This window comes from Micromonospora sp. NPDC048040, assembly GCF_055587185.1.
Window position 1 is genome coordinate 1 of record NZ_JBVJGT010000038.1, and the last position, 57,671, is coordinate 57,671.

48 protein-coding genes (1 of these 48 running past the window's edge) are annotated in these 57,671 nt (G+C 74.1%); 27 read left to right on the forward strand and 21 right to left on the reverse strand.

What is annotated here, in order from left to right:
• Nucleotides 1-96: 96 nt before the first annotated feature.
• Nucleotides 97-1,338 carry an ABC transporter substrate-binding protein gene (locus tag ACZ6O2_RS26335; RefSeq protein WP_350711790.1) on the reverse strand — a complete coding sequence of 414 codons (1,242 nt, stop codon included), beginning with the start codon at nucleotides 1,336-1,338 and terminating at the stop codon, nucleotides 97-99.
• A 149-nt stretch (nucleotides 1,339-1,487) separates the two neighbouring features.
• Here ACZ6O2_RS26335 and ACZ6O2_RS26340 point away from each other — a divergent pair, with 149 nt between their 5' ends.
• Nucleotides 1,488-2,747, forward strand: coding sequence for a Gfo/Idh/MocA family protein (locus ACZ6O2_RS26340; protein WP_466024713.1), 1,260 nt, complete (start codon nucleotides 1,488-1,490; stop codon nucleotides 2,745-2,747).
• A gap of 33 nt (nucleotides 2,748-2,780) precedes the next feature.
• On the opposite strand, the gene ACZ6O2_RS26345 is transcribed toward ACZ6O2_RS26340, so the two are convergent.
• On the reverse strand, nucleotides 2,781-3,563 hold the full coding sequence (locus ACZ6O2_RS26345; RefSeq protein ID WP_350711786.1) for an AfsR/SARP family transcriptional regulator: 783 nt from the start codon (nucleotides 3,561-3,563) through the stop codon (nucleotides 2,781-2,783).
• Nucleotides 3,564-3,770: 207 nt separating this feature from the next.
• On the opposite strand from ACZ6O2_RS26345, the gene ACZ6O2_RS26350 reads away from it, so the two are divergent.
• The 11 genes from ACZ6O2_RS26350 to ACZ6O2_RS26400 all read left to right on the forward strand — a co-directional run bounded on the left by ACZ6O2_RS26350 (nucleotide 3,771) and on the right by ACZ6O2_RS26400 (nucleotide 19,527).
• The gene (locus ACZ6O2_RS26350) at nucleotides 3,771-4,424 is read left to right on the forward strand and encodes a hypothetical protein (protein WP_350711784.1); all 654 of its coding nucleotides are present in this window, start codon (nucleotides 3,771-3,773) and stop codon (nucleotides 4,422-4,424) included.
• A 43-nt stretch (nucleotides 4,425-4,467) separates the two neighbouring features.
• Nucleotides 4,468-4,734 (forward strand): hypothetical protein, encoded by a 267-nt coding sequence (locus tag ACZ6O2_RS26355; RefSeq protein ID WP_466024714.1) that lies wholly within the window; start codon nucleotides 4,468-4,470, stop codon nucleotides 4,732-4,734.
• A 1-nt stretch (nucleotide 4,735) separates the two neighbouring features.
• On the forward strand, nucleotides 4,736-5,869 hold the full coding sequence (locus ACZ6O2_RS26360; RefSeq protein ID WP_466024715.1) for a hypothetical protein: 1,134 nt from the start codon (nucleotides 4,736-4,738) through the stop codon (nucleotides 5,867-5,869).
• Between the two features lie 40 nt (nucleotides 5,870-5,909).
• Nucleotides 5,910-6,407 carry a phage baseplate assembly protein V gene (locus ACZ6O2_RS26365; RefSeq protein ID WP_350711778.1) on the forward strand — a complete coding sequence of 166 codons (498 nt, stop codon included), beginning with the start codon at nucleotides 5,910-5,912 and terminating at the stop codon, nucleotides 6,405-6,407.
• Nucleotides 6,404-6,724, forward strand: a complete 321-nt coding sequence (locus tag ACZ6O2_RS26370; RefSeq protein ID WP_466024716.1) for a hypothetical protein — start codon at nucleotides 6,404-6,406, stop codon at nucleotides 6,722-6,724. The genes ACZ6O2_RS26365 and ACZ6O2_RS26370 overlap by 4 nt, the downstream gene beginning before the upstream one ends.
• Nucleotides 6,725-7,099 carry a GPW/gp25 family protein gene (locus ACZ6O2_RS26375; RefSeq protein WP_350711775.1) on the forward strand — a complete coding sequence of 125 codons (375 nt, stop codon included), beginning with the start codon at nucleotides 6,725-6,727 and terminating at the stop codon, nucleotides 7,097-7,099.
• Nucleotides 7,096-9,687 (forward strand): baseplate J/gp47 family protein, encoded by a 2,592-nt coding sequence (locus ACZ6O2_RS26380; RefSeq protein WP_466024717.1) that lies wholly within the window; start codon nucleotides 7,096-7,098, stop codon nucleotides 9,685-9,687. The genes ACZ6O2_RS26375 and ACZ6O2_RS26380 overlap by 4 nt, the downstream gene beginning before the upstream one ends.
• Nucleotides 9,684-12,176 (forward strand): hypothetical protein, encoded by a 2,493-nt coding sequence (locus ACZ6O2_RS26385; RefSeq protein ID WP_466024718.1) that lies wholly within the window; start codon nucleotides 9,684-9,686, stop codon nucleotides 12,174-12,176. Before ACZ6O2_RS26380 ends, ACZ6O2_RS26385 begins: the two co-directional genes overlap by 4 nt.
• Complete coding sequence (locus tag ACZ6O2_RS26390; RefSeq protein WP_466024719.1) at nucleotides 12,173-14,419, forward strand: phage tail protein; 2,247 nt, start codon at nucleotides 12,173-12,175, stop codon at nucleotides 14,417-14,419. The genes ACZ6O2_RS26385 and ACZ6O2_RS26390 overlap by 4 nt, the downstream gene beginning before the upstream one ends.
• Nucleotides 14,420-14,424: 5 nt before the next feature.
• Nucleotides 14,425-17,481 carry a DUF6519 domain-containing protein gene (locus ACZ6O2_RS26395; protein WP_466024720.1) on the forward strand — a complete coding sequence of 1,019 codons (3,057 nt, stop codon included), beginning with the start codon at nucleotides 14,425-14,427 and terminating at the stop codon, nucleotides 17,479-17,481.
• A 276-nt stretch (nucleotides 17,482-17,757) separates the two neighbouring features.
• Nucleotides 17,758-19,527, forward strand: a complete 1,770-nt coding sequence (locus ACZ6O2_RS26400; RefSeq protein ID WP_466024721.1) for a WD40 repeat domain-containing protein — start codon at nucleotides 17,758-17,760, stop codon at nucleotides 19,525-19,527.
• Nucleotides 19,528-19,572: 45 nt separating this feature from the next.
• Here the strand turns inward: ACZ6O2_RS26400 and ACZ6O2_RS26405 are convergent, their stop codons facing one another.
• Genes ACZ6O2_RS26405 through ACZ6O2_RS26430 form a run of 6 tightly spaced genes read right to left on the reverse strand, consistent with a single transcriptional unit; the run spans nucleotide 19,573 to nucleotide 26,896 of the window.
• Entirely contained in the window at nucleotides 19,573-21,450 is a 1,878-nt protein-coding gene (locus ACZ6O2_RS26405) for an ATP-binding protein (RefSeq protein WP_466024722.1), read from the reverse strand.
• On the reverse strand, nucleotides 21,447-22,703 hold the full coding sequence (locus ACZ6O2_RS26410; RefSeq protein WP_466024723.1) for a Pvc16 family protein: 1,257 nt from the start codon (nucleotides 22,701-22,703) through the stop codon (nucleotides 21,447-21,449). Before ACZ6O2_RS26410 ends, ACZ6O2_RS26405 begins: the two co-directional genes overlap by 4 nt.
• On the reverse strand, nucleotides 22,700-24,070 hold the full coding sequence (locus ACZ6O2_RS26415; RefSeq protein ID WP_466024724.1) for a hypothetical protein: 1,371 nt from the start codon (nucleotides 24,068-24,070) through the stop codon (nucleotides 22,700-22,702). The genes ACZ6O2_RS26410 and ACZ6O2_RS26415 overlap by 4 nt, the downstream gene beginning before the upstream one ends.
• Complete coding sequence (locus ACZ6O2_RS26420) at nucleotides 24,067-24,786, reverse strand: hypothetical protein (protein WP_350711760.1); 720 nt, start codon at nucleotides 24,784-24,786, stop codon at nucleotides 24,067-24,069. The genes ACZ6O2_RS26415 and ACZ6O2_RS26420 overlap by 4 nt, the downstream gene beginning before the upstream one ends.
• 43 nt (nucleotides 24,787-24,829) lie before the next feature.
• Nucleotides 24,830-25,351 (reverse strand): phage tail protein, encoded by a 522-nt coding sequence (locus tag ACZ6O2_RS26425; protein WP_350711759.1) that lies wholly within the window; start codon nucleotides 25,349-25,351, stop codon nucleotides 24,830-24,832.
• Between the two features lie 9 nt (nucleotides 25,352-25,360).
• Nucleotides 25,361-26,896, reverse strand: coding sequence for a phage tail sheath family protein (locus tag ACZ6O2_RS26430; protein ID WP_466024725.1), 1,536 nt, complete (start codon nucleotides 26,894-26,896; stop codon nucleotides 25,361-25,363).
• 191 nt (nucleotides 26,897-27,087) lie between these two features.
• On the opposite strand from ACZ6O2_RS26430, the gene ACZ6O2_RS26435 reads away from it, so the two are divergent.
• The 4 genes from ACZ6O2_RS26435 to ACZ6O2_RS26450 all read left to right on the forward strand — a co-directional run bounded on the left by ACZ6O2_RS26435 (nucleotide 27,088) and on the right by ACZ6O2_RS26450 (nucleotide 31,692).
• The gene (locus ACZ6O2_RS26435; RefSeq protein ID WP_350711756.1) at nucleotides 27,088-27,486 is read left to right on the forward strand and encodes a hypothetical protein; all 399 of its coding nucleotides are present in this window, start codon (nucleotides 27,088-27,090) and stop codon (nucleotides 27,484-27,486) included.
• Nucleotides 27,487-27,516: 30 nt separating this feature from the next.
• A complete protein-coding gene (locus tag ACZ6O2_RS26440; RefSeq protein WP_466024726.1) occupies nucleotides 27,517-27,735 on the forward strand; it encodes a hypothetical protein in 219 nt (72 codons plus the stop codon).
• A 3-nt stretch (nucleotides 27,736-27,738) separates the two neighbouring features.
• Nucleotides 27,739-31,149, forward strand: coding sequence for an eCIS core domain-containing protein (locus ACZ6O2_RS26445; protein WP_466024727.1), 3,411 nt, complete (start codon nucleotides 27,739-27,741; stop codon nucleotides 31,147-31,149).
• 141 nt (nucleotides 31,150-31,290) lie between these two features.
• Nucleotides 31,291-31,692, forward strand: a complete 402-nt coding sequence (locus ACZ6O2_RS26450) for a DUF2267 domain-containing protein (protein WP_466024728.1) — start codon at nucleotides 31,291-31,293, stop codon at nucleotides 31,690-31,692.
• Between the two features lie 49 nt (nucleotides 31,693-31,741).
• On the opposite strand, the gene ACZ6O2_RS26455 is transcribed toward ACZ6O2_RS26450, so the two are convergent.
• On the reverse strand, nucleotides 31,742-33,061 hold the full coding sequence (locus tag ACZ6O2_RS26455; protein WP_466024729.1) for a pyridoxal phosphate-dependent decarboxylase family protein: 1,320 nt from the start codon (nucleotides 33,059-33,061) through the stop codon (nucleotides 31,742-31,744).
• Nucleotides 33,062-33,198: 137 nt separating this feature from the next.
• Here ACZ6O2_RS26455 and ACZ6O2_RS26460 point away from each other — a divergent pair, with 137 nt between their 5' ends.
• Nucleotides 33,199-34,416 carry an RNA-guided endonuclease InsQ/TnpB family protein gene (locus ACZ6O2_RS26460; protein WP_466024730.1) on the forward strand — a complete coding sequence of 406 codons (1,218 nt, stop codon included), beginning with the start codon at nucleotides 33,199-33,201 and terminating at the stop codon, nucleotides 34,414-34,416.
• Nucleotides 34,417-34,834: 418 nt separating this feature from the next.
• Here ACZ6O2_RS26460 and ACZ6O2_RS26465 read toward each other — a convergent pair whose 3' ends face one another.
• The 11 genes from ACZ6O2_RS26465 to ACZ6O2_RS26515 are packed head-to-tail and all read right to left on the reverse strand — an operon-like array spanning nucleotide 34,835 to nucleotide 45,997.
• Nucleotides 34,835-35,362: a hypothetical protein gene (locus tag ACZ6O2_RS26465; RefSeq protein WP_466024731.1), complete on the reverse strand. Its 528-nt coding sequence runs from the start codon at nucleotides 35,360-35,362 to the stop codon at nucleotides 34,835-34,837.
• Nucleotides 35,363-35,396: 34 nt separating this feature from the next.
• Nucleotides 35,397-36,224: a hypothetical protein gene (locus tag ACZ6O2_RS26470; RefSeq protein WP_466024732.1), complete on the reverse strand. Its 828-nt coding sequence runs from the start codon at nucleotides 36,222-36,224 to the stop codon at nucleotides 35,397-35,399.
• A gap of 23 nt (nucleotides 36,225-36,247) precedes the next feature.
• Entirely contained in the window at nucleotides 36,248-37,477 is a 1,230-nt protein-coding gene (locus tag ACZ6O2_RS26475) for an MCE family protein (RefSeq protein WP_466024733.1), read from the reverse strand.
• Nucleotides 37,474-38,883, reverse strand: coding sequence for an MCE family protein (locus ACZ6O2_RS26480; RefSeq protein WP_466024734.1), 1,410 nt, complete (start codon nucleotides 38,881-38,883; stop codon nucleotides 37,474-37,476). Before ACZ6O2_RS26480 ends, ACZ6O2_RS26475 begins: the two co-directional genes overlap by 4 nt.
• Nucleotides 38,880-40,130, reverse strand: a complete 1,251-nt coding sequence (locus ACZ6O2_RS26485) for an MCE family protein (protein WP_466024735.1) — start codon at nucleotides 40,128-40,130, stop codon at nucleotides 38,880-38,882. Before ACZ6O2_RS26485 ends, ACZ6O2_RS26480 begins: the two co-directional genes overlap by 4 nt.
• Nucleotides 40,130-41,113 (reverse strand): MCE family protein, encoded by a 984-nt coding sequence (locus tag ACZ6O2_RS26490; protein WP_396830004.1) that lies wholly within the window; start codon nucleotides 41,111-41,113, stop codon nucleotides 40,130-40,132. The genes ACZ6O2_RS26485 and ACZ6O2_RS26490 overlap by 1 nt, the downstream gene beginning before the upstream one ends.
• A complete protein-coding gene (locus ACZ6O2_RS26495) occupies nucleotides 41,110-42,141 on the reverse strand; it encodes an MCE family protein (protein WP_466024736.1) in 1,032 nt (343 codons plus the stop codon). Before ACZ6O2_RS26495 ends, ACZ6O2_RS26490 begins: the two co-directional genes overlap by 4 nt.
• Nucleotides 42,138-43,424 (reverse strand): MCE family protein, encoded by a 1,287-nt coding sequence (locus tag ACZ6O2_RS26500; RefSeq protein ID WP_466024737.1) that lies wholly within the window; start codon nucleotides 43,422-43,424, stop codon nucleotides 42,138-42,140. The genes ACZ6O2_RS26495 and ACZ6O2_RS26500 overlap by 4 nt, the downstream gene beginning before the upstream one ends.
• A 2-nt stretch (nucleotides 43,425-43,426) precedes the next feature.
• A complete protein-coding gene (locus tag ACZ6O2_RS26505; RefSeq protein ID WP_393458561.1) occupies nucleotides 43,427-44,230 on the reverse strand; it encodes an MlaE family ABC transporter permease in 804 nt (267 codons plus the stop codon).
• 1 nt (nucleotide 44,231) lies between these two features.
• Nucleotides 44,232-44,993 (reverse strand): MlaE family ABC transporter permease, encoded by a 762-nt coding sequence (locus ACZ6O2_RS26510; RefSeq protein ID WP_466024738.1) that lies wholly within the window; start codon nucleotides 44,991-44,993, stop codon nucleotides 44,232-44,234.
• Nucleotides 44,990-45,997: an ABC transporter ATP-binding protein gene (locus ACZ6O2_RS26515; RefSeq protein ID WP_466024739.1), complete on the reverse strand. Its 1,008-nt coding sequence runs from the start codon at nucleotides 45,995-45,997 to the stop codon at nucleotides 44,990-44,992. Before ACZ6O2_RS26515 ends, ACZ6O2_RS26510 begins: the two co-directional genes overlap by 4 nt.
• Nucleotides 45,998-46,158: 161 nt before the next feature.
• On the opposite strand from ACZ6O2_RS26515, the gene shbA reads away from it, so the two are divergent.
• The 4 genes from shbA to ACZ6O2_RS26535 all read left to right on the forward strand — a co-directional run bounded on the left by shbA (nucleotide 46,159) and on the right by ACZ6O2_RS26535 (nucleotide 49,706).
• Entirely contained in the window at nucleotides 46,159-46,737 is a 579-nt protein-coding gene (gene shbA, locus ACZ6O2_RS26520) for an RNA polymerase sigma factor ShbA (RefSeq protein ID WP_393458570.1), read from the forward strand.
• Nucleotides 46,734-47,555, forward strand: coding sequence for an anti-sigma-D factor RsdA (locus tag ACZ6O2_RS26525; protein WP_466024740.1), 822 nt, complete (start codon nucleotides 46,734-46,736; stop codon nucleotides 47,553-47,555). The genes shbA and ACZ6O2_RS26525 overlap by 4 nt, the downstream gene beginning before the upstream one ends.
• A gap of 252 nt (nucleotides 47,556-47,807) precedes the next feature.
• Nucleotides 47,808-48,278, forward strand: coding sequence for a hypothetical protein (locus ACZ6O2_RS26530; RefSeq protein WP_393458576.1), 471 nt, complete (start codon nucleotides 47,808-47,810; stop codon nucleotides 48,276-48,278).
• A gap of 198 nt (nucleotides 48,279-48,476) precedes the next feature.
• Nucleotides 48,477-49,706 carry a PucR family transcriptional regulator gene (locus tag ACZ6O2_RS26535; protein WP_466024741.1) on the forward strand — a complete coding sequence of 410 codons (1,230 nt, stop codon included), beginning with the start codon at nucleotides 48,477-48,479 and terminating at the stop codon, nucleotides 49,704-49,706.
• Nucleotides 49,707-49,891: 185 nt separating this feature from the next.
• On the opposite strand, the gene ACZ6O2_RS26540 is transcribed toward ACZ6O2_RS26535, so the two are convergent.
• On the reverse strand, nucleotides 49,892-51,802 hold the full coding sequence (locus ACZ6O2_RS26540) for a Xaa-Pro dipeptidyl-peptidase (RefSeq protein ID WP_466024742.1): 1,911 nt from the start codon (nucleotides 51,800-51,802) through the stop codon (nucleotides 49,892-49,894).
• Between the two features lie 242 nt (nucleotides 51,803-52,044).
• On the opposite strand from ACZ6O2_RS26540, the gene ACZ6O2_RS26545 reads away from it, so the two are divergent.
• The 6 genes from ACZ6O2_RS26545 to ACZ6O2_RS26570 all read left to right on the forward strand — a co-directional run.
• Entirely contained in the window at nucleotides 52,045-52,935 is an 891-nt protein-coding gene (locus ACZ6O2_RS26545; RefSeq protein ID WP_466024743.1) for a carbohydrate ABC transporter permease, read from the forward strand.
• Nucleotides 52,932-54,233, forward strand: a complete 1,302-nt coding sequence (locus ACZ6O2_RS26550; protein ID WP_466024744.1) for an ABC transporter substrate-binding protein — start codon at nucleotides 52,932-52,934, stop codon at nucleotides 54,231-54,233. Before ACZ6O2_RS26545 ends, ACZ6O2_RS26550 begins: the two co-directional genes overlap by 4 nt.
• The gene (locus ACZ6O2_RS26555) at nucleotides 54,230-55,240 is read left to right on the forward strand and encodes an ABC transporter ATP-binding protein (protein WP_466024745.1); all 1,011 of its coding nucleotides are present in this window, start codon (nucleotides 54,230-54,232) and stop codon (nucleotides 55,238-55,240) included. Before ACZ6O2_RS26550 ends, ACZ6O2_RS26555 begins: the two co-directional genes overlap by 4 nt.
• The gene (locus tag ACZ6O2_RS26560; protein WP_466024746.1) at nucleotides 55,237-56,118 is read left to right on the forward strand and encodes a carbohydrate ABC transporter permease; all 882 of its coding nucleotides are present in this window, start codon (nucleotides 55,237-55,239) and stop codon (nucleotides 56,116-56,118) included. The genes ACZ6O2_RS26555 and ACZ6O2_RS26560 overlap by 4 nt, the downstream gene beginning before the upstream one ends.
• A 17-nt stretch (nucleotides 56,119-56,135) precedes the next feature.
• Nucleotides 56,136-56,606: a hypothetical protein gene (locus tag ACZ6O2_RS26565; protein WP_466024747.1), complete on the forward strand. Its 471-nt coding sequence runs from the start codon at nucleotides 56,136-56,138 to the stop codon at nucleotides 56,604-56,606.
• 132 nt (nucleotides 56,607-56,738) lie between these two features.
• A protein-coding gene (locus ACZ6O2_RS26570) for a WD40/YVTN/BNR-like repeat-containing protein (protein WP_466024748.1) crosses the window boundary here: on the forward strand, nucleotides 56,739-57,671 show its 5' portion. The gene runs 1,455 nt beyond the window's last position; the window shows 933 of its 2,388 coding nt (coding positions 1-933); the start codon lies at nucleotides 56,739-56,741; its stop codon lies beyond the right edge, outside the window.

The window sequence follows — 57,671 nt, forward strand, 5'->3', positions numbered from 1 at the left end:
CCCCCCCCCCCCCCCCCCCCCCCCCCCCCCCCCCCCCCCCCCCCCCCCCCCCCCCCCCCCCCCCCCCCCCCCCCCCCCCCCCCCCCCCCGCCGGCACTAGCCGAGCAGCGGAGTGGCGGCCTTCGCCGCGTCCTCGAGCGCCTGGTCCACGGACTTCTTGCCGAGCAGGGCGGCCTGGATCTCCGGGGAGAGGACGCCCTGGACGTCGCGGGCCTTCTCGTGCAGCGGGCCGACCGTGCTGGTGGCCACGTGCTTCTCCTGCTCCCCGAGGACGGGGTCACTGGCGTACAGCGGACCGCTGGACTTCCGGGGAGAGAAGAGGCTGGCACCGATGTCGTACTTCTTGGTGTTCTCGGCGTTGGTGGCGAAGGCCAGCCACTTGCCGGCCGCCTCCTTGTCCTTGGAGGTCTTCAGCATCGACAGCGAGCCGACGGTGCCGTAGCCGATCTGCTTGGTCTCGGTGAGGTGCGGGATGACCTGGATGTTCTCCTTGCCCCAGAACTTCTCGATCTCGGCGACCGGCGTGTACCAGCTGCAGGCGACCTTGTTCTGCGCGACGCGGGTCTGCTCGATCGGCGGGACGGTGGTGAGCATGGACTTGTCGACGTAGCCGCCGTCGACGAGCTGCTTGAGGAAGTTCAGCGCCTTCTTGCCGGCGTCGCTGTTGAACGCGACCGACTTGCCGTCCGGGCTGAACACGTCGCCGCCGGCCTGCCAGAGCAGCGGGTAGAAGGTCTGGTTCAGGGTCTGCTTGGCATCACCGGCGTACGTGATGATGTCGTAGCCCTTGGCCTTGAACTTCGGGGCCAGGGTGAGCAGGTCGTTCCAGCTCGTCGGGTAGTTCGTCTCGCCGACGGCCGCGAAGACCTTCTTGTTGCAGATCGGCGTGGAGGCGCTGGTGAGGATCGGGGCGCCCATCATCTTGCCGTCGATGGTCACCGACTGCACCACGTTCGCGTGCAGGTCGCTCTTGGTCGCCTCGTCGAGGTACTTGTCGACGGGCTCGATGTTGCGGGCGTACTTGGGCAGCTGGTCGGGGATCAGGTAGACGACGTCCGGCCCCTTGTTGCCCGCGATCGCGGTGGCGAGCGCCTGGTCGCGGTTGGCCCAGGGGAAGATCTCGACCTTGACGTTGATATCGGGGTTGGTCGCCTGGAACGCCTTGATGGTCTCGTCCCAGTGCGCGCGGTGCTTCGCCTCGTCGAAGATAGCCGGATATGTCCACATTGTCACGGTCGCCTTGCCGGAGTCACCGGAGCCGGAACCGCCACAACCCGTAGCCGCGAGCGCGGCGACGGTCGCCACCGCCACGGCCGACAGGCTCTTCCGAACACGCATCTCGCATCCTTCCGGGGGAGTCAGGTTCGCAGTACATTAACTTACGGTCCGGGCCGATACTAGAGCCCGTATGCACCGAGGTCACATCGTTACTGTTCGTGTGAATACCTGGACAGATCGATCCAGAACCGTAATAGCGAAGGACTCCGATGACCGTCACCCTCGCCGTCGTCGGCGCCGGCAACCGCGGCAGCACGTACGCCGGATACGCACTGCGCCACCCCGAGCGGGCCCGCGTCGTCGCGGTCGCCGACCCGCGGCTCGCCCACCGCACCGCGCTCGCCGACGCCCACGGCGTCGCGGCGTCCGCGTCGTTCGAATCATGGCAGGACCTCGCCGCGCAACCCCGACTGGCCGACGCCGTCGTCCTCGCCACCCCGGACCGGGAGCACGCCGAACCGGCCGTCCGCCTCGCCGACCTCGGCTACCACGTCCTGCTGGAGAAGCCGATCGCACCCAGCGAGGCCGAGTGCCAGGCCGTCGCCGCGGCGGCCGAGCGCACCGGCGTGCTGCTCGCCGTCTGCCACGTGCTGCGCTACACCCGCTACACCGACGCGGTGAAGCGGTACGTCGACAGCGGGGCGCTGGGCCGGATCGTCGGCGTGGAGCACCTGGAGCCGGTCGGCTGGTGGCACTTCGCGCACTCCTACGTCCGCGGCAACTGGCGCCGCGCCGAGGACTCCTCCAGCAGCCTGCTCGCCAAGTGCTGCCACGACCTGGACTGGCTGCGCTACGTCGTCGACGACACCCCGACGCGGGTCAGCAGCGTCGGCGCGCTGCACCACTTCCACCCCGGCAACCGGCCGCGCGGCGCCGCCGACCGCTGCCTCGACTGCCGGGTCGAGTCGACCTGCCCGTACTCGGCCGCCCGCTTCTACCGCGCCTGTCTCGCGGATTCCGACCGGCACGAGTGGCCGCTGGCGGTGGTGACCCGCGACCTGACCGAGGAGGGTGTGGCCGCCGCGCTCCGCGACGGACCGTACGGCCGGTGCGTCTACGGCGGCGGGAACGACGTCGCCGACCACCAGAGCGTGACCGTCTCGTTCGCCGGCGGCGCGACCGCCACCCTCACCATGAGCGCCTTCACCCCCGGCGGGCACCGGCGCACCCGGATCATGGGCACCCACGGCTACCTGGAGGGCGACGGCGAACAGGTCGCCGTCACCGACTTCGTCACGGGCGAGACCGTCACCACCGACACCCGGGGCGGCGGAGCGGACGCCGGCTCCGGTCACGGCGGCGGCGACATGGCGCTGATGGCGGCCTTCGTGGAGGCGGTGGCCACCGGCGACCGGTCCCGGATGCGCTCGGGTCCGCAGGAGTCCCTGGACAGCCACCGGATGGCGTTCGCCGCCGAACGCAGCCGGCTCGCCGGCGGCGCCCCGGTGGCACTCGCGCCCGCCGGCTGACCCGGGGGCGCCGCACGCCCCCGGTGCCTCCTCCTACGCCCTGAGCACGCCACGGTCCGGCGGCAGCGCCAGCATGCGCGCTGTCGCCGGGCTCGGCGGGATGCCCAGTTCCTGCCGCAGCACCCGTTGGCAGGTGGCGTACGCCCGTCGCGCCTCGCTGACGTTGCCCTCGGCCAGATGGATCCGGATGACCGACCGGTGGGCGCTCTCCCGCAGGGCGTCGTGGCGGAGCACGGCGAACGCCACCTCCAGCGCCAGACCGAAGTGCCCTTCGGCCGCCAGGTGGTCGGCGAAGGCCTCCTGGACGTGCAGGCACAGTTGCCGCATCCGCTCCCGCTCGTCGACGAGCCACTCGTCGTCCCAGTCGGGGAGGAGCTCGGCGTCGTTGTCCGGCAGGCAGGTCATCGCCTCGGGCCCCGGCCGGCCCCCCTCGGTCAGCCGTCGGGCCACGCGCACCAGGTCACGGACGTCCACGGTCACGGCGGGGCCGAGGTCCAGGGACGGCCCGACGCCCGCCACGAGACCGGGAACGGCCCGGTTGGCGCGCCACATGGCGGTCCGCAGGCTCGCCAGCGCCCGGTCCTCCTCGGTGTCGGGCCAGAGCTGGCCTGCCAGCCGGCTGCGGCCCGCCCGCCCGCGCAGGGCGAGCAGCGCGACCAGCCGTTGCACCCCGAGGGGCAGCGCGACGTCCTCGCCCCCGACGACCAGGCGGAAACAGCCGAACAGGGTGACCGAGACCGGCGACGGCGGAACGGCCCCGGCGCTCCGCCGTGCGCCCGGCCCGCCGACGGCGCGATCGACCAGGCTGTGCGGCATGCGCCAACTCCTCAACTCGGATAATTCCCGGCCAAACCGGAGATAACGCACTTTATATCCGACAAGCGTCCCCTCGGTCGGCGGTTACCCGGAACCTCGACCGGGCCACCCTGCGGCGCCACGCGCCGCGGGCGACACCCGGCCTCCACCCGCCGGTGTGACGCGGTCGTGACGAGCGGTTGATGACCGGGGCTCATGCTGGCGCCCATGACCAGCTTCCCGGGGAGTCCGCGCACCCTGCACGGTGCCGTCGTCGCGGTCGACCTGGGCGCCCCGGCAACCCGGCCCATCGTCTTCCAGTACAACCCTGACCAGGTCACGCGGACGGTCCGCCCGCGCGGCGGCCCGGACTCGCCCGCCGCCGGCCCGGCCGACCCGCACCGTCTCTCCGGGGCCCCGGTGGAGACCATCTCACTGACCCTCGAGGTCGACGCGGCGGACCAGCTCGCCAACGGCGACGAGGTCGCCGCGGCGATGGGCGTCATGCCGCACCTCGCCGCACTGGAGCTGCTGCTCTATCCTCCCAGCAGCCGGATGATCGAGAACGCGGCGCTGCTGCTCACCGGCGCGATAGAGATCCTGCCGGCGCAGGGCCCGCTGACTTTGCTGGTCTGGGGTCCGGGCCGGGCCCTCCCGGTGCGGATCGAGGGCATCAGCATCGTCGAGCAGGCGTTCGACCCCGAACTGTTCCCCACGAGAGCCTCCGTCGACCTGTCCGCCCGGGTGCTCTCGTACCACGACCTGCCGGTGACAGACCCCGGCTACGCGCTCTTCCTCGTGCACCAGGTGGCGAAGGAACTCATGGCGGGCGTGGGCCGCACGGGCGCCGCGGCGGCGTCGAGTGGTCTGCCGGGGGCCTGACGTGCTGGGCGGAACGGGTCGGTACGACGACGTGGAGACGACCGTGACCACGGTGCCGGACGACGTCGGCGGTCGGCGCGCCGTCGCGTGCCTGCGCACCCGGCTCCTGCCGGTCCTGCCGGCCGCCCGCGCCGTCGCGGTGCACCAGGTGGTCTCCGGCGACCGGCTCGACCTGCTCAGCCACCGGCACCTCGGCGATCCGTTGGCGTTCTGGCAGATCGCCGACGCCAACGCCGCGCTCGATCCCGACGAGCTGGTCGCCCCGGGCGCCGAAGGCCGCCTGCTGGTCATCCCCATGCCGGGGATGTGACATGCCGGCATCGACTCTGCTGCGGGTCTTCGCCGGACCCGTCCTGCCCGTACCGCTGCCGCCGGAACTCACCTCCCGCCTGCGTTCGGTCGTGGTCAGCGAACGCGAGGACGACCGCTCCGGCTTCACGCTCACCTTCGACGCCGGACGGTCCGGCCCGGGCGCCGCCCTGGACACGCCCGTGCTGCAACGGGCGCCGATCACGCCGTTCGCCCGGGTGTGCGTGGTCGTGACGTTCGGGGCCGTGTCGCGGGTGCTGGTCGACGGGATCGTGACCTCCGTCGACTTCACCCCCGGCGCGGAGACGGCCGCCACCACCCTCACCGTTCTCGGCGAGGACGTCTCCTACCTGCTCGACCGGGAGGAGGTCGACACCGACCACCCGGGGCTCGACCACTACCAGCAGGTGCACGCGATCCTCGCCCGCTACGCCGTCGACGGCATCGCCGCCGACGTGGTGCCACCACGCACCGCCGACCCGCCGCTGCCCGTCGAGCGGGTGCCGACCCAGCACGGCACCGACCTCGCGCACCTGACGGCGCTGGCCCGCCAGCACGGCTACGTCGCGCACGTCCGCCCCGGACCGGTGCCGGGCACGAGCACCTTCTACTGGGGACCGGTACGTTCCGGAGCACCGCAGCGTGCCCTGACCGCCGGGCCCGGCTCCGAGGCGAACGTACGGTCCCTGCGGTTCCGGACCGACGCGCTGTCGGTGGTGGCGGTGGACGGCGACCTCCAGGAACCCCGCAGCGGAACGCGACTGCCACTGGCCGCCGCCGTCAGCACCCGCCCGCCGCTGGCCGCCCGCCCGTTGTGGGCCGCGCACCAGGGCTCGATCCGGCGGCGCCGGATCCGGCTCAGCGGCGTCAGCCCGGTCGCCGGCCTGGGCCGCGCCCAGGCGGAGGTCGACCGCGGCGTCGACGCGGTCACCGCCGAGGGCGAGCTGGACGGGGCGCGCTACGGCGACGTGCTGCGCCCGCGAGCCGTGGTGGGGGTACGCGGCGCGGGCTGGTCCCACGACGGCCTGTGGTACGTCCGCCGGGTCGACCACGAGTTGGGGCCGGGCTTCTACACGCAACGGTTCACGCTGGCCCGCGACGGCTACGGGTCGCTGGCTCCGGCGGTGCGCCCGTGACCGCCGGGGCACCGGGCCGGGCCGAGTGGGCGGGGCGGCGATGACCCCGTTCTACGGCAAGTACCGCGGACGGGTCACCGCGAACCAGGACCCGCTGGGTCGCGGGCGTGTCCAGGTCAGCGTGCCGGCGGTGCTGGGCGAGACCCGCCACTGCTGGGCGGAGCCTTGCGTCCCGTACGCCGGCCGGGGCGTCGGCCTGTTCGCGGTGCCGCCGGTCGGGGCGCACGTCTGGGTCGAGTTCGAGGCCGGCGACCCGGACCTGCCGATTCTCGCCGGGTGCTTCTGGGCGGTCGGGGAAGCGCCGGTCGCCCCCGCCAATCCTCTCGTCAGGACCTGGAAGACCGAAGGGGTCTCGATCACGCTGAGCGACGTGCCGAGGCTCGGCGGCCTGACGATCGAGGTCGGCCGGCCGGTGACCACCACGACCATGAGGATCTCCTGCACGGCGGCGGGCATCGAGCTGTCGATCGGCGCCGCCAGCGTGAAGTTGACCCCCGCCTCGGTCTCGGTGAACAACGGCGCACTGGAGGTGAAGTGACGTCCCGATTCGTCGTCCAACAGGGGGCCACGGTCCGCTGCGCGCACGGCGGCGAGGCACTGTCGACGGCCCCGAACCCCAGGGTCACCGTGTCCGGCCGGGTCACCTACGCCCTGACCGGAACCTGGACGGTCGCTGGTTGTCCCCTGCCCGCCAGCGCCGGCGGCCCGTGCGTCGCCGCCGCGTGGACGACGGGCAGCGCCCGGGTGCTCAGCCTCGGCCGGCCACTGGTCGTGCAGGGAGGCACCGCGACCTGCGTCCCCACCGGCGCGCCGCTGCTGGTCCTGACGACGCAGAACCGGGTCCGGGTGGTCTGAGTGCACCTGGGCTTCCCCCTGCGCCTCGACCGGCACGGCCGGCTGAGCGCCGTCGACGACGACGAGTACCTGCGGGGCCTGGTCGAGACGGTGCTGTTCACCCGGTACGGGGAACGGGTGAACCGGCCCGACTTCGGCGCCGGCGTGGACCGGCTGGTCTTCGCCCCCGGCGGCGACGAACTGGCGCGTACCACACACGCCCTGGTGCAGGCCGCGCTGCAACGGTGGCTCGGCGACCTCATCCGGGTCGAACAGGTCACGGTCGAGACCGTCGACGCCGTCCTGACGGTGCTGATCGTCTACGCCCCGCTGCGCCACGGGACCGCCGTCGGCGAGCCCCGGGTCGTCCGCCTCACCCGGCCGGAGGCGGGATGACCACCACGCACGAGCCACTGGCGACGACCGACCCGCCCGACATCCGGATCGACCGCGACATCCGGCTGGCGCTGGTGGCAAGCCGGGACGCGCCCGCCCTCGACGGCATCGACTTCGTCGAGGTGCTGGCGAACCGGGCGGACGCGCCCGACCACGTTCCCGACGCCCCCCAGCGCCGGACCCTCGCGGTGCACCTGCTCCGGGGGTCGGTCCCCGAGGGGCTGGGCACCGGGCCGGGCGACCCTCAGGTGGTGATCACGGGCGGGGTGCGTGCCGACCCCGTGCCGGTCGAGTGGGCGTACCCGGCCACCGCCGTCGTCGGCGCCTCGGCACAGGACGACCCGCCCCCCGGCGTCACGCGGGGCGACCGGGCGCTGGTGGGCGCCGCGATACCGGAGGCGTCCCGATCCAGGGTCCTCGTCGTGCGCACCTCGACCGGCGGTGACGACTCGGCGTACGTGCTGCGGCTGCTCGGCCCGGCCACCGCGGAGTTCGACGAACCGCTCACGCGGGTGTCCTTCCGGTTCGCCGTCGACGGCCCGGCCACGGTCGACTGCCGCCCACCCGCCGACGCCGACCCGCCGGCACCCGCCGGGTCTCCCCTGCCGGACTACCTCGCCCGGGACTACCAGGCGCTGCGGACCAGACTGCTGGACCGGATGGCGGTGCTGCTGCCCGCCTGGACCGACCGGTCACCGGCCGACATCGGCGTCACCCTGCTGGAGCTGTTCGCCTACCTCGGGGACCGGCTGGCCTACCGGCAGGACGCCATCGCCGGCGAGGCGTACCTGGGCACCGCACGGCGACGCACCTCGGTGCGCCGGCACGCGCGACTCATCGACTACCGCGTGCACGAAGGATGCGCCGCCCGCACCTGGCTCGCGTTCGCCACCGGCACGACCGTCCTGCTGCCGGCCGGCACCGCCGTCACGGACGCCAGCGCGGCTGCCGGCAGCGCGGTCGACCCGGCCGCCGGGCAGTCGCCCGACGACGAACCGGTCGTCTTCGAGACCTGCTCGCCGATCCGCCTCACACCGGCCCGCAACCGTCTGGACCTGCACGACTGGGGGACCCCCGGGCACCACCTGCCGGCCGGCGCCACCTCGGCCTTCGTCCGCGTGCCAGCCGGCGTCGAGCCGGAGCTGCGCGCCGGCGACGTCGTCGTCCTCGCCGAGTCCGACCCGGCCGCCGACCTGACCGCCGACCCGCTGGCCGGCCTGACCGCAGCCGACCCCACCCGGCGGTACGCGGTACGCCTGAACGCCGACCCGGTACGGCACACCGATCGCCTCGCCGCCTGCCCGAGCGTGCTGGAGCTGCGCTGGCACACCGACGACGCGCTGCCCGGGCCGCTGCGGGTCTCCCGGCCCGGCCCGGCCGGGTCGGAGGTGACGGCGGTCGCCCTGGCCAACGTCGTACTCGCCGACCACGGGCTGACCACCCACGCCGACCTCGATCCGCCCCGGGTGCCGCCGCGCGGCGACTACCGGCCGCAGCTGCCGCACCCCGGCCTCGCCTGGGCCGACCCGACCGGCCCCGTCCCCGTCGACGGCAGCGGCGACACCGCCGGCTGGGAGAGCGCCACGGCCGCGCTGCGCCCCGATCCGACCCGCGCCGTGGCCCAGGTGAGCCTGCACGACGGCGTACGGGCGTGGTGGCCGCGCGCCGACCTGCTCAGCAGTGGGCCGACCGCCCCGGTGTTCGTGGTGGAACCGGAACCGGACGGATGGACCGTGCTGCGCTTCGGCGGCCGCCCCGGCGGGCTGCGTCCCCACCCCGGGACCGCCTTCGCCGCCCGGTACCGCCTCGGTGGTGGCACCCGCGGCAACGTGGGAGTCGACGTCCTGCGCAGACTCCGCCAGACACCCGGCGCCGGGTCGGGGCCGCCGGCGGTCGTCACCAATCCCCTGCCGGCCGCCGGCGGCACGGACCCGCAACCCCTGGCGGAGGTCCGGGAGCTGGCGCCGTACGCCATCGGCCGGCAGCTCCGCGCCGTGACGTCCGCGGACCACGCGGCCTGCGCGGTCGAGGACCGCGCGGTGCGGCGGGCGGTGGCCCGACGGCGATGGGTGGGCTCGTGGTACGTCGAGCAGGTCACCGTGCAACCCGCCCCGACCGCGGCGGCGGACCGCGCGGTCCTCGCCCGGGTGGCCCGCAGGCTGGAGACGAGACGGATGGCCGGCGTGGACGTCGCGCTCGCGCCGGTCGTGACGGTGCCGCTCGACATCCGTCTGGTGTGCTGCCTGGCGCCCGGACAGCCCCGGTCGGCGACCGAACGGCAGGTACGGGAGATGCTGACCGCCCGACTGCTCCCCGACGGCGGTCGCGGTCCGCTGCACCCGGAGAACCTGTCGGTGACACGGACCCTGTTCCTGAGCGACCTGGTCGCCGCGGCCATGTCCGTCCCCGCGGTCACCTCGGTGCGGGTCGAGCGGTTCGGCCGGCGCGGTGCCGGCGACGCCGAGATGCTCGCGGCGATCGCCCGGGGCCGCCTCGACGCCGACGGCGGGGAGGTGCTGCGCTGCGGCAGCACCCCGGACACACCGGACGGGGGCTGCCTCGACGTGGTGCTGCGGGGTGGCTCGTGACCGGAACGCGCGGGGCCGGGGCCACCTGCCCGCCGGGCTCCGGAGGGCCCGACCCGGTCGAACTCCGCCAGCCCTCGTCCAGCCACGCCGCGGCCCTGGCGCGGATGCGGGCCAAGCTGGCGGACGAGTCGCAGCCCGCACCGGTACGCGCGCTGGCCCGACGACCCGCCGAGGACCCGCTGATCGCGTTGCTGGACAGCTGGTCGGTGGTCTCGGACACTGTCGCCTTCTACACCGCCCGCATCGCGCGGGAGGGCTTTCTGCGTACCGCGACCGAGCCCCGGTCGGTGCGGGAACTGGCCCGGGCCTTCGGGCACGAACTGGCGCCCGGCGTGTCCGCGCAGGTCGAGCTGGCATTCGACGTGGAGGACGCCCCGGGCGTGCCGGCCGTCGTCACGGTGCCGCCGGGCACCCCCGTGCAGACCGTTCCACGCCAGGGTCAGCAGCCCCAGGTCTTCGAGACGGACAGCACGCTCGATGCCCAGACGGTGTGGAACGAGATACCCGCTGTGGCGACCGAGCCGCAACGGCCGTCCTTCGGAGCGACCGAGCTGTGGGTTTCCGGCGCCGCTGCGGACGTACGCCCGGGCGACCCGGTGCTGCTCGTCGCCGACCCACCGGTCACGGACGGCGGGCGGCCGGCGGCGGACGCCGACCCCCCGCAGCACGAGGTCCGGGTGGTGGCCGCCGTCGCCACCGATCCCGACGGGCACCCGGGCTGGACCCGGCTGGAGCTGCTCCCACGCGAGGAGCCGCGCGACGACCCCGACGATCCGGCCCCCGACGATCCCGCCCCCGCCGGGGAGGCCACGGTGCACGTCCTCAGCGAGAACAGCCCGCTCTTCGGCTGGAACGCGCCGGACGCGGCTCTGCTCGGCGGTGCGCCGGCGGACGCCGGCAACGGCCGGCGGGACAACTCGGACGTGTTCGCGGACGCCGCCGACGTGCTCGAACTCGACGGCGACCACCCTCGGCTGCTGCCCGGCTCCCTGCTGCTGCTGGAGCAGCCCGGGCTCCGCGCGGTCTACCGCGCGGTGTCCGTGGTCCCCTCCGCCGCCACCGGGTACGGCATCAGCGGTCGGATCACCCGGGTGCGGATCACCACCGACAACCGACCGCCGCCGCCGTTCGACCGTCGCAGGACCCTGGTGCACTACCTACCGGTGGAACTGCCCGCCCGGTGGCGTCCCCGGACCGTTCCGGTCGCCGGCCGGGAGGTGGACCTCGTGCCCACCGACCCGACACCGCCCCCCGGTCGCCTCGTCCAGCTGCGGGGCTTCGACCTGGCCACCGGCACCGAACGGGTCGAAACCGCCACGATCCTCGGCTGCGAGGTCCGGCCCGACGGCCGGCGGATGAGCGTCGTGTTCGACCGCGAACTCGTCGGCACGTACGCCCCGGACAGCGTGCGGGTCCTGGGCAACGTGGTCACCGCCGACCACGGCGAGACCGTCACCCAGGTGCTCGGCAGCGGGGACGGGCAGAGCCCGTTCGCCCAGGTGGCCACCCGGCGGGGCCCGCTCACCCACGTACGGGCACCCACGGCGCAGGGCGCGGTCAGCACGTTCGCCCTCGAGGTGAACGGCGTGGCGTGGACGCAGGTGCCGTCGCTGGCCACGGCGGGGCCGCAGGATCGGGTCTACCTGGTGCGGGAGAACGCCGACGGCACGGCCGTCGTGGTCTTCGGCGACGGGGTCAAGGGGGCGCGACCGCCGACCGGGGTCGAGAACCTCGTCGCGACCTACCGGGTGGGGATGGGAGCCGACGGCGCGGTGGACGCCGGCCAGGTCAGCCTGCTGTTGCGGCGACCGCTCGGCATCCGCGAGGTGACCAACCCGGCTCCCTCCCACGACTGGGGGCCACCGGAGTCGCTCGCCGACACCCGGCGCACCGTCCCGGTGCGGACCCGCGTGCTCGACCGGGCCGTGTCCGTGGCCGACCACGCCGACCTGGCGCGCGGCTTCGCCGGAGTCGGTGGTGCCCGCGCCGACCTGGTTTCGGACGGCCACCGGGACCGGATCGTCCTCTCGCTGGTCGGGGTCGGGGCGGCCCCCGTCAGCGACGGTCTGCTGGCCGACCTCGCCGCCGCGCTGGCCGGGCGCCGCCCGCCGGAGCCGCCGCTGCTCCTGCGCTGCGCGGACGTGGTGCGGTTCGGGGTGCGCGTCGAGGTGCAGCCCGACCCCGGCCACCGGTGGCCCGTGGTCCGTGACGAGGTGGCCGCGGCGCTGCGACGGCGGTTCGGCGCCGCGCAGACCGACTTCGACGCCCCGGTCACGGCGTCGGCGGTGCTGATGGTCGTCCGCGCCGTCGCCGGCGTCGTCGCGTGCACGATGCCGCGTCTGGTGCCGGTCGGCCCAGCGAACCCGACCGGCACCGCTGACGACCTGCTGGTGCCGCTGCCGGCCCACTGGGACGGCCGGCAGATCCGGCCGGCTCAGCTGCCGCACCTGGTTCCGGACGAGGTACGGATCGAGGCGATGGCGCGGTGAACGTACCCATCGGAGCCCCCGAGGCCACCGGGACGACCGAGCGGTTGCTGGCCCTGCTCCCCGACCACCTGCGCGGCCTGGACGAGCAGGCGGGAGGCGTCCTGCGGGCGCTGCTGTCCGCGGTCGCCGTCGACCTGGACGTGCTGGAAGGCGACCTGGCGGACCTCTACGACGACTGGTTCGCGGAGACCTGCACCGACCGGACGTTGCCCCACCTCGCCGACCTGGTGGGCCTGGCGGAGCCGCTGCCGGCCGGCCCCGGCGTCGACGGCAACCGCAGGGCCCTGGTCGCCAACGCCGTCTCCCGGCACCGGCGCAAGGGCACCCTCACGGTGCTGGAGCAGGTCGCCCGGGACGCCTCCGGCTGGCCGGCCGTCGCCGTCGAGTACTTCCGGCTGCTGACCACGACCGCCCACCTCGCCGACGTCCGGCCGGACCGCCCCGCGGTCGCCTCGCTGCGCGGCGCGGCCCGGTTGGACCTCGTCGGTGCCCGGCACGATCTGCGGCGCGACCGGACACCACCCGCCCCGGAGCTGATCGACCCGACCGGCGGGGCGCTCGACCCGCTGGCCCGTACCCCGCAGGTGCGCGACACCGCCGGCGGCCGGGGCCGGCACGGCCTCGCCCGCGTCGGGGTGTTCCTCTTCCCGCTGCGCACCTACCGCGTCGGTCCCCCGGCGGGCGGCGGTGACCCTGCCGGTGGCTCCGGCGACCCCGACCGGAGCACCCGACCGTCGCTCTGGTCGCAGGCCCGGCTCGTCGGGGACGAGTACCGGATCGACCCGCTCGGCCGCCGAACCCCGTTGTTCGCCGCGTCGCCGGCCGGCGACGGGGCGGACCGCCTCACGCGGGAGGAACACCTGCCGGTGCCGCTGCGGCCCCGCCGGCTGTTGGCCATGCTGACCGCGGCCCGCGGCGGGGCCGGCGGCCCGGAGACCCTGCCGATCGGGGTGCGGGTCGGGCGCACCGGTGACCCGCTGCCGCCCGAGCGGCTACGGGTCGCCGGCCTGGAGGAGCTGGCCCCGGTGGCCGGTACGCAGGTGAGTGTGGACGCCGTCGAGGGCCGGCTGCGGGTCTACCGGGACGGGCAGGCGGCGGCGCCCGACGAGGTCTTCGTCCGCTACCACCACGGGGGCCTGGCCGACATCGGCGCGGGCACCTACGAACGCTCGGACGTGCACGCACGGGTGCTCGCCGCCGATCCGTACCGGGGTCGCCGGGAGGTCGCCGGCCAGGTCGCCGTGTGCTCGGACGCCACCGCCTCCGTGCTGGCCGTCCCGACGGTCACCGACGCGCTGGCCCGCGCGGAGCAGGCGTGGAGCACCGACGCCGGTCAGGCGGTGGGCGCGACGTACGTGGTGTCGGTCGGGGACAACGCCACCTACCCCGGCGACCTGGACGTCCGGATCCCGGCCGCCACCCGGCTGGTGCTGGTCGCGGCGGCGTGGCCGGACAGCGGACGGTCGGAGGGCGTGCCGCACCCGACGCCGGGCGTCTACGTGCCCGACGGCCTGCGGCCGCACCTGCGCGGCGGCCTGCGGGTGACCGGCGGTGCCGGCAGCAGCCTGGTGCTGGACGGTTTCCTGGTCGAGGGTGACGTCACCGTCGCACCCGGCGCGCTCACCGCGCTGACCGTCTCCCAGTGCACCCTCACCGGGCGCCTCACGGTGGCCGACGACCCGGCCGGCGGCCACCGCGACCTGCGGGTGAGCCTGGTCCGCAGCGTCGTCGGGTCGGTCCGGCTGGCGCCCGTCGTGCCGTTGCTGGCAGTGAGCGAGTGCGCCGCGGACGCGACCGGCACCGGGGACGGCGTGGCGCTCTCCGCGGTCGGCGCGCATCTGTCGATCGAGGGCAGCACCATCCGCGGCACGGCGTCGGTGCGGTCGGTCGACGCCGGCAACTGCCTGTTCGACGGGCGCCTCACCACCGAGCACCGGCAGGTCGGCTGCCTGCGCTACTGCTACGCCGGCCCGGGCTCCCGCGGTCCGCAGCGGTTCCGTTGCCAGCCGCCGGACGACACCGGCACGGCCGGCCCGCCGGTGTACGCCGCGTTGGACCCGGGTTCGCCCATGTACCTGGCACTGGCCCGCGACTGCCCGACCGTCCTCGCCGAAGGTGGTGAGGACGGATCCGAGATGGGTGTGCACCACCACCTGGGCCGGCCGCTGCGGCGCGCAGCGGCCCGACAGCACCTCGCGCCGCACGCACCGGCCGGACTGGACCTCGGAGTCTTCGGGAGCTGAACCACATGCAGGGAGATTTCACCCGCTGGACCTTCGCGCCGCGGCGCGCCTACCGCTCGGTGCTGTTGCAACAGGGGCGCGTCCTGCTCGACGCCGACTGGAACGAGCAGGCGGAGATCACCGCCTACCACGACGAGATCCGCACCCGCGACGTCGTCGGTCCCAGCGCCGGCCCGGCCGACGGGGCCGGGTTCGCCGTGGTCGACCGGGCTGGCGCCGACCCCAAGGCGACCCCGTGGGCGGACCTGCGGATCACCCCCGGCCGGTACTACGTCGACGGCGTGCTGGTCGAGTCGCCGGTCCCACCGCCGTCGGGCGGTGCCGCCACCGTGGGCTGGCCGCTCGACGCCCAGCCGTACGCCCGGGGTCCGGCCGGCGCGCAACCGGAACCGACGGGCGACGGGCGGTACGCCGCCCTGCTCGACACGTGGACCCACCACGTCACCGCCGACGAGGAACCGTCGCTACGCGAACCGGCGCTGGGCGGCCTGGACACCACCACCCGCGCCCAGACCGCCTGGCGGGTGCGGCTGACCGACATCGGGATCGGCGAGGGCTGCGACGACGTCCGCCGACCGGGACGGTTCACGGAGGCCCGGGGCACGATGTCGGCGGCACTGCGGAACAGCCAGTCCGACCAGGACCCGGATCCGCACGTTCCCGACGGCACGTACCGCCGGTTGGACAACCAGCTCTACCGGGTGCAGATCCACGACGGGTCGCCGGCGCGGCCGACGTTCCTGTGGTCCCGGGAGAACGGCAGCGTCGTCGCCGGGCTCACCGCGCTCACCTGGCTCGGCGACGGCACGTCGGCGGAACTCGTCCTCGACCGGGAGGGCCGCGACGAGGAGCTGTCGATCCGCCGGGCGGACACCATCGAGGTCACCAGCGCCGAGCGGGAACTCGCCGGCCACCCCGGATTCCTGGCCACCGTGACGGCGGCGCAGGGGTTGCGGCTCCAGGTCCGGTTCGCCGCCGCCGGACCCGAGTCGCTCGCCGCGCTCGGCCGGGCGCCCCTGGTCCGCCGGTGGGAGGGGCCGGCGCGCCCGGTCGACAGCGAACCGCTGGACCTGGAGGGCGGCATCGTCGTGCGCTTTCCCGGCGGTGGCGCCTACCGTACGGGGGACCATTGGCTGATCCCCGCGCGGACCGCCCGCCACGTGTACGGGACGACCCCCCTCGCCGGCACCATCACCTGGCCGACCGGAGCCGACGGATCACCGCAGGCGTGCCCGCCGGCCGGCCCGACCCGCCACGTCGCGGCGCTGGCCGTCCTCACCAGGGCCGCCGACGGGTGGACCCTCGACGCCGACTGCCGTCGGCTCTTCCCGCCCACCTCCAGCCTGGTCGCGCGGGACGTGGTCACCCTCGACCTGGCGGGTGGGGACGGCCAGGAGGCGCGACCGGGTGAGCGGCTTCCCGCACCGGTACGGGTGGTGGTGCGCAACAGCGGGCAGCCGGTGCAGGGCGCCCGGGTGCGCTTCGACGCGGGTGGCGGGGTCCTCGCCACCCCCGACGGCACGGCGGTGTCGGGGCCGGTGCCCACCGACCGGGACGGGATCGCCGCGGTCACCTGGAAGCTCGACCGGCAGGGCGCGACGGCGCAGACCCTCACGGCGGCCCTCGACCCGGACGTCGCCACCGCCGCCCCGCCCGCCGTCGTGGCGACGGGACGCCTCAGTGTGGCGTCCGAGGTCGGGTGGGCACCAGGTGGAAACTGCGGCACCCTCGACGGTGTCGCCACGGTGAAGGACGCGCTGGACCGCCTGTCCCAGCGGAAGGAACTACGCCTGCTCGGCGGCGACGGCCAACACCTCCGCCCCGAGGACAAGATCCTCCCCCAACCCGTCCGCGTCATCGTCGACAGCCCCTGCGGACCCGTCGCCAACCAACAGGTCACCGCCACCGCCACCGGCGGCGCCCTCGTCGCCCGCAAGACCGGCACCACCCCACCCGCGACCTTCCCCGGCGCCACCGACACCACCACCACCAGCGACAAGGGCGCAGCCGAATTCTGGTGGCAACCCGACCCCGCCAAGGCCACCGACACCCTGAACCTGGCCATGCCCGGCGACCCCCGCGCCCCGGTCACCGTCACCGCGCAACGCCTGCCCACCCCGCCGCCAGGTGCGACCGACGCGGGATCGATCACGTGGACGCCGCCGGCGCAGTGCCCGCCCCTCGACGGCGTCACCACCGTCAAGGAGGCACTGAACCGCCTGTCCCAGCGGAAGGAACTACGCCTGCTCGGCGGCGACGGCCAACACCTCCGCCCCGAGGACAAGATCCTCCCCCAACCCGTCCGCGTCATCGTCGACAGCCCCTGCGGACCCGTCGCCAACCAACAGGTCACCGCCACCGCCACCGGCGGCGCCCTCGTCGCCCGCAAGACCGGCACCACCCCACCCGCGACCTTCCCCGGCGCCACCGACACCGCCACCACCTCCGACCAGGGAGCAGCGGAATTCTGGTGGCAACCCGACCCCGCCAAGGCCACCGACACCCTGAACCTGGCCATGCCGGGCGACACCCGCGCCCCGGTCACCGTCACCGCGCAGAAGACCCTGCCCGGTATCGCCATCACCGGCGTGTCGTTCATCGCGGGAGCCGGAGAGACGCCGGAGGGGCTTCGGAACGGGCAGGACGTGCCAGCGGCGAAATTCGCCAAGGGCATCCACATCCAACTCGACGCCGACATCGACACCGCCACCGTCGTGGGAAACCCCGTCTGCCACATCTACTTCGACCTGCCGTTCCCCGTCCCCGGCGAGCAGCATCCATGGATCACCGTAGCCAATCTGCGATTCTGGCGGCCCCTCGAGATCACGACGGCGGCGACCATCACCACCACCACCTCCAGGGTGATCCAGTGGTCCCCCGACACGCAGCTGCGCACCTGGCTGACGAACGAGCTGCCGAGCAAGCTGAGCTCGGCCTCCGGTCCCGCCAAGCTCCCGGGAAGGCTGGTCGTCGAGGGCTGGGCGATCACCAACGCGGGTGGTCCGGTTCGACGCGTCAACAACGGCCAGCAGTACTCCCAGTGGTTCATGGTGACGAAGTGACCCGCCACGTCGTGTCCGCAGTGGCCTGGCGAGACGTGTGCGCAGACGACGACCGCCCGACAGCAGAGATCAGGAGCTTGTTCGATGAAATGGTTTGCCAGGACGGTGGCGGTACACGAAACGGGTTTCCCGGTGAGTGCCGTGGCGTGCAGCCCGGACGGGCGTTGGTTCGTCGCGGCCCACGAGGGTGGGTTCACGGACATCGTCGACGTCGGGACGGGACGGACACTCACGCGTCTCGATCGCGCGGGGACGGCGATCGCCACGGTGAACGACGTGGCGGTGAGCGGTGACGGCAGATTCGTCGCCCTGGCCGGCCGCGGTGCGGCAGAGGTGTTCGATGCGGCGTCGGGTGACCGACGCGGCCAGGTCAGGCACGACAAGGCGGTGAACGCCGTCGTCGTCAGCCGCGACGGCCGGTGGATGGCCACCGCCAGCGAGGACGAGACCGCCCGGGTCTTCGAGGTGGCGACGGGTGCCGAGCGCTTCCGGGTCACGCACAACGGCCCGGTCGCCGACGTCGCCCTCAGTCTCGACGATCGGTGGATCGCCACCGCCGGCGACGACGGCACCGTGCGGGTGCACGACGCGTCGACCGGAGCCGAGCGGCACCGCCTGACGCTTGACGACGCGGTGAACATGGTCGTCTGGAGCGAGGACGGCAGGTGGCTGGCGACCGGCGGTGACGACGCGACAGCCAGGGTCTTCGACATGGCGGACGGCCACGAGGTCAGCCGCGCCACCCACGCCGGCCCCGTCAACGCCGTCGCCTTCAGCCCCGACGGACAGTGGGTGGCCACCGCCGGCGAGGACGGCACCACCCAGGTGTTCCAGACGGCCACCGGCGCCGGGCTGTTCGGATACACCCACGGTGGACCGGCCTTCGCCGTGGCCTGGAGCAGGGACGGCAAGTGGGTGGCCACGGGCGCCGACCGGGCGGTGATGTTCGACCCCGCGACCGGCACCGAACGCTGCGAACTCGAGCAGCACAAGCCGGTACGGGAGGTGGTGTTCAGCCGGGTCGGATCACAGATCGTCGCCGCCGGTGACGGTGGACAGGTGTGCGTCTACAGCATGGAAACCGTGCGGGAGGTCTGCCACATCGGCCTGCACGAGGTCGGCACCGAAGCGGAACTGCTCAACCTCAGCCCCGACGGGCAGTGGGTGGCGACCGGTTCGTGGAGCGACGCAGCGGTCTATGAGACGTTCACCGGCAACCGGTGCCGGTTGCCCCGCGGGACGTTCTCCCCCAACGGGCGGTGGCTCACCGACGGCACGGTTGTCGTCAGTGTCGATGACGGGTCCGCACGCTGCCGATTCACCGATCTCGGTGCCGGCGTCGTGACCTACGCCTGGAGCCCGAGCAGCCAGTGGGTCGCGTTGATGACGTACATACGGACGCCGGGCGGCTACGAGTACGCGTCCATCAGCGTCCGCAGCGCCAAGGACGGGGAGGTGCGCTGGGGCTGCCCCGCCCCCTGGTACCGCCGTCTCGACTGGAGTGCCGATGACCGGTGGCTGGCGCACGGCCTGTCGGTCCACGACGGCCGCACGGGTGACGTCCGATCCCGCGCCGCCGAGGTGTTCAACGTCCGGGCGTCCGCGCTGAGCCCAAACGGCGAGCGGATGCTGGTGGGCACCGACAACGGTGCGTACCTGTTCGACGCCGGCACCGGAAACCAGGTCAGCGCGCTGCTCGAGGGCAACCCCGCCTCCCACGCCGCGTGGAGCCACGACTCGCGGTTGATCGCCATCGGAGGCTTGGTGTTCGACGCCGCCACCGGCAGCGAGCGGTACCGGGTGGAGTCGTCCGGCCCCGCGGTGTTCAGCCCCGACGGCAGATGGCTGGCAGTGGTGCACAGGGAGGTGCAGGTTGTCGAGGCCGCGACGGGTGCCCGCCGTTTCCGGCTCGGCGCGGCACCCGCGCTCGCGGTGTCGTGGAGTGCGGACGGGCGTCATCTCGCGGCCCGGTGCACCGCCAACAACCAGACGGGTTCCGGTGAGGCTACCCGGGTCTACGATCTCGACGCCGTCCAGTTCGGCTGACCGGGGATCGCCCCCGGGCCCGACACCGACCCGTCGGGAAATCCGTCATCCGTCGACGGCGGACCGGCCCGACTTGGCCAACTCCCATCGGGTGGCCAGGCGCACGTGTGCGGCCGTGACCGCGCTCTGCTCGCCCGCCGCGAGGTAGGCGGCGGACAGGGCGACGGCCGCGATGCCGCCGCCGGTCAGGTCCGCGCGCGCCAGGTCCGCCGGATCGAGGTCGGCCACCGGGGTCGCCGTGGGAAACGCGGCACGCCACAACGCCTCCCGCATGCCGGCGTCCGGGTACGGGAAGGTCACCACGGTCCTGAGCCGCCGGACGAACGCGTGGTCGATCGCGGAACGGGCGTTGCTGGTCAGGACAGCCAGTCCCCGGAAGGACTCCAGCCGGTGCAGCAGGTAGCCGACCTCCAGGTTGGCGTACCGGTCGTGGCTGTCGCGTACCTCGGTGCGCTTGCCGAAGAGCGTGTCGGCCTCGTCGAAGAGCAGGACCGCCGCGCTGTCCTCCGCGGCGGCGAAGAGCCGCCGCAGGTTCTTCTCGGTCTCGCCGACGTACTTGCTGACCACCTGGCTGAGGTCCACGGTGACCAGGTCGAGCCCGAGGTCGCCCGCGACCACCTCGGCCGCCAGGCTCTTCCCCGTCCCGCTCGGGCCGACGAAGAGCGCGGTCGTGCCCAGATCCCGGGCCGTCCGCCGCGCGAAGCCCCAGTCGTCGAAGACCAGGGTGCGGAACCTGACCGACGCGGTCAGCGCCCGCAACTGCGCGAGCTGGGTCGGCGGTAGCACCAGGTCGTCCCAGGTGGCCCGCGGCTGGCGGAGGTGGGTCAGCACGCCGAAGGACGGTCGTACCCGGGCCCGGCACGCCTGCCACAGCGGGGTGCCCCGGGCGGCGTCGGACGCCGCGGTGTCGACGTCGGCCAGGGAGAGATCGAAGACGCCGGCCGCCTCGGCCGCCGCCCCGGCGGGCGCGCCGACCCGACGCAGCGCGGCGGCGAACACGCGGCGGCGGTCGGCGACGTCCAGCCGGGCGAGGGTCAACCGGACGAGGTCGTGGTCGGGCAACACCGTCTCCTCACCGGCGAGCAGCACGACCGGCGCGCCCAGTCCCGGCAGCACGCGGGCGGCGTCCTCCCCCGCCGGGAGGCCGGCGTCGGTGAGGTCGACGGCCCAGGCGCAGCCGGTCAGCACCGTCTCGCGCGCCATCAGCCGCAGCGTCCGCCACCGCTCGGCCGCCTCCACCGGCAGGTCGACGGCGGGCACCAGCAGCAGCCGCGACCCGGCGCGCTCGGCCGCCACCGCGGCCACCACCCGTAGGTTCGCCGGTTGCGGGCCGCACAACAGCACCGACCGGCGTCGGCCCCAGGCGCCGACGAGGCGCTCGACGACGGCCTGCCACGGGCCCGGCAGCTCCGGGTGGGCCTCGACGGTGCGGGCCACCCGGGCGAGTTCGGCGTCGAGGTCACCGGCGCCGGCCAGGTGGTGCAGGATCCGTTCGTCGACCACCAGCGGGCTGCGGGTCGGCGACGAGGGGTCGGCGAGCCGCAGCAGCCCCCACGCCCGCAACGGCGCGGAGGGCACCAGGGCGCTCCAGTGCGGCTGGGGCAGCCGGGACAGCGCCGCGCCGAAGGTCAACGCCGGCCGGCCGCAGGCCGTGGTGAGTTCGTCGGCGACCGCCGAGACCAGCTCCGGACCGGCGGCCAGCAGCAGGACCGCGCGCTCGAACGGCGTCAGGCCGAACCCGACCGCCACCTGGTCCAGCGTGCCGGGTCCGGCCAGCCGCCGGCCCGCCTCGGCCAGCCTCTCCTCGGCCCGCCGGTGGTCGGCCGGGGTGGCGTCGGGGCGTACCGCCAGTCGCAGCACGTCGAGTTCGGCGACCAGGTGGTCGCGGTTGGCGTCCACCCACCCGCCGTCGGGCGCGCTCACGGGACCGGCAGGGTGATCGAGGGCGCGCGGTAGACGCCGTCGACGCGTTCCGGCAGGCTCTCGACGTCGTCCACCCGGACGCGCACCAGCCACTGTCCGTCCGGGACGTCCCGCCGGGGCACGTCCAGCCGGGCGACGGGTGCCGCGTCCGCGGCGACCGGCGGCAGCGCGACGCTCACCGTGTCCGGGGCGGATGCGGGGGCACCCGCCAGGCGCGACAACGACACCGTCGCGCGCTGCCCGGCGACCAGCGGCGGATCGACCGCGAGGGTGATCCGCTCGGCGTCGACCGTGACGTTCCGTACGACCGGCACCACCGTGACCGGTCCGGCGTTGGAGGACGCGACGACCCGGGACGGCTCGCCCGACGTGTCGGGCCGGGTCAGGTGCAGCACCCGCACGGCGTGCCGCCCGGCGGGTACGGTCCGGTCCAGCACCACCCGCAGCGCCGAGGGCGTGGCGCCGTCCGCCGGGGCGAGCCGGGCAGGCCCGATCCGGACCTGGGTGGTCGGGCCCAACAGGCGTACGCCGTGCAGGACCACGCCGCTGCCGGTGGTCACCGCGCTGCCCGGCACCTCGGGGCCGACGGTGACCAGACGCGGTGAGCCCCCGGCGGACAGGGACACGGTGCGCCGGTCCACCGGCAGCGCGGTGCGCGGCGTCGCCACCGCCTCCAGCAGGACGACGGTCGCCTGGTAGGCCACGGACAGCAGGTAGGGCGTCTGGGGGAAGACCGACCACAGCCGGGACATCTCCTCCGTGCTGAGCGGCGCGGGCGACACCTTCACCGGCTCGATCTGGTCGGCGAGGTCGGTGTCCACGAGGAAGGCCGTCTCGTCGGCGCCGTCGTAGGCGTCGACCGCTGCCCTGATGATCTCCCGGGTCAGGACCGGGGTCAGGGAGAGTGCCGTGACGGCCGTGCCGAGCAGCCGCTGTCCGTCCAGGGACGGGTCCTCCCCGTGGCAGGTGACCAGGTAGTGCAGGTTCAGCGCGGACACGGGACGGCGGTGCGGCGACCCGTCGGAACGCCGGGTGGGCAGGTTCGCGACAGCGCCGGCGGGGTTCGGCGTCACCTGGAACAGGAAGAGGTTGATGCCCTTGGGCTGGACGAGCGCGGAGCTGCCGAGTCGGTCCGGACGCAGGGTGGTGACCCTGGCCCCGCCGACCGGCCCGGGATGCGGGCGTTGCAGCGCGCGGTCGAGGACGTACCGCAGGGTCGAGGTGACGGCGGCGATCGCCAGGGCGTTGCTCATCGGTCCTCCCGGCGGCGGGCGAGATACCTGTCGAGGTCGGCGCGGGGGGTGGCGGGGGGCGTGGGCGGGATTGCTGGCGCGGACCGGATCACCTCCACCCGGTCGATGTGCACGTGGACGTCGCGGCGGGCAGCCCGGCCGTCGCCGTACGCCTGGCGGTGGCTCTCCGCGCCGTCCGGGACGCCCGCGACCCCCGGCCCGGCGGTGCCGGCCCCCGCGTCGGGGGGCGGCGCGGGAGCGGCGGAAGTGACCCGGCGGCGGTCCACCACGACCTGCACCCGGCCCGGCGGGGGCGGCGTCGTCCCGGGCTGGTGGGCGGCCCGGACGTCGACGCGTTCGCCGGCGGCGACGACGCCCTGCTCGCGCAGTGCCGGCACGACGTGGTCACGGACGAGGTCGAGCAGGTCCGGGACGGTGTCGTCCCGCGCCGCGCCCGCGGTCGGGGTGCCGTTGGTCGCCGACGGGTCGCGGCGCGCCGGCGGTCGACCCGGACCGACCGGTGCGGCGTCGTCCCTCCCGCCGGGGCCGGCCGGTCCCGGGGAGGTGCGCCGGCCAGGCCGGAAGGTGGCGCCGGCCTCCGGTGTGTCACCGGGCACCAGGGCGGGACCGGCCGGTGCGGCCGGTGCGGCGGGGACCGGCCGACCGGTGCCGGCGGGCGGCGTGGCCGCCGGGCGCACGACCACCGGGGTCGCCGCGTCCCCCGGCGACCCCCGCCGGGGCGGACCGCCCGGCGACCCGCCGGCGGGAAGCGGCGGCTCGGGAACCGGGGCGAGCGGGGTGCCGACCGCGCGGACGGTGCCCGCCTGCGGACGGTGGTCGTCACGCTCGTCCGTGGCGTCGGCGGCGATGCCGGTCGCGTTCCCGGCAGGGGTCGGGTCTGCCGGGGGGCCGGACGGTCCGTCCGCCGCGACCCGCGGTGCCGGTGACCGGGGTGCCGGTCGTCGGGGGCCGGGCCGGGCCGGTGGCGGCGCCACGGCCGCCGCCTCCTCGCCCACCACCGCCGGGGCCGGCGCGGCGGGCGGCGGCAACCCGGGCCGTTCGGCGGCCTGCCCCGCCGCCGGGTCGGCCGGAGCCGGCACCGCGTCGGCCGTGCTGCGCGAATCGACCGCCGGGTACGGGGTCACGGGGTCCGGCCGGTCGACCGGAGATGGCGGTGGCGTCACCCGCGGGACGTGCTCCCCGGCGGGCGCGGGCCGGGCGGGGCCGGCCGGTCCGGGGCCGGCCGTCGAGGTCTCCGCCACGGCCGGCGACAGCCAGTCGACCCCGGTGGCGGTGTCGGGGCCTTCGAACCGGGACCGGCGGCGCAGCGACACCCGTGGTTCGTGGCCCCGGGCCCGGGCGGCCATCCGGTCGAAGAACCCGCTCATCGCGCCGCGCGCTCCAGGTAGGCCCCGCGCCGGGCCGGGGAGAGGGCCAGCACGGTGGCCTCGTCCCAGCCGAAGGCGCGGGCGAGGGTGGCCACCTCGTCCAGCAGCGCGGGCGCGGCGGCGTCGACCTGGTCCCACAGCAGCGCGTCCGGATCGAGTGCGACCCGGACGTCGTCCCCGCACGATGGGCATGTCATGCGCAGCGCGAGCGCCGCGAAGCCGGCCAGCCGGTCGGCGGCGGCGTCGACGGCCTCCCGCTGCGCGGGCGACAGCTCGGTCGGCACGGCGGAGGTGCCGTCGGCGCGCCGGACGCACCGGGAGAACAGCAGGGCGCGGCCGTCGGCGCCGGTGGCGGCGGCGAGCAGGTCGCGGATGGTCAGGGGGTGCACGGTGAGGTCGTCCACCCGGTCGGGGTGGACGACGCCGACGAGTGCCCGAGGGTCCGTCTCGGCCGGATCCGGGAGGTGGAGCTCGGCCTCCAGCCGCGCCCCACAGGACGTGCAGGGAAACACGACGTCCACGTCCCGACCGAAGGCCGCCGCGTGGGCGGCCAGCGCCAGGGCGGCGCACTGCCCGATGCTGAGATCCAGCGCGGCGTCCAGGTCCGGGGCGAGCCCGGCCCGGTGGACGAGTACGGCGGCACGCGCGGCGGCCGGGACGGCGACCGCCTCCTCCCACGCGGTCAGCAGGACCGCCGGCTCGGCGAGGACCCGCACCACACCTCCCTCGCCCGACAGGGTCGGCAGCCCGCGGGGCCCGTCACGACACGGCGAGGGTCGGCTCGACGGGTTCGCTGACGGCCTGGTCACGTTCCCAGCCCTCGTTCTCCAGCCGGATCGTCTGAATGGCCACCGCGTTGGCGTTGGCGTCCAGGTCGGGCAGGGCCTGGAACTCCGAGACCCAGCAGCGGTACACCTTGTAGGCGATCGCCAGCTGTCCGGCCTCGTTGTAGACCTCGATGATCATGTCGCGGCGGAAGTCCTTGAGGGACGTCTCGGAGCCCGGCCCGGAGCCCCAGTTCCAGACCTTGTTCGCCCACTGCTCGAAGTCGGTGTCGTGCGTGACGCCCCGCTCGAGCACGATCGCCTCGTACTCGGTGCGGCCGGGCGACTTGCGGCTGCTGCTGGGGTCGCCCCCGTGGCGGTGGCGCACGACCTCCGTCGTGCGTTTGAGGGCGCCCACCTTGCTCACCCCGGCCACATACCGCCCCTCCCAGCGCACCCGGAACTTGAAGTTCTTGTACGGGTCGAAGCGGGTGGGGTTGACCGTGAACTCGGCCATCTTCTCCTCCTAGGCCGCCGCGTCCGACGTCTTCTGCTGAAGACCGATGATCACGAACTCCGCCGGCTTCACCGGCGCGAACCCGACCAGGATGTTGACCATCCCGCGGTCGATGTCGTACTGCGTGGTGGTTTCCGCGTCGCACTTGACGAAATACGCGTCCCGCGGGCTGCCGCCCTGGAACGCGCCCTGCCGGAACAGGTCCTGCATGAAGGCGCCGACGGACATCCGGATCTGCCCCCACAACGGCGCGTCGTTCGGCTCGAACACGACCCACTGCGTGCCCCGGTACAGGCTGGCTTTCAGGAACAGCGCCAGCCGTCGCACCGGCAGGTAGCGGTACTCGTCGGCCAGGGCGTCCGCGCCGCGCATAGTCCGCGCCCCCCACACCACCGTGCCGACGTCCCGGAAGCTCCGCAGGCAGTTGACCCCGAGCGGGTTGAGCCGGCCGTTCTCCCCGTCGGTCAGCGGCACGGCCAGCCCGCTCGCCGCCAGGCTGGCGTCGATGCCCGCCGGCGCCTTCCACACGCCCCGGGTGGCGTCGGTGCGGGCCATCACCCCGGCGACCGCACCGCACGCGGCGAACTCCGCGACCGTGCCGCCCCGGGCCGGATCGGGCTGCCGCAGCCGCGGGAAGTACAGCGCGGCGTTGCGGTTCTGCACGCCCTGCGGGAGCGCGGCGGACGCCCAGTCGGCCACCGTGTCGACGGTCCTGTCCGCGGGCGGGTCCACCAGCAGCACCGCGTCCCGTTCGACGCAGAACGCGAGCGCGTCGGCCCAGACCCGAGGGGGCAGCGACCCGGCCGGCGTCGGAGGTGGCAGACACAGCAGGTTGAACAGGTCCGCCGCCCGCAACGCGTAAATGCCCGACCCGGCGTCGTCCGGGCCGGGGAGGTAGTCGTCCGCCGTCAGGGTCCCGCTGTCCGCACCCTGGTCGGCCGCCTCCACCTCGTACGTGCCGGGCGCCGGTCGATCCGCCGGCAGCGGCGTGCCCGCCCGCATCAACCGGGACCCCTCGAGGACCAGGCCGACCTGACGCGGGCCGTCGGTCGTCGTCACGTTGAGGAAGCGCTCCACGGCCCGTTCGGCGCCCGCCCGTACCTCCCGGATCGTCAGGTGGAACAGGTCGCCGGGCTCGACCCCCTGGCCGGCGGCCACGTCCTGGGCGTCGGCCGGGTCCGGATGCGTGATCTCGACCGTCAGGTCGTTGCCCCACGCACCGGGCCCGTACGCCGCCAGCACCAGGGTGTCGGCCCGGACGAGCGCCGGTCGGGCGCCGCCGGCGAGGCGCACCACCAGGGCGTTGCCGCCGCCGTTGCGGAAGAAGTCGCGAACCGCGTACCCCAGGCCGCGATGGCGCCGGATGCCGCCGAACGTCCGCTCGAACTCGGACCAGCTCTGCACCAGCACCGGCTCGTCGACCGGCCCCCGGTCGGCGCTGCCGACGAAGGCGGTGATCGCCGTCGCGACCCCGGTGATGGTGCGGCTGCCGCCGGGCAGCTCGACCAGGTGCACCCCGGGGTACGGCATGGCCGGCAACAGCATGGCCCGCTCCTTCGCCTCGACGAACGCTGTCGCCCGACACGCTGCCCGGACACCGTCACCACGTCGTCAACGGCTCGTCAGGGACCGGGCCGGGGGCCGGCGACCGCCACGGTGACCGCGCGGTGACGCCCGGGTGATGGGGACACGCCACGGTGGTCGTGCGAGGTCGGATCGAGTCGAGGGGTTCCCGGATGGTCAAGGTGGCGGTGTCGACGTCGGTGCAGGTCCGTGGCGGGCCCGCGGTGTCCGTCGCGACGACGGTGGACCCGGCGTCGTACGCCTTCGCCACGGTGGACCTGGAGCCCGGCGACAGCCAGGAGGTCGCACTGCTGCCGGCGGGCGGGACACCCCTGCTGCTGGCCGTCCGGGCCGTCGACGGGGCCGGCAAGAGCGCCGTCGTCGAGGTCACGCCCAAGAGCGGCGAAGCCAGCGGGGACAAGCTCTCCGTCTCCGGTCACCTGCTGGTCGCCAACGCCACTGCCCTCGACGCCCTGGTCGACGGGGGACCCCGCACGCTCGCGTTGGCCAACCGGGGAGAGCGGAGCGTGCTGGTCGAGATGCTGGCCTGCCTCGACCAGCCGTCGACCTGAGCCCCGGCCCACCCCGACACCGTCCATCGGATGGCATCCGGCGCCCGCTCCGCGTACGACGAGGCGGTCCTCGCCGACGACCCCGTCGTCTACGTCGGCGTCGACGGCGTTTCGGGCACCGACCTCGCCGGCCGGGGCCACACGCTCCGCTACGCCAGCGGCGCCCTCCCCAACGGCACCGCGGCCGTGTGCGAGTACGCCACCGTGCCGGCCCGGACCGAGGCGGCCGACCGCACCGGGGATGCCTGACGGATGCGCACGCACGACGGCCCCGACCGTACCGAGGCACCGACGGTGCGGCACCGTCCCGTCCCGCCGGCCGTGACACCCGACCCGGGCCTGGAGTCGGAGGCCGACCGGTTCGCCGACCGGCGCTCCACCGGCGCCGCCGGCCCGGTCCGCCCGATGCGGCACCTCGACGGGCCGGCGGTCCCGCTCGGTTCCACCGGCGCCGCGCTGGACGCCGCGACGCGGGCGACGATGGAACCCCGGCTGGGCTGGGACCTGGGCCAGGTCCGGGTGCACGCCGGGCGGGAGGCGGCCGCGTCGGCGGCGGCGCTGGGCGCCGCGGCGTACACCGCAGGTCGGCACGTCGTCCTCGGCGACGGGGCGCCGCCCGGGTCGGACGCCGGGCGGCGCCTCCTCGCGCACGAATTGGCGCACGTGGCGCAGCAGGCCCGGGGCGACGGCCGGGGCCGGCTCCACCTCAAGCCCGAGACGCCGCAACCGGCCGGTCGACACACCGCGCGTCCGTTCCGGCTCCGGGTGACCCGGGTCATGTCGCCGCCGGAACTGCTCCGCGAGTTCGTCCGGCAGTACTACGGCACCAGCAACGAGCAGGAGGTCGACCGGCGCCTTCCGCTGTGGCACTTCGACACCGCCGGTGGGCGGGCGGCGACCGCCGAGGACGTCCGCCGTGGCGTCATCGTGCTCTCCGTGGTCGACGTGACGCAGGCGGCGATGGAACAGCTCTCCGAGGCCGAACGGGCCGAGGTCGACACGGAGACGGACGTGCGGTTCTGGCGGGAGAACGAGATCGCGCCCGGCACGAAGCTCGGCACCGGCCCGGGCGACGCCGTCCTGCGCCGGCGGTGGCTGGGGGTGCGGGCCGACGTCGTACGGGAGCGCGAGCAGCGCCGCCAGATCGCCGAGCTGCCCGAGGACGTCCGGCAGATCCTCCTCTCCGGCGACCGGCCGCTGGCCCCGGAGGACTACGCCACGGTCCTCGCGCTGGCGCACAAGCTGAGCGGCCTGACGACGGCGCAACGGGCGGACTACCGGAGCACGGCCGCCGCGGCGACGACCTGGGCGGAACTCGACGCCTCCATCGAGCGGTACCTGCTCGACCAGCAGGTCCGCGAGACCGAGACGGCGCGGACCGAGGCCGCCGAGGCCACCCTCTTCGGGTGCGAGGACCTGTACCGGCTCCGGGAACGCCGCAACGACCAGCGCAGGAGGGTCATCCAGGCGTCGGCCGGCGCCGCGCACCAGAGCGGGCCGATCGCCGAACTGGACAGGCTCAACGTGGAGTTCGACGCCGCCCTGGCCCGGCACGGCTTCGCCGACGAGGCGGAGTTCGCCGCCGCCGTGGAGACCTACCGGGTGCGGTTCCGGGCGGAGGCGGTCGCCATCGCGCTGGACGTGCTGGCCCGGTACGACCATCAGCTCCACGAGGAACGCCGGAAGCTGCGGAGCACCGGCTACGTCCAGACGATGGTCGCCGGCATCGCCAGGACGACGGCGCACACCGACTACCGCGCCGCGGCCGCCAAGGAGTCGCTGGCCCGGACGACCCGGGCCGGTGCGGAGTCCGCCGCCGAACGGAACCGGGCCCGGCCGGAGGCGGAGCGGTACGAGGCGGAGGCCCGGACGCTGCGGGCGTCGGCCAGCACGGCGGTGGTCGCCGGCTCCGGCGGGGACCCGCTCGTCGACCCCGAGAAGCTGGGCCGGGGCACCGACCGGGAGAGGCTCGCGGGGCTCGACGCCCCCGCCGCGCAGCAGTACCTGCTCGACGTCGTCGAGGAACGGCTGGCCGACACGGCGAAGGCCCGCGGAGAGTTCACCGCCGACCCCGAGCGGATCTTCAGCCTGCCCGATCTGGTCGAGGCCACGAAGAAGAGCCAGGGGATCGGCGACGGCACGATCCATGCCTGGATCGTCCGGGACACCGTCGCGGCGACGCAGTCGGCGCACCTGTTCTCCACGGTCGTCCTCGGCGTCATCGCCCTCGTGCTCGCCGCCCTCGTGCCCGGCGGCGGGTGGGTCGCCGCGGCAGCGCTGATCGGGGGCACCACGCTCAGTGCGTACCAGGCCCTGGAGGCGGTCCGGGAGTACCAGCGGCAGGCCGTCGAGTACCGGCTGTCGTTCATCCAGGAGGAACCGTCGCTGGTCTGGGTCGGCATCGCGGTCGCCTCCGCGGCCTTCGAGTTGGGCGTGACGACGGCCACGCTGCTCAGGATGTCGGCGAAGGGCCTCTCGTCGCTCGAAGCGCCGCTGCGCGAGTTCGCCGCCGCGTCCGACACGGAGTCGGCCGCCGCCCGGCTCAGGACGCTCACCGCGAAGATCGAGGCGGCCGAGGGGTTGAACCGGGAACTCAAGGACGCGCTCAAGGCGCGCGCGGCGGCGGAACTCGGCTTCCGCAGGGCGGTCGGCGAGGCCGCCGGCCGGTTGCTGGGCTCCGGCGGCCTCGCCGACCCGTGGCCGCTGGTCAAGGTCATGTACTACGCCGCGCGCAGAGGCGTACAGACGGTCGCCGACCTGCGCCGGGACGCCCGGATGCTCGAACTCATGGGCGACGTGACGAAGGTGACCCGCGCCGGCCGCGCCGAGATCACCGCCGCGTTCCGCCGGGTGCGGCGGATCATCAGCACAGGTGAGCGGCGCCGGATGGACGAGGCGACGATCCTGCGGTACGTCGACCGGCTCGCCGCCGAGCGGCCCGACGAGGAGGCGTTCGCGGCGCTGCTGAAGGACATGAGGGCGTGGCGACCACCCACCCAGGAGCAGGTCCTGGCCGAGACCAGCCTCACGGCCGCCAGCGGGCAGCTCGCCTCGCTGCGGCGGACGAGAGCAGAACTGGAGGCCGAGCGGGCTGCCCTGCGCCAGGAGGCGGCGGGCAGCCGGGACACGGCGCGGATCCGCGAGATCGACCAGGAACTCGCGGAGTACGACGGCCTCGACCTGCGGACCGGCCGGCCGACCGGCGAGGGCCTGATCCGGCGGGCCGAGGAGGCGCTCGGCAAGGCCGAGCGCCTGGCCGAACAGGCGCGGCTGGACCCGACCACCCGCATGCGGCAGGTCTTCGGCGCGTCGAGGGAACGCGCCGACATCCTGGCGAAGGTGAAGACCGACCAGGTCGGCCCCCTGCGGACGCCGCCCCAGGGACTCGAGGTGGACCACGTCGTCTCGCTGAACCGGATGTCCCAGATGACGGGCTTCGACAAGCTCAGGGCCACCGAACGCGCCGCCCTGGCCGTACGCAGGGACAACCTCGTCGTCATGGACGCGTCCGCGAACAGCTCCAAGGGTGAGCGTAGCTGGGCGGCGTGGCGGCAGTCGTCGACCTTCTACGGCCCCGACGTCGTCGCCACCTGGACGGCCCGGGACGCGACGTTGACCAGGACGATCCAGAATTGGATCGAGGCGACCGTCCGCGGGCGCTGAGGAGCCGGCCGGCCCGCCGACCGGGATTCGGTGGACCCCGGCCACGCCGGGCGGCTCGTTCGGCGGCGCGCCGGGCCCGGCCGTTTGCCGCGCCGGCACCCGGGTAGACGCTGCTACCCGTCGGAGAGGGAGGCCCGGAAGGTGGACAACAGCGAGTTCATCGACTCGGTGGCGAAACGCCTGCGCACGTCGCCCGAGCAGGCCACCGCCATCACGCGCGCCACGCTCACGACCCTGGCGGAGCGGATCGACGGGGGCGAGGCGCGCGACCTCTCCGCCCGGCTACCCGACGAGTTGCGGGCCTACGCGTTCGCGCCCAGGGACAAGGCACAGCGCTTCGGGGTCGACGCGTTCGTCCAGCAGGTCAGCGGACGGGCCGACGTCGACGGGACGACCGCGAAGGCCGGCATGCGGGCGGTGTTCGACACCCTCCGCGAGGCCATCCCGCCCGGCGACTACGACGACGTCATCACCCATCTCCCCGCCGAGTTCTGGGAACTCACCGACTCGGCGGGGAGATACGACGGCGGGCGCGGCCGTTAGCGGCGAACCGGGTCGACCACGAGCGCGGCGAACCGGCCCACGGCCCCCGTCAACCGGTCAGCTTGGCCGTCAGCTCACGGACCACGTCGACGAGCAGGTCGATGTCGCCCTCGGTGGTGCGCCAGTTGACGATCGCCGGCCGCAGCGCCACCCGCCCGTCGTACAGGGTGGTGCCGGCGTAGACCCGGCCGTCCGCCAGCAGCGCGGCGCCCAGCCGCCGGTTGAGGTCGTCGAGAGCCTCCCCGGGCATGCCGGGCGGGTTCGCGCGGAAGCAGACGATGTTCAGCGGCACGTCGGCGAGCCGCTCCAGCTCCGGCGCCTCGTCGACCAGCCCGGCCAACCGCTGCGCCAGGTCGAGGTGCCGCTCGACCATCGCCCGGTGCCCGTCCCGGCCGTACGCGGCCAGGGTCGCCCAGATCGGCAGCGACCGGGCCCGGCGCGACGACTCCGGCCCGAGCAGTGCGTAGTCCGGCCCGCCGGACGGTGACGGCAGCGCGCTGCCCTCCCCCGGCAGGTACGCCGCGCCTGGCATGCCGAACGCCGCCGGCAGCCGCGCCGGGTCCTTCAGGAAGGCGAACCCGCTCTCGTAGGGCACGTTGAGCCACTTGTGGCCGTCGCCGGCGATCGAGTCGGCCCGCTCGATCCCCTCCGCCAGGTGACGGGTGCGCGGGGACAGGGCGGCGAAGATGCCGAACGCGCCGTCGACGTGCAGCCACGCGCCGTGCCGCTCGGCGATGTCGGCCAGTTCCGCCACCGGGTCGAAGTCACCGGCGTTCACCTCGCCCGCGCTGGCGATCAGCACCGCCGGGGCGTCGATCTCGGCGAGCCGGCGCTCCAGCGCGGCGAGGTCGACCCGGCCCACGCCGTCGCGGGCGAGGACCTCGACCGAGTCCCGCCCGTGCCCGAGCAGTTGCAGGGCCTTGCGGTCGCTGGCGTGCACGTACCCGCCGGAAAGCACCGGCATCCGTGGCAGCCCGGCCAGCCCCCGCGCCGCCACGTCCACCCCGTGCCGTTCGGCCCACCAGTGGGTGGCGGCGGCGAGCCCGGTGACGTTGGCGAAGGTGGCGCTGGCGACCAGCGCACCGCCGAACCGCTCCGGCAGGCCGAACAGCCCCCGCAGCCAGGTCAGCGCGATCGTCTCCGTCTCGGCGGCGAGCGGGGACGAGGCGCGGAACGCGGCGTTCTGGTCCAGCAGCGCGGCGGTCCAGTCGCCGGCCAGCGCCGCCGGGGTCACCCCCGCCGATGATCGAACTGCGTAACGCGCAGACCCCACGGTGATAACCGTGGAGATGACACGTCGATTTTGGACAGACATCGATAGTGCCGAGCTGTATGTTGGCTGGGCGTCCGTGGTGATCAAGGGGCGCATTTCGCGGTTACTGCAAAGGAGTTTGGGTTGTGCTCGCGGCTGCCGATGTTCCGCATCAACTCGTACTTGTGGCGGTTACGGGAGGTACGCCATTGGCGGCGGTGGTGCAGTATGTCGAGCTGCCGAGTGGCCGCTGAATGCTGACCGGCCGTCGTTACCTGCTTGCGTTCACCGATGAGCAGGTCGCCTACGCCGAGCAGGTGGGGGCGGTGTGTCGGGCGGTGTGGAACACCGCGTTGGAGCAGCGCCGTGAGTACCGTCGACGTGGCGGGTTCGTCGGCTACGTCGAGCAGGCTCGGCAGATGGCCGAAGCGAAGAAGGACCCGCACTGCGCGTGGTTGGCCGATGCCCCGTCGCACACGTTGCAGCAGACGTTGCGGGACCTGGACCGGGCCTGTAAGACGCATGGCACGTGGAAGGTGCGGTGGCGGTCGAAGTCGCGTACGGCACCGTCGTTCCGGTTTCCCGACCCCAAGCACATTGCAGTGCGGCGGCTCAATCGGCGGTGGGGTGAGTTACGGCTGCCGAAGTTCGGTGCGGTGCGGTTCCGCTGGACCCGCCCGCTCGGCGGCACGATCCGCAACGCCACGGTTAGCCGGTCCGGTGGTCGTTGGCACATCTCGTTCTGCGTCGAGGACGGCGTGAGTGAGGCGGCGCCGAACGGCAAGCCGCCGGTCGGAGTCGATCGGGGTGTGGCCGTGGCGGTCGCCACCTCCGACGGCGACATGTGGGACCAGGAGTTCGTCACGCCCGGCGAGGCGGTCAGGATCAAGCGGTTGCAGCAGCAGTTGTCGCGGTCGCTGCGCGTTCATGGCCGTAACCGTCGGTCGGGCCGCCGTGACGCGGCGCGTGCGCAACTCGCCCGCCTCCACGCCCGCATCCGCGACCGGCGCGCCGACTTCGCCGCGCGGACCGCTGTGCGGCTCGTCCGCCGTCACGGCACGGTCGTCGTGGAGGACCTGCGTATCAGGAACATGACCGCCAGCGCCAGGGGCACCAGCGAGCAACCCGGCCGTAATGTTCGGCAGAAGGCTGGCCTGAACCGGGCCATCCTCGCCAAAGGCTGGGGCAAGTTCCTGCTCGCTCTAGAGCACACCAGCCGCTATCACGGCGCGATCGTCGTCAAGGTCAACCCCGCGTACACGTCGCAAACCTGCAACGCCTGCAGGCACATCGCCCGGGAGTCCCGCGAAAGCCAAGCGGTCTTCCGGTGCGTCGCCTGCGGGCACCAGGACAACGCCGACGTGAACGCGGCCAAGAACATCCTCGCCGCCGGGCTGGCGGTGACAGGGCGTGGAGACCTCGCCGTCGGGCGGTCCGTGAAACGCCAACCACCCGAACGGCTCGCGGCGTGAACGCGCCTCAGCCACGGGAGTCCCCGGCTTCAGCCGTGGGTAGGAGGCCAAGAAGTGGAAGAACCGTGGCCTGGCCGAGTGCGTGGCGGCGGCTGTAGCCACGTGCAGCAGCCGGCGCACCGCGGCGCGCCCTCGCCCCGATCCGGCAACCAACCGTCGCCGGCCGGCTGCCACAGCTCGCGTAGCAGCGGCTCCGTGCCCGGGTCGTGCACCAACGATCCGGCAGGGACGCCAGGTAGGGCGCGGCGGCCTCGTGCACCTGGCGCAGCACGCCGTCGGCGTCTCCGTCGCGCAGCAGGTCGGCCACGGTGGTGCCTCCTCACCGGTGGTCGCCCCGGGGCCGGTCGGCGCGCCAGCACGGGCACCGAATGCTGTGGCGGGGCGATCGGCGGCCCACCGGCGAGTGCCCGTGGGACGCTCAGACGGCGACCGCCGCCGAGACCTTCCACTCGTCGTCCACCTCGACCAGGGTCAACACCACCCGGTTCTGGTCCACCTTCTCCCCCGCGGTGTTGACGTTGCGCCGGTACTGGTTCAGGTAGACCAGCAGCTCGACCCGGTGCGCGCTGGCGGTCACCACCCCCGTCGAGGAGACCTCCGCCAGGACAACCGCCTGCTGCTGCACGGCTGTCTGCTTGAGCGCGGCCGTGGTCTGCGCGTACTCGTCGGCGAAGGGACCGGTGACGAAGGTCCGCCCGTTCGCCACGCTGTCGTCGAAAGTGCGGTGATCGTAGGAGAAAATGGCCTTGGCGGCCGCCGGAGCGGTGGCCAGCGCCTGGCGGACCGCGGCGTCGGTCCGCGCGGCGCCGCGCTCGCCGTGCCAGGCGAGGCCGGCGAGGCCCGCCGTCAGCAGGATCGCCACGATCAGCGCCGGGACCGGCCGGGGACGGCGCGGGCGCGGGCGCGCGAGACGGGGTCGCCACCGAAGACGGTCGAGGGTACGCATGGGTCCTCCTTTTTTGTCGGCTCGGGCCGGGGCGTCAACCGACGAACTGCAGGCGGGACACGAGCCACGCGCCCGAGTCCTCGTCCCGCACCATGTCCATCTGGATCCGGTAGTGCGAGGGCCGCCCCTCGGGCGCCTTCACGTTCTTCACCGTGGCGTCCACCGCCACCAGGACGACGGCCCGGCGTCGGTCCCCGGAGACGAGCGCGGCCCGTAGCGCGGACCCGTGCGATTCGACCTTGTTCTCCACGACGGCGGCGCGCACCTGTGACTGGCCACGGGTGAACTCCTCCTTGAAGTCGCCGGTCGCTCCGGCGGAGATCCGTTGCAGGTCCCGGTCGACGCTGGCGGCGCTGACCGACACGAAGTCGACGCTGGCCTGCTTGGCCGCGGCTACCGCCCCCTGCCGGGCCTTCTCCAGCTCCTGGTGGCCGTACCAGCGATGGGCGTAGACGCCGGCCAGGGCGAGCGTGCCGGCGAGCAGCGCCACGAGCAGACCGGTCAGGGATCGGCGGGCTGGCGGCGCGGCCGAGCCGTCCCGGGTCCCGTGCCGGCCTGCCCCCTTCCATCCGGTTGTGGGGCGTTCGCCCGCCGGGTCGTCGCCGTTGGTGGGGTCGTCGTCGCTCGCCCCAACGGCGTCGTCGGGATTCAGCAGGTCCTCCGCCTGCGCCGGATCGCCGACCACCGTCAGGTCACCGGTCGCCGTCGGATCCTCGACCGGCTCCCGGTCGAGCCGCTCCAGCACCTCCTCGATCGGCGTCGGCACGGCCCGGACGACGAGCCGGCGCTGGGCGGGCCGGTCGGGGGCGCCCGATCGGGCACCCTTGATCACTCTCAGGGTGCGGTCCCTACGTGTCTGCACGGTCACCTTCCTCCGTCCGCCGGTCACCGGGTCACCCCGGCGAGCAGCAACTGCTTCCACGACTGGTCTCCCGCCGTCCGGTACTGGCCGCCGGTGCCGCCGAACTGCAGCGGCCGGCCGTCGGCGCCGAGCACCAGGCCGGTCGCCGGGTCGTAGCCGGCGGAGTCGGGGGCGGGCGCCGGGGCGGGCTCGGCGCCGGAGGGCCGGGGCGCGTTGGCGGACCCACGGACCCCCGCGCCGGCCGCCCGGTCCTGCGGGCTGCACTGCCGCCCGCCGCCCCGGTACACGCAGGACGGCGGGTCGTTGACGTTCACGGCCAGGCCGAGGTGGGCGGTGCCGTCGCCGGGTGTGACCGTGAAGCCGCCCGCGACGGCGATCGGATAGACCACCAGTAGCTGCTCGATGCCGGCGAGCCGCCGGACGGCGATGCCGTTGACGGTGACCAGATTGCCGAGCAGGGTGCCCACGGCGGGTTCCAGCCCGCGCAGCAGCGCCTCCAGCTCCTCGCCGGCGGGCGGCCCGTTGGCGAGCAGGCGGCGCAGGTCGGGGTCGGCGGACCGGACGGCGTCGGCGAGCTGGGCGAGCCCTGCCGCCCACCGCCGCAGCGCCTCGGCCGACCGGGCCTGCGTGGCGAGGACGGTACGGCCGTCCTCGAGCAGCCGAAGTGTCTGGGGCAGGGCGGCCGTGGCGTCGGCGAGCAGCGCGTCGCCGGCGTCGAGGATGCGCGCCAACGCGCGCTCGTTGCCCTCGAACGCGGCGCCCAGTTCGGTGATCAGGACGGTCAGGTCCTCGGGCCCGACCGACCGGACCAGGGCGTCCAGGTTGGTCAGCAGCACCTCGGGTGCCAGCGGGACGCCGGTGCGATGGGTGGGGATCACCGAGCCGTCGCGCAGGTACGGGCCGGTGTCGCGGTCCGGGCGCAGGTCGACGTACTGCTCACCGACGGCGGAGCGCTGGGCGACGACGGCTCGCAGGTCCTCGGGCACCCGCACGCCCCGCTCGATGCGCAGGTCCGCCCGGACGCCGTCACCGTGCAGGGCGACCGCGGTGACCCGGCCGACGGGCACCCCGCGGTAGGTGACCGGGGCGTTGGTGAAGATGCCGCCGGCGCGGGCGAGGTCGAGGTGGACGACGTACCCGCTACCGAGCAGCCGGTCGCCGAGGCCGACGTAGCGCACGCCGACGTAGGCGATGCCGAGCAGGCTGACCACCACGAACGCGAGGACCTTGAGTGTCGTGCCACGTCCGATCACGGCAGCAGTCCCCCTCCGAGCACGTCCGGCAGGTCACCGATCTGGCCGGTGATCGCCCCGGTCATCGGCAGCACGCACTGCGCGGTCAGGACCGTGCCGGCGGGCAGTTCGGTCCCGGCGGGGAAGGCGGTGCCGGGCGGTACCAGCCCCTTCGGCAGGATCAGCCCGCCGACGGGCACCCGCGAGCCGGGCCTGAGCAGGACGCAGCCCTCCGGCAGCAGACAGTCCTTCGGCGGCGTCCAGGTCGCCGGGAAGTTCTTCGGGTCGGGCAGGCATTTCGTCAGCGGGAGTTCGGGCAGCGGATTCGCGCCTGGCTGCGCTCCGGGCGTCGCCGGTCCACCGGCCGAGGGTGGCCGCGGGGCGGCGGGGCCGGTCGGCGGGGCCGCCGGGCCGCCCGGCGCGGGCGCGGCGGCGAGCAGGTTGGCCAGGATGCTCGCCACGTCCAGGTCGGCGGTGACGGAGAGGTTGACGAAGTCCCCGACGATCGCGCCGGTGACGTTGGGCGGGAACGGGTAGGACAGCATGAAGTCCAGGGACTTCGGCAGGTCGTCACCGGCGCGGACCAGCTGCTCCAGGATCGGTTGCAGCGCCCGTACGCTGGCCAGCGTGTCGTCGTGGCTGCGCTCGACGACGCGGGTGCCGACCCGCCCGAGTTCGCCGAGGGCGGTCAGCGCCTTGGTCAGCTGGGCGCGTTGCCGGTTGAGGACGGTCAGGCTGGGAGCGAGCGACTCGACGGCGTCGCCGACCACCTGTCGCTGTCGGGCCAACCGCCCGGTCAGCCGGTCGAGCGCCTCGACTGCCCGGACGATGTCGGTCTTCTGCCGTTCCAGCCCGCCGATGAAGGTGTCGAGCCGGCGCAGTGAGTCGCGGACGGCCGGTTCGCGGCCTTCGAGCGCCTTCGCCAACTCCTGGTTGATGGTGCGCAGCTGGGCCAGTCCGCCGCCGTTGAGCAGCAACCCGAGGGCGGCCAGCACCTCTTCGACCTCGGCGCCGCGCGCGGTGCGTGCCAGCGGGATGACGTCGCCGTCGGCGAGCCGGCCGCGGGCCGGTTCGGTGGACGGCGTCGCGACGGTCACGTACTTCTCGCCCAGCAGGCTGCTCTGCCGGACGGCGGCGGTGGCGTTGGCGGGCAGCCTGACCTCGCGGTCGATGCGGAGGGTCACCTGGGCGGTCCACCCGGCCAGCGAGATCCTCTCGACCCTGCCGACGGTGACGTCGTCGACCTTGACGGCGGCCTGCGGCACCAGGTCGAGCACGTCGGTGAACTCGGCCGTCACCCGGTAGCCGGTCCCGTCGGGGGCCCCGCCGGGCAGCGGCAGGTCGGTCACCTCGGGCAGGCCGCACCCGGCGGGCAGCAGCACCGCGACGACGGCGGCGGCCAGGGCGCGGCGCAGCGGGGCGCTCACGCCGGCCCCCGCAGGATCCCGCCGAGGGTCAGGTCGGGGGCGAGGTCGGGGCCGCCCGGCGCCGGGTGGGTGACCGGTGCGCCGGGTGCCGGGGAGGGCGGGCCACCCGGTGGGACCGGGCCGGCCACCGGGGCGCCGGGCGGCAGCTTGAGCAGCTTGCGTAGCTGGTCGGTCATCGGCAGCTTGCGCGCGTGCAGGGTCTGGGCGAGGGCGTGGCACTTCGCAGGCACCTTCGCCGCCGGCAACTGGTCCACCAGCAGCGAGCAGACGAAGCCGGCGGGGCCGTACGGGCCGGTCGCGTTGGCGCGGGTGTCGAGGGTGCCCGAGCGGGAGTTGTACGCGAGCGCGAGGTTGTTCAGCGCGAGCGGCGCGACGTCGAGGATCTGGATGACCGCCTGCTGCTGGCGAACGAGCACGCGGGTGATGTCGGCCAGCGCGGCCACGTCGGCGGTGAGCACCGTGCGGTTCTGCCGGACGAAGGTGGTGACGTCGGCCAGCGCGACGGAGAGGTTACGCAGGGCGGCGGTGAGTTCGTCGCGGTCCCCGGCGAGCTGCTGCGCCACGTCGGCCAGTTGCTGGTTGAAGGCGCGCACCTGCTGGTCGCTGCGGGCCAGGGTGGTGGTGAACCGTTGTAGGTTGACCACCGAGCCGAACAGGTCCTGCCGCCCGTCGGCGAGTGTCGACAGCGCGCGCGACAGCCCGGTGAGGGTCTCGTTCAGGTGGGCGCCGTTGCCTTCAAGGTTGGCGCGGCCGGTGGCGACGAGGCCGGACAGGGCGCCGTCGGCGTTCGCCCCCTGCGGTCCGAGGGCGCGGTTGAACTCGTCCAGCGCCCGGTAGATGTCGTCGATCTCCATCGGCGCGGCGGTGCGTGCCAGCGGGATCTCCGCGCCGTCGGCGATGGCGGGCCCGCCGGTGTAGGCGGGGGTGAGCTGCACGTAGCGGTCGCTGACGACGCTGGGCGGGACGATCACCGCCTGCGCGTCGGCGGGGACGTCCACCTCCGGGTCGTACGCCATCGTCACCCGCACCGTGCGCCCCTGCGGGGCCACCGAGACCACCTCGCCCACCCGGACGCCGAGCACCCGCACGTCGGAGCCCGGGTACACGCCGACGGCGCGGGTAAAGTGGGCGACCAGCCGGCGGTGCGGTGGGTCGGACCGCACGGTCACCACGGCGGCGGCGACGGCGGTCAGCAGGACGGTCGCGGCGGCGATAGGGCGTCGCCATCGCCGTACGGGCCCCGGCATCATCGGCCTCCGGTCGTGGGTTGGTAGGGCTGCACCAGCCCGTGCACGTAGGAGTCGAACCACCGGCCGTTGCCGACCACGTTGGCGAACGCGGTGACGAAGGGACCCATCCGTTCGATGGTCAGCTCCAGGTCGTCGCGGTTGCGCTGCAGGATGGCGACCGCCTTGCGCAGCTGATTGAGCGCGGGGTTGAGCCTGGCCCGGTTGTCGGCGACGAGACCGGACAGCTGAGTGGCGAGTTGGTCGGTGCCGACGAGCAGCTTGTGGATGGCGTCGCGGCGGCGCTTCACCTCGGCCAGCAACGCCCCGCCGTCGGTGACCAGCTTGCGGAACTCCTCGTCTCGGGTGGCGAGCACGCCGGTGACCTGCCGCGCCCGGGTCAGCAGCGACCGGAGTTCGGCATCGCGCTCGGCGACGGTCCGGGAGAGCCGGGACAGTCCGACCAGGGAGGAGCTGACGCTGGCGGGGGTGTCGGCGAACGTCTCGGACAGGGTCGCGAAGGCGGCGGCCAGCTGGTCGGTGTCGACCTTGTCGAGGGTGTCGGCGAGCCCGGTGACCGCCTGCACCACGTCGAACGGCGCGGCGGTGCGGTCCAGGGGGATCTGCCCGCCCTCGGGCAGCCGGCCGGCCCCGGCGGGGGACAGCGCCAGGTACTTCTGGCCGAGGACGGTCTTGATCCGGATCGTCGCGCCCGTGCGGTCGCCGATGCGTACGCCGTCGTCGTCGACCCGGAACCGGATCCGCACGTACGGCCGGCTGTCGCGGGCGAGTTCCACGGCGGTCACCTTGCCCACCCGTACGCCGGCGACCCGCACCTCGTTGCCCACGGCGAGGCCGCTGGCGTCGGAGAAGGCCGCCTGGTAGGCGCGGCCGGTCAGCGCGGCCAGCCGGTCGAGTTGGAAGGCGCCGAGCAGCGTCGCGGCGATCAGGGTCAACCCGACGGTTCCGGTGACCACCGGGTTGCGTTCGCGGAAGGGTTTCATCGGGTGCCTCCGGTGGCGCACCGGGCGGCCGGCGCGCTGAACGTCACGGGGTCGAGCGTCTGGCCGGCGGCGGCCACCCGCCCGTCGAAGTCGCAGAGGTAGAAGTTGAACCAGGACCCGTACGACGCGACCCGGGTCAGGGACTCGTAGCGCTGGGGGAGCCGGCCGAGGGTGCTGTCGATGACAGCCGAGTTGCGGTTGAGGGTGCCGGCGAGCTGGTCGAGGGCGCGGACGTCCGCGGCGAGCGGCGGCCGCACCTCCCGTATCAGCGAGGACGTCGCGCCGGTGAGGTCGCCGAGGTTGACCAGCGCCTCGCCGATGGCGGTGCGGTCGGTGGCGAGCCCGGAGACGAACTGCTGCAACTGCTGGATCGCGCGGTCGAGGTCGCGGTCCCGGGTGGCGAGGGTCGCCAGGACGGTGTTGAGGTTGCTGATGACCCGGCCGATGACGGCGTCGCGGTCGGCGAGGGTGTTGGTGAGCGAGGCGGTGCGCCGCAGCAGGCTGGAGACGGTGCCGCCCTCACCCTGGAGCACCTGGATGATCTCGTACGCGAGCTTGTTGACGTCCGCCGGGTCGAGCGCGGTGAACAGCGGCCGGAAGCCGTTGAACAGCACCGTCAGGTCCAGCGCCGGGGTGGTCTGGCCGACGGGGATAAGGCCGTCCGGCCGCAGCGGGCGGCGGTCCCCCGGCCCCTCAGCGAGCGCCAGGTAGCGCTGGCCGACCAGGTTGCGGTACCGGATCTTGGCATGGACGCTGGTGGCCAGCGGCACCTCGTCGCGGACGGTGAAGGACACCTCGGCGACCGTGTCGTCGACGACCCGGATGTCGCTGACCCTGCCGACGCGGACCCCGGCGATACGCACGTCGTCGCCGGGCAGCAGGCCGGTGGCGTCGGTGAAGCGGGCGCGGTAGGTCACGCCGTCGGTCGGGAAGGCGCCGAGGGTCTGCGCGAGCAGCCCGGTCAGCAGCAGCGTCACGGCGGCGAAGACGGCCAGCTTGACCAGCGGCAGCGTCGTCTTTCCGGTCATCGGGCGTTCACCACCGCTCCGCGCAGCAGCGGCCCCCACAGCAGGACCGCGATGTCGGGCACCTCGGCGGGCGGGGTGCCGGTGACGGCGCCGACGAGGGGCTTGACGAGGGCCCGTTCCTCGCCGGTGGCGGCCCGCCCCATCGCCGGGGACGCCGCGGCCGCCGGGGGCGGGGCCGCCACGCCGACGGGCAGCGGGACGGGGTTCCGGGCGCCCGAGTAGTCGTACCCGTCGTCGACCGGCACCTCCGGCGCCGGCCGGGCGGGCCGGGGCAGCCCGTGGCAGTGCGGGCCGCCGTCCGCGCCGTAGACCGGCTCGTCGCGGCCGCGCTCGTACTTGCCGCCGTCGCGGGTGACCTCGAGGGTGATGTGCATCCGCCCGCCGGCGAAGACCTCCTCGACGCGGGGTTGCAGGGCGACCAGGCCGCTCATCAGGCACGGATACCCGGGCGCGTAGGTGGCGAGCAGTTCGAGCACCGGCCGGCTGACCGCGCCGAGCCGGATGAGCTGGTCGCCGTGCCGGTCGAGGAAACCCCGGGTGACCTCGCCGGTGTCCGTGCTCTGGGCCAGGAACGCGGCCAGCTGGGTGCGCTGGTCGGTGACGGTCCGGGCGGTGACCGTCACGTCCCGCAGCAGCGCCAGCAGGTCGGGCAGTGCCGCGTCGTAGCTGTCCACCACGACGGCGAGGGCGCGGACGTCCTCCGCGATGGCCGGCATGGCCGGGTTGAGCTGCCGCAGGTAGGCGTCCAGTCGGGTCAGGTTCGCCCCGATCTGCTCGCCTCGCCCCTCCAGCGCCGTGGCCAGGGCCCCGAGGGTGGCCGCCAGCTGGTCGGGGCGGATCGACTGGAGCAGGGGCAGCGCCTCGTCGAGGACCCGTTCCAGCTCCACCGCCGTGTGGCTGCGGTCCTGGCCGATGACCGCGCCGTCGCGGATCGGCCCTGCGGTGCTCGCCGCCGGCGGGACGAGTTCGACGTAGCGTTCGCCGAAGAGCGTCTTGGGCAGCAGGCGCGCGCTGACGTCGGCGGGGATCCGGGCGGTCCGGGCGGGGTCCAGCGCGAGCCGGAGGGTCGCGCCCGCCCCGTCGCTGCGTACCGAGCGCACGTCGCCGACGAGCACCCCGCGTACCTTCACGTCGGCGCCGTCGCCGAGCTGCAACCCGGCGCGGTCGGTGTGCAGGGTGACCCAGGTGGTCGGGGTGAAGGCCCGGCGGTACTGGAGGACAGCGGCGGTCAGCGCCGTGGCCACCACGACGACGAAGACGATGCCGAGGATGCGATGTCTCATGCTCACCCCGCGATCCGGACGGTGGTCGTGGCGCCCCAGATGGCCAGCGACAGGAAGAAGTCGACGATGTTGACGGCGACGATGGCCAGCCGGACGGCCCGGCCGACCGCGATGCCGACGCCGGCCGGTCCGCCGCTGGCGGTGTAGCCGTAGTAGCAGTGCACCAGCACCACGATCACGCTGAAGACCAGCACCTTCCCGAAGGACCAGAGGACGTCCTCGGGCGGCAGGAACAGATGGAAGTAGTAGTCGTACGTGCCGGCCGACTGTCCGAAGTAGTACACCGCGATGGTGCGGGTGGCCAGGTAGCTGGAGAGCAGGCCCACCACGTACAGCGGGACGACCGCGACGAACCCGGCGATCATCCGGGTGGTGACCAGGAACGGCAGCGACGGCACCGCCATCACCTCCAGGGCGTCCACCTCCTCGGAGATGCGCATCGCACCGAGCTGGGCGGTGAACCCGCACCCCACGGTGGCCGACAGCGCCAGCGCCGCCACCAGCGGTGAGATCTCCCGGGTGTTGAAGTACGCCGAGATGAAGCCGGTGAAGGCACTGCTGCCGATCTGGTTCAGCGCCTGGTAGCCCTGCAGGCCGACCTCGGTGCCGGTGAAGAAGGTCAGGAAGCAGATCACGCCGACGGTGCCGCCGAGCACGGCGAGGGCGCCGCTGCCGAAGCTGACCTCGGCCAGCAGCCGCACCACCTCGCGCTTGTAGCGCCGGACGGTGCGCGGCGCCCAGACCACGGCCCGCGCGTAGAAGGCGAGCTGCCCGCCCAGGTCGTCGAGATGTCGCAGCACCGACACGTCACGTCCCCTTCTGCGGTACGACCTGGAAGTAGACGGCCGTGACGACGAAGTTCAGCGCGAACAGCAGCATGAACGTGAGGACGACGCTCTGGTTGACGGCGTCGCCGACCCCCCTCGGGCCGCCCTTGGCGGTCATCCCCTTGTACGCGGCGACCAGCGCGGCGGCGGCGCCGAACAGCAGCGCCTTCACCTCCCCCACCAGCAGGTCGGGCAGTTGACCCAGGGCCTGGAAGCTGGCCAGGTAGGCGCCGGGGGTGCCGCCCTGCATGACCACGTTGAACAGGTAGCCGCCGCTCACGCCGACGACGCTGACCAGCCCGTTGAGCAGGACGGCGACCAGCATCGAGGCGAGCACCCGGGGCACCACCAGCCGCTGGATCGGATCGATGCCGAGCACCCGCATCGCGTCCAGCTCCTCGCGGATCTTGCGGGAGCCAAGGTCGGCGCAGATCGCTGAGCCGCCGGCGCCGGCGATGATCAGCGCGGTCACGATCGGCCCGGCCTCGCGGACGACGGCGAGCACCGACGCGGCCCCGGTGAACGACTGCGCGCCGAGCTGGCGGACGAGCGAGCCGAGCTGCAGGGCGATGACCGCGCCGAACGGGATCGAGACGAGCGCCGCCGGCAGGATCGACACGGAACTGATGAACCACGCCTGCTGGACGAACTCCCGGACCTGCACGGGCCGCCGTCCGATGCCGCGCAGGGTGTCCAGGCAGAACGCGAAAAAGTGCCCGGACTCGCGCATGACGGTCCTCATCGCGGCACCTGCCGGTCCTGCTCGCGCCAGCGCGCGAACCGCCCGGCCGGCGAGGGATCGGCGACAGACCGGTCCTCGAAGGACCCGGGCGGCGGGGCGACGCCGTGCTCCCGGCACCATTGCCCGGGTGGCCGTTCCGCGCGGCGCGGCCGGCCGTCGGAGGGTTGCAGCTGGGCGGGAATCGGTGGCAGCGGCGGCAGCTCCGCACCGGAGCGGGCCTCGGCCTGGAGTTCCTCGGCGTCCTTCTCCTCGGCCATGCCGATCGGGCCGATCCGTTGGGCGTTGAGGAACTGCCGCACCACCGGTTCGGTGCTGGACAGCAGCATCTCCCGGGGCCCGAACATGGCCAGGTGCCCGTGGTAGATCAGGCCGATGTTGTCCGGCACGGTACGCGCGGTGTTGATGTCGTGCGTGACGATCAGGAACGTCGCCTCGGTCCGCTGGTTGAGGTCGACGATGAGCTGGTTCAGATAGGCGGTGCGGACCGGGTCGAGCCCAGAGTCCGGCTCGTCGAACAGTACGATCTGCGGGTCGAGGACGAGCGCCCGGGCCAGCCCGGCCCGTTTGCGCATCCCGCCCGATATCTCGCCGGGCAGCTTCTTCTCCGCGCCGACCAGACCGACCATGTCGAGCTTCTCGTCGACCACCGCACGGATCTCGGACTCGGACTTGCGGGTGTGCTCGCGCAGCGGAAACGCGACGTTGTCGTAGATGGTCATCGAGCCGAACAGTGCGCCGTCCTGGAACAGCACCCCGAACAGCTTGCGCACCTCGTACAGATCCCGCTCGGAGAGCCGGGGAAGGTTGTTGCCCTCGATCCAGACGTCCCCGCGGTCCGGTCGCAGCAGCCCCACCAGGGTCTTGAGGAACACCGACTTGCCGGTGCCGGACGGGCCGAGCAGCACCGAGATCTCTCCGGCGGGCAGCGTCAGGCTGATGTCGGACCAGACCGGCTGGCTGCCGAAGGACTTCGTCAGCCCCTGCACCGTCACCTCGACGCCCACGGTTGCCTCCCCTGACTGCCTACTGGGGACATCGCCGCGACCGACCCGACCGTAACAACTACTTTCCGACGGGCCCCGGGCACGGAACGTGCGCTAGGCAAACAGCGTCGGGCTCGATAGCGTGCCGTAATCCGCAGGTAACGAAGGTGTTCCGCGACGCGATGACCACAACGATCGAGCCCGAGCTCGTCCGCCGGGCTGCCCAGGGCGACCGGGCAGCCGTCGCGACGCTGCTCAGCGACGTCCGTCCGGGGCTGGTGCGATACTGCCGCGCGCGGCTGGGCCGGATCGGCGGCGCGTACGTGACCGCCGACGACGTCGCCCAGGAGATCTGCCTCGCGGTGCTGCGGGCACTGCCCCGCTACCGGGAGCAGGGCACGCCCTTCGCGGCGTTCGTCTACGCCATCGCGGGGCACAAGGTGACCGACGCGCAGCGCGCGGCCGTACGGGCAGCCTCCGTCACCGTCACCGACACGCCTCTCGACCGTCCGGACGCCGAGCCCGGGCCGGAGCAGCAGGCCGTGGCGACCGACCTCGCCCGCCGACTGTCAGTGCTGCTCGACCGCCTGCCCGACGCGCAGCGGGAGATCGTCCTCCTCCGGGTGGCGGTCGGTCTCTCCGCCGAGGAGGTCGGCACCATCGTCGGCATGTCCGCCGCCGCCGTCAGGGTGAGCCAGTCCCGGGCCCTGGCCCGCCTCCGTACCCTGGCAGGCGACACACTCGACGAGGTGGCGGCATGAGCGAGCACAGCGGCGACGGCCGCGAGGAGCTGGACCTGGCGACGATCGCCCGGGACGACCAACTGCTCGACGCCCTCGGCCGGGGCGAGCCGGGGCCGGCCGGCGACGACCTCGCCGCAATGCTGGCTGCCTGGCGCACCGAGGTCTACGCCGTCGACGACGATGACGACCGCCCCCGGCCCGCCGCCGAAGACAACCACGCCCTCCGGCCCGCCGTCGACGCCGCGCCGACGAGGAGGGCCCGGCCGGCCATGTTGGGCCAGGGCGTGCTGCGCCTCGCCGCCGCCGTCATCGCGGTCGTCGTCATCTCCACCGGACTCGGAGTGGGGAGCAGGCACGCCGGACCGACCAGCCCCCTGTGGTCCCTGACCAAGCTGCTCTATCCGGAACAGGCGGACGTGCGCCTGGTCGAACGCACCATCCAGCGCGCCCGTACCGCCGCCACCGCAGGACGGGTGGACGAGGCCCGGGCCCTGATCGAGGAGGCGCGGACGGAGCTCGCCGCGATCGACGACCCGACCGCCGTCCGCCGTCTGAGTGCGGAACTCGACTCCCTGCAACACGCACTGCCCGAACCGGTGGCGACGCCCGCCGCGCCGTCGACGGCCGCCTCGCCCCCGGCGCCCACCGGTGGGCCGACGACACCCACCCGGCCCGCCCCGTCGCAGCCCGAGAAACCCACCCCTGACGGATCCCCCGCCCCCGGCCTCGTCGTCCCCCTGCCGGGGCTGCCCACACTGCGGCCGGACCCGGGTCCGCCCACGCGCCTGCCACCCCTGCCCGAGCTGCCCCTCCCCACCGGCCGAATCCTGGGCTAGGCGCCGGCCCGAGCGGCGGCATGGCCGCTCGCCCACGCCGGCTGCCGGGCTCAGGCAGCGGCCGGGGATGGCAGGCTCCTGTCAGCGTGCGCTGCCGCCGTCGATCTCCCGAGCCAGCAAGGGCAGGGACCGGTTTCTGTGTGATTCGTCATACCCGAAGGCTGTTACGAATCGCGGCGCCGTGCCGACAACGACATGGGAGCGCCCTCGTTCGATGGCGGCCCTCGATCACTGCGCACTACCGAGGATGGGGTGATCCTGTTGTTGCCTGACCCGCACCCTGACCCCGCCGCCCGGCTGCCCGGCCTGTTCCGGGCGGTGGTCGGCGCGATCGACGAGGCCGACTGGGACTGCAGCGTGTCGTCCGAGGGTCCGTTCCGGGTGGGAGACGTGCACCGGGAGGTAGTCCAGGTGTCAGCGTGGAGCCGCACCGGCGATCGACTGTGGGCGGTCTTCGTCGCCGACGCGCCGCCCGGCCGGCCGCGTCCGCCGTTCACGCCGCTGCACGCGCTGGTGGGGCACGGGGTGGCGGCTGCCACCGCCTCGGTGACCGACGCACTGGCCTTCGTCCGCGGGCATCCCCGCTCCGGGCACCCCGATCCCGCGCCCGATCGGCCGCGCCGGCCGCACGGCCCCGACGGACGGTCCTGCTCGGCGGCCAGGCCGACGCGGCGGCGCTCCTCGCCCGGTCCGCGGACCGGGGGCAGCACCTGCACAAGGTGATCGACACCGCCGCCGGGACGCCGCACAGCGGCCGTTGTAACGAGAAGGACCACCGACCGCGCTCATCCATTGACGAGCTGATCAGATCATGATCGGGTCCGGTCGAGGAGGAAACGATTCGCGGCACGGAGACATCACGGACAGGCCGCACGGCCGTGCGCGGCACCGGTGGCACAGGTCGGGCGACCGGAGGGTCACATGCAAGGTGAGCTGCAGCGAATCGTCGACGCCCTCGCCGCCCACGTCGGGCGTCCGGCGTTGATCGAGGACCGGCGTCAGCGCCTGGTCGTCTACAGCGAACACACCGGGTTGATGGACGACGTCCGCAAGGCGTCGATCCTGCGCCGGCAGACCACGCCCGAGGTGATGGCCTGGTTCCGCGACGTCGGCATCCTGGAGGCCCGGGAGCCGGTGCGTACGCCGCCGTCGAAGGAACTCGACCTCCTGCCCCGGGTCTGCGTGCCCATCCGGCACCACGACCTGCTCCTGGGCTTCGTGTGGTTCATCGACCCGGACGGCACCATGACCGGCGCGGACATCGAGGCCACCGGGCTGGTGAGCGAGCTGTCGCTGGCGCTCTACCGGGAGAACCTGCTCGGGGAGCTGGCCTCCCGACGGGAGACGGAGGCGGCGCGCACGCTGCTGTCCGACAGCGAGACGACCCGTGACCGGTCGGTGCGGGCGCTGCGGGAGGCCGGGCTCATCGTCGGGGACGGGCCGGCGACCGCCCTCGTCGCGCAGCTCGTCACGCCCGGCGGCCAGGCGCCCGACGAGACGGCCCGCTTCGCGCTGGAGCAGGCGCTGGTCAGCACCCGGCGCTGGATCGGCACCCGGGAGGCGCTGCACGTGGTGCGCGACGACCACGGCGTGCTGCTGCTCTGCGGCGACCGGGGGGCCGGCCGCCCCACCCCCGAGGTCGCCGCCAAACTCCTGGACGACAACCTCCAGCAGGCGATCCGTGGGCTCGCCTCGGTCGAGCGCACCGTCGTCGGCGTCGGGCAGGCGCGCTCGGGCCTGGCCGACGCCGTCGGGTCGTACGCGGAGGCGCTGCAGTCCGCCCGGGTGGGCGTCCGGTTGCCCGCCCTGGGCCGCGTGGTCTCCTGGTCCGGCCTGGGCATCTACCGGGTGCTGTCGCGGCTGGACGACCGGCACCTCGACATCGCCGACGTGCACCCGGGGCTTGAGCGGCTGCTCCGCGAGCAGGCGAACCCTGTCCTGTTGGACACCCTGGAACGCTATCTGGACCTGGCCGGCAACGCCCACGCCACCGCCGAGCATCTGCGGCTGCACCGCACCACCCTCTACTACCGGCTGCAGCGGATCGAGGAACTCGCCGAGACCGACCTGAAGGACGGCAACGAGCGACTCTGCCTGCACCTGGCGTTGAAGCTGGGCCGGCTCACCGGCCGCTACCGGCCGGAGGGCTGAGGCCGGGCTGAGACCGGCCGAGGGCTGAGGCCGCGCCAAGGCCGGGCGGAGGGCTGAGGCCGGGTGGAGGGCTGAGGCCGGGTGGAGGGCTGAGGCCGAGCGGCGAGCGGCCCGTTGGGACGCGGACCGGTGGCGACGGGCGGGACGGGACGCCCGGCGCACCGCGCGTCCCGTCCCCGGGCCTCCTACAGGCCGGCCCGCACCGCCGCCGGCCGGCCGCCGACGACCGGCAACTCGATCCGGCTGCGGTCGAAGTGCACGGTGATGTCGGCCCGGTTCTGCTTCGCCCGGCTGCTGTAGCCCGAGTACGAGCCGAGCAGGACCACGCCGATCTGGTGACCGGCGTCGAAGACGTAGTCCTCGGGGAGCAGCCGCACGTCGACCGCGCTCTTGACGCCGGGCACCAGCGGTGTCGACGCGGTCAGCGAGGTCAGGTTGAGGCCGTCGAGGATGCCCTTGGTGACCAGTTCCTGCGGGTTGCTGGCCACGGTCTTCTCCGTCTGCCGGTAACAGGCCTCCTCGGCGTGCCCGCCCCAGGTGGCCTCGCCGCCCCAGCAGTCCTCCCCGGCCAGCGTACGGATGCCGTCGCCGGAGGTGCTGAACCTCGGCCGCGTCCCGTAGTCGACGAGCAGGCCGGCGAAGCTGGTGTCCGTGCCGTCGACCGACGCGTTGATCTTCACGACGGGCGAGCCGGAGACGTGCAGCGGCGCCCGCAGCGGCGCGGACAGGAACACCAGCCGGTTCTCCGTGTTCGCCAGCGGATCCGACGGGTGCCGGATGGCGTTGGTCTGGCTCATCGAGGGGGTGTCCTGGAACGTCGCCGAGGCGTTGCCGGCGTGCGGGCTCACCGACAGGCCCCCGGCCGCCCCGTCGACACCGGGCCGCAGGAACACCTGGGTCGGGTGGGCGCCCGGCAGCGGCCAGGTGCGGTGGGACTCCCAGACGTCCGGTGCGCGCTCGACGTCGACCGCGGGCTCGGCCATGATGCCGTTGTCGATGCCGTACAGCCAGTAGTCGAACCACCGGTGCAGCGTGTCCACCCACCTGGCGCGACGGAAGTCGAACGGGTCGACGTGGCCGGTGCCGGTCAGCCAGAGCTTGCGGGGGACGTCGTGCGCCGCCAGGGCGTTCCACCAGGTGCTGAAGTGGTCCGGCCGGACGTTGTTGTCGTTGAGGCCGTGCACGACGAAGACGCTGGCGCGCACCTGGCCGGCGTGCGGCACGTAGTCCCGCTCGGCCCAGAAGTCGTTGTAGTCGCCCGTGACGTCGTCGACGCCGTCGCCAAGCCGGTCCCGCACCGGCGCGCAGTGCGCCCTGCGGTCGGGGTCGGTGACGGTGTTGGCGAGGCTGCCCGAGTAGTTGTTGGCCCGGGTGACCAGGCCGTTGCTGCGCGAGTAGTCGTACCAGCTGGAGATGGCCGAGATCGGCACGATGGTGGCCAGGCCGTCCACCCCGCTGGCCGCGGCCGCGTTGGCCAGCGTGCCGTCGTACGACTTGCCGATCATGCCGGTCCGACCGTTGTGCCAGTCGGCGACGACGGCGCGGCCGGCGGCGTCCCGGCCGGGGCGACGGCCGTTGAGCCAGTCGATCGCCGTCGGCGCGCTGACGTTGTCGGCGCGGCCGCCGGTGACCGGGCAGCCGGTCGAGTTGTTGGTGCCGATCATGTCCAGCAGCACCACCGCGTACCCGCGCGGGACGAAGTAGTTGTCGTAGTACAGCGGCCAGCGGTCGTTGAGGCCGTCGCCGTCGAGGTCGGCCTTGCACTCCCCCTCGTTGCCCCGGCACACCGTCGAGTAGTAGGGGCTGGCGTCCATCACCACCGGCACGCGCAGCCCGTCGCCGGCCCGGGGCCGGATGATGTCCATCGCGACGACGTCGCGCGCGCCGTCGGCGTCGGTGTCGACGTCGGAGGTGACGAAGACCCGCTCGCGGATCGCGTCGCCGTAGCCGAACACCGGCTGGGTGACCCCGCCCTCGACGACCGGCCCGAGGCTCTCCGCGGCGGGCCGCGCCGTCGCGGTGGCCGCCGGCAGGCCGACGGCCACGGTCGCCACGACCACCACCGCCGCCCGCCACCAGTTTCTCGTGGTTCGCATCGCGCTCCTCCCGTTCCGGCACCCGCCGTCGGTCCGCCGCGCTCCGGCGGGAGGTCCAGGAGGTCGCCGGGCCGGCAGCGTGATCGAAGCGTACGAATGGGCACGCGGCCGGTCATCGGACACGTGTGGCAGGTGCACGCCCCCGGCTCCTACGTCTGTCGCAGGCACCCCGGCCCCCGCCGCCCGCCGTCGGCGTACGACAGGCGTAGGAGGCGGCGGCACGCGATTCCAACAGGTGCCCGATGACCGGACGGCGCGCCGGCCATAGGTTCGGCGACGTGCGGTTGTCGGGTCGCGCCACGATCCCGCGGATCATCGGGCGTTTCGTGGTACCGGCCCTGTTCGCGGCGCTGTTCGCCGCCCCGCTGTGGTTCATGGTGGTCGGCTCGCTGCGCCCCGCCGGCCTGCCCCCGCCGCGTACCCTCGAACTCCTCCCGCCCGAGCCGACGGTGGCCGCCTACGCCCGGCTGCCCGAGCTGATCCCGCTGTTCCGCTACCTGGCGAACTCGGCGCTGGTCGTCGCGCTCGCCGTGCCGTTGACCGTCGCCGTGGCGTCGCTGACCGGTTTCGGGCTGCGGCTGCTCGCGCCGACGGCCCGTCGGCGGGCGGTCCTCGGCCTGCTGGCGGTGCTGCTCGTCCCGGCGACGGCCGTGTGGGCGACCCGCTTCGAGCTGTTCCGCCTGGCCGGCGTGGTCGACACGTACGTCCCGCTGCTGGCCCCGGCGGTGCTGGCCGGCAGCCCGTTCCTGGTGCTGCTCTACGCCTGGAGCTTCGGCGGGGTGCCGGAGACCCAACTCCAGGCGGCCCGCCTGGAGGGCGCCGGGTGGCTGACGGTCTGGCGCCGCGTCGCGATGCCCCAGGTACGCCCGGCGACCCTCGCGGTGGCCGTGCTGGCCTTCACGTTCCACTGGGCCAACTTCATCGACCCGCTGTTGTACCTGCACAGCGGCGACCGCTACACCTATCCGCTCGGCCTGCAGTTCCTGCGGCTGTTGAACCCCACGGACTGGCCGCTGCTGATGGCCGGCTGCGTGGTCGCGACCGTCCCGTGCGTGCTGGTGTTCCTGCTGGCCCAGCGGATCCTGCTGCACGACGACCCCCTGGCCGCACTGAGATCTGGAGGACGCCGGTGACGAACACCCGGGCACGACGGTGGATCGGCCTGGTCACGGCCGCCCTGCTGGCCGGCTACGCCGCGGGCTGCGGCGGCGGTGACCGCGCCGACGACGCGTCGGGCATCACCGTCGTGCTGTTCGGCGACGCCGAGGAGGTCGCCGGCTACCGCACGATGGTGGCCGCGTTCGAGGAGGCCCACCGCGACGTCGACGTCAACCTCTCCCCCGTCGCCAGCCAGGACGAGCTGATGGCCCGGCTGACCACCTCGTTCGCCGGGGGCAAGCCGCCGGACGTGTTCCTGCTCAACTACCGCCGCTACGGGCAGTTCGCCGCGCAGGGGGCGATCGAGCCGGCGCAGTCCTACCTGGAGCGCAGCACCGTGCTCAAGGAGAGCGACTTCAGCCCGCAGGCCCTGGACGCCTTCCGCTTCGACGGCAAGGCCCTGACCTGCCTGCCGCAGAACCTCTCCTCCCTGGTCGTCTACTACAACGCCGACCTCTTCGCCGCCGCCGGCGTGCCGCTGCCGAAGGCCGGCTGGACCTGGGACGACTTCCTGGCCGCCGCCCGCGCGCTGACCCGCGACGGCCGCTACGGGGTGGGCGTGGAGCCGTCCGTGCCCCGGCTCGCGCCGTTCGTCTGGTCCAACCGCGGCGAGCTGGTCGACGACCCGGCCCGCCCCACCACCCTGACCCTCACCCGGGACCCGGCCACCCGCAGGGCCGTCGACTGGTTCCTCGACCTGCAACTCAGGCACCACGTCGTGCCGCCGGACGCCGAGGAGCAGAGCGAGTCGAGCGAGGCCCGGTTCCTGCGCGGCACCCTGGGCATGTACCTCAACAGCCGGGTGGCCGTGCCCACGCTGCGCACCATCGACGGCTTCACCTGGGACGTGGCGCCGCTGCCGGTCGCGCCGGGCGGCGTACCCGCGTCGATCCTGCACAGCGACGCCTACTGCATGGGCGCCGGCCTGCCCGACCACGGCGACGCCTGGCGGTTCATCGAGTTCGCGATGGGCCCGGCCGGCCAGCGGATCCTCGCCGAGTCCGGCCGCACCGTGCCGTCCCGGCTCGACGTCGCCAACTCCCCGGCGTTCCTCGACCCGGCCGAGCCGCCGCGGTCGTCGCGGGTCTACCTCGACGCCGCGCCGCACCTGCGCACCACGCCGCGCACCGCCACCTGGTCCCGGGTGGAACGCGAGGCGGGCACGCTGCTCGAAGAGGTGTTCTACGGCCGGGTCGGGCGCGAGGAGGGGCTGCGCCGGCTGGAGGAGCAGAGCCGGCCGTTGTTCGCCCTGCCGGCGGGAGCGGGCGGGTGACCGGACGCGGGGCGATCCGGCTGGAGTCGCTGACCAAGGCGTACGGGCGGACGACCGCCGTCGACGGGATCGACCTGGACGTGCGGGCCGGCGAGATGATCACCCTGGTCGGGCCGTCGGGCTCCGGGAAGTCCACCGTCCTGCGGCTGATCGCCGGGCTCGACCGGCCGGACCGCGGCCGGGTCGTGGTCGACGGCCGGGACGTCGCCCTGGTGCCGCCGCACCGGCGGGCCGTGGCGATGGTCTTCCAGGACTACGCCCTCTACCCGCACCTCACCGCGCTGGGCAACCTGACGTTCGGCCTGCGGGTGCGGCGGGTCCCCCGCGCCGAGGCCGACCGGCGGGCCCGCGCCGCGGCCGAGCGGCTGGGAATCGCCGACCTGCTCGACCGGCACCCCGACGAGATGTCCGGCGGGCAGCGCCAGCGCGTCGCCCTGGCCCGCGCCCTGCTGCGCGAGCCCAGCGTCTACCTGCTCGACGAGCCGCTGGCCAGCCTGGACGCGCCGTTACGCTTCGCCACCCGGGCCGACCTGCTCGCCCTGCACCGTGAACTCGGCACCACCACCGTCCACGTCACGCACGACCAGGCCGAGGCGATGACCCTCGGCGACCGGGTGGTCGTCCTCGACGGCGGCCGGGTCCGGCAGGTCGGGCCGCCGCAGCAGGTCTACGACGAGCCCGCCGACACCTTCGTGGCCGGCTTCCTCGGCAGCCCGCCGATGAACCTGGTGCCCGGCGGCGGCACGCTGGGCGGCCGGCCCGGCGTGACCCTCGGCGTACGGCCGGAGGACCTGGCGCTCGACGCCGAGGGCCCGGTCGAGGCGACCGTCGAGGCGGTGGAGGCGCTCGGCAGCGAGGCCGTCCTGCTGACCCGGTGCCCCGACGGCACCCGCCTCGTCGTGCGGACCGGCCCGCGGCCGGGCGTACGGGCGGGCGACCCGGTGCGGCTGCGCCCCGACCCGGAGCGTGTCCACCGCTTCGACACCGCCACCGGGCGGCGCCGGTGAAGGCGATCCGGGGCGGCCGGCAGCTCACCGCCTGGGCGTTCCTCGCCCCGTACGCCATGGCGGTCGCGCTGCTGGTCGCCCTGCCCGCGCTGCTCAACGTCGGGTACGCGTTCACCGACCACACCGGGCTGACCCGGGACCCGCAGTTCGTGGGCCTGGCCAACGTACGCCGGATGCTGGCCGACGGTTTCCTGCTCGACAGCGTGCGGGCGTCCCTGACGCACGTGGCGCTGGCCGTGCCGGTCCGGCTGCTCGCCGCGGTGGGACTCGGGCTGCTGCTCGCCGCGCCCCGGCCGGGCGGGCGGTGGTTCCGGGTCGCGGTCTACCTGCCGACGGTCGTCCCCGACGTCGCGCTGGCCGTGCTGTTCCTGTGGGTGCTCAACCCGCTCTACGGCCCGCTCAACCAGGTGCTCGGGCTGTTCGGCCATCCCGGCTTCACCTGGCTGTCGGACCCGACCACCGCCCGCGTGGCGGTCGTGCTGATGCTGGCGTTCCCGATCGGCGAGGGCTTCGTCGTCGTCCTCGCCGCCCGCCGGATGCTCGACGGCCGGCTCTACGAGGCGGCGGCGCTGGAGGGCTGCGGCCCGTTCGGCCAGCTACGCCGGCTCACGCTGCCGCTGCTGGCTCCCGTGCTGGTGCTGCTGGCGGTCCGCGACACGATCCTCACCCTCCAGGTGAACTTCGTCCCGGCGTACGTGCTCACCGACGGCCGGCCCGCCAACGCCACGCTCTACCTGCCCGTCTACATCTTCGACCAGGCCTTCGAGTTCTCCGGCTTCGCGTACGGCGCGCTCATCTCGACGGCGCTGATGGCGCTCACGGCGGTCATCATCACCGCCCTGCTGCTGATGGTGCGCCGCTGGCGGGTGCTGCGATGAGGTGGCATCCTGCTGCGGTGAGACTCCGGGTGTTCGCGGTCGCCGCCACGATCCCGCTGCTCGTCGCCTGCGGCGGGACGGACGCCCCGCAGGCGACGGGGCGGGGCCCCGGGATGCTGGCGAACCTGCCCAGTTGCGACCGGGTGCCGTTGGACACCGAGCCGGAGGTCGACGCCCGGGTCACCGGCCTGGTGCTGCCCGACGGCGCACGGGTCACCTCGGTGGTGGAGCAGGGGGCCCTGACGACGGTCGAGGCCACCGTCCGGATGACCCCGCTGGACGTACGCGCCCACTACGAGGGCCGCACCGACGTCGAGCTGCTGCGCGTCGAGGACGAGGTCTTCGAGGCCGAGGTGCTGACCCGGGCGCAGCAGCGGCGGATGTACCTGCGGGCCGGCGCGCTCTGCGCCGACGGCACCACGCTGACCGCGGTGGTGGGGCCGGACTCGGAGGACGCGGGACTGCCGGAGTTCCAGCGCGGACAGTGACGGCGCTCGACAGGTGTCCTAACCCGACGACCGGAATCCCAACAGTTGCCGGGTGACGCCGGTCACCGTGCTGTCTACCGTGCGACGCACGACCGGATCTCGGTCGCACCTGCACACGGACGGGAGATCCGCATGAGTCCCACCCTCGTCCGAGGTAGACGCGTCCTGCCGGTGGCAGCAGCCCTGGCGCTGCTGACGGCGGCCGCGTTGACGACCTCGATACCGTCGGCCCGCGGCGAGGAGTCGCTGGCCACCAGCAGCCCCACCGGGCCGATGGAGCTGCCCGCCGAGTGGATGACCGCCCAGCGGCTCAGCGACGGCAGCACAGACCTGTCCGTCGCCAAGTACGCGAAGGCCCGCGGCGAGGCGAACCAGCTCGCCGCCCGCACCCGCAGCGCCTACCGCGACCTCGCCGGGGAGCAGTGGCGCTTCTTCGGCCCGAGCAACATCGGCGGCCGGGTGGTCGACATCGCCGTCGATCCGCAGGTCGCCGACCAGATCTTCATCGCCGCCGCCTCCGGCGGCATCTGGCGCTCCGCCGACGCGGGCGCCACCTTCGAGCCGGCCTGGCCGGACGGCGGGATGCAGAGCATGGGCGCGGTCGCGATGACCACCGACGGTGTGCTCTTCGCCGGCACGGGCGAGGCGCAGCCGGGCGGCGGCTCGATCACCTTCGGCGGCGACGGCGTCTACCGGTCGCGGGACCGGGGCCGGACGTGGCAGCGCGTCGGCCTGGAGAACAGCCACGCCATCGCCCGGTTCGCCATCGACCCGGGCAACCAGGACCGGATCTTCGCCGCGGCCGCCGGCAACCTGTTCGTGCCGGGCGGCGAGCGGGGCGTCTACCTCTCCGAGGACGGCGGCGACACCTGGCGGCAGGCCCTCGCCCCGCCGAACGCCACCACCGGCGCCACCGAGGTCGTCATCGACCCCGAGAACCCGAACCGGGTGTACGCGGCGATGTGGGACCACCTGCGCGAGCCGCACCAGCGCACCTACGGCGGGCCCGGCTCCAGCCTGTGGCGCTCCGACGACGGCGGACGGACGTGGGACCGGATGACCACC

Coding starts and splice junctions, on each gene's coding strand:
- ACZ6O2_RS26335 (WP_350711790.1), bottom strand. CDS start 1,338: ATGCGTGTTCGGAAGAGCCTGTCGGCCGTGGCGGTGGCGACCGTCGCC.
- ACZ6O2_RS26340 (WP_466024713.1), top strand. CDS start 1,488: ATGACCGTCACCCTCGCCGTCGTCGGCGCCGGCAACCGCGGCAGCACG.
- ACZ6O2_RS26345 (WP_350711786.1), bottom strand. CDS start 3,563: ATGCCGCACAGCCTGGTCGATCGCGCCGTCGGCGGGCCGGGCGCACGG.
- ACZ6O2_RS26350 (WP_350711784.1), top strand. CDS start 3,771: ATGACCAGCTTCCCGGGGAGTCCGCGCACCCTGCACGGTGCCGTCGTC.
- ACZ6O2_RS26360 (WP_466024715.1), top strand. CDS start 4,736: ATGCCGGCATCGACTCTGCTGCGGGTCTTCGCCGGACCCGTCCTGCCC.
- ACZ6O2_RS26365 (WP_350711778.1), top strand. CDS start 5,910: ATGACCCCGTTCTACGGCAAGTACCGCGGACGGGTCACCGCGAACCAG.
- ACZ6O2_RS26380 (WP_466024717.1), top strand. CDS start 7,096: ATGACCACCACGCACGAGCCACTGGCGACGACCGACCCGCCCGACATC.
- ACZ6O2_RS26395 (WP_466024720.1), top strand. CDS start 14,425: ATGCAGGGAGATTTCACCCGCTGGACCTTCGCGCCGCGGCGCGCCTAC.
- ACZ6O2_RS26410 (WP_466024723.1), bottom strand. CDS start 22,703: ATGAGCAACGCCCTGGCGATCGCCGCCGTCACCTCGACCCTGCGGTAC.
- ACZ6O2_RS26415 (WP_466024724.1), bottom strand. CDS start 24,070: ATGAGCGGGTTCTTCGACCGGATGGCCGCCCGGGCCCGGGGCCACGAA.
- ACZ6O2_RS26425 (WP_350711759.1), bottom strand. CDS start 25,351: ATGGCCGAGTTCACGGTCAACCCCACCCGCTTCGACCCGTACAAGAAC.
- ACZ6O2_RS26430 (WP_466024725.1), bottom strand. CDS start 26,896: ATGCTGTTGCCGGCCATGCCGTACCCCGGGGTGCACCTGGTCGAGCTG.
- ACZ6O2_RS26435 (WP_350711756.1), top strand. CDS start 27,088: ATGGTCAAGGTGGCGGTGTCGACGTCGGTGCAGGTCCGTGGCGGGCCC.
- ACZ6O2_RS26440 (WP_466024726.1), top strand. CDS start 27,517: ATGGCATCCGGCGCCCGCTCCGCGTACGACGAGGCGGTCCTCGCCGAC.
- ACZ6O2_RS26445 (WP_466024727.1), top strand. CDS start 27,739: ATGCGCACGCACGACGGCCCCGACCGTACCGAGGCACCGACGGTGCGG.
- ACZ6O2_RS26455 (WP_466024729.1), bottom strand. CDS start 33,061: ATGCGCCCCTTGATCACCACGGACGCCCAGCCAACATACAGCTCGGCA.
- ACZ6O2_RS26460 (WP_466024730.1), top strand. CDS start 33,199: ATGCTGACCGGCCGTCGTTACCTGCTTGCGTTCACCGATGAGCAGGTC.
- ACZ6O2_RS26465 (WP_466024731.1), bottom strand. CDS start 35,362: ATGCGTACCCTCGACCGTCTTCGGTGGCGACCCCGTCTCGCGCGCCCG.
- ACZ6O2_RS26485 (WP_466024735.1), bottom strand. CDS start 40,130: ATGCCGGGGCCCGTACGGCGATGGCGACGCCCTATCGCCGCCGCGACC.
- ACZ6O2_RS26490 (WP_396830004.1), bottom strand. CDS start 41,113: ATGAAACCCTTCCGCGAACGCAACCCGGTGGTCACCGGAACCGTCGGG.
- ACZ6O2_RS26495 (WP_466024736.1), bottom strand. CDS start 42,141: ATGACCGGAAAGACGACGCTGCCGCTGGTCAAGCTGGCCGTCTTCGCC.
- ACZ6O2_RS26500 (WP_466024737.1), bottom strand. CDS start 43,424: ATGAGACATCGCATCCTCGGCATCGTCTTCGTCGTCGTGGTGGCCACG.
- ACZ6O2_RS26510 (WP_466024738.1), bottom strand. CDS start 44,993: ATGAGGACCGTCATGCGCGAGTCCGGGCACTTTTTCGCGTTCTGCCTG.
- shbA (WP_393458570.1), top strand. CDS start 46,159: ATGACCACAACGATCGAGCCCGAGCTCGTCCGCCGGGCTGCCCAGGGC.
- ACZ6O2_RS26525 (WP_466024740.1), top strand. CDS start 46,734: ATGAGCGAGCACAGCGGCGACGGCCGCGAGGAGCTGGACCTGGCGACG.
- ACZ6O2_RS26535 (WP_466024741.1), top strand. CDS start 48,477: ATGCAAGGTGAGCTGCAGCGAATCGTCGACGCCCTCGCCGCCCACGTC.
- ACZ6O2_RS26540 (WP_466024742.1), bottom strand. CDS start 51,802: ATGCGAACCACGAGAAACTGGTGGCGGGCGGCGGTGGTGGTCGTGGCG.
- ACZ6O2_RS26545 (WP_466024743.1), top strand. CDS start 52,045: ATGACCGGACGGCGCGCCGGCCATAGGTTCGGCGACGTGCGGTTGTCG.